Source organism: Shimia sp. SK013, from assembly GCF_001292625.1.
Classification (GTDB): domain Bacteria; phylum Pseudomonadota; class Alphaproteobacteria; order Rhodobacterales; family Rhodobacteraceae; genus Shimia.
The window spans coordinates 56,973-113,995 of the sequence record NZ_LAJH01000012.1 but is presented as its reverse complement, the minus strand read 5'-3'; the positions used below and the strand labels follow the sequence as shown (position 1 = coordinate 113,995).

56 protein-coding genes and 2 tRNA genes (2 of these 58 cut by a window edge) are annotated in these 57,023 nt (G+C 57.1%); 28 read left to right on the top strand and 30 right to left on the bottom strand.

The window, feature by feature from the left end; translation table 11 throughout:
• The 10 genes from SHIM_RS10335 to SHIM_RS10290 form a co-directional block, all read right to left on the bottom strand.
• Positions 1–3,608, bottom strand: partial view of a molybdopterin cofactor-binding domain-containing protein gene (locus SHIM_RS10335; RefSeq protein WP_054002573.1) — the 5' portion only. The gene continues 997 nt to the left of window position 1, outside the view; 3,608 of the gene's 4,605 nt are visible here — the first part of the coding sequence; the start codon lies at positions 3,606–3,608; its stop codon lies off the left edge, out of view.
• Positions 3,609–3,644: 36 nt separating this feature from the next.
• Positions 3,645–5,690 carry an alkaline phosphatase family protein gene (locus SHIM_RS10330; protein WP_193749904.1) on the bottom strand — a complete coding sequence of 682 codons (2,046 nt, stop codon included), beginning with the start codon at positions 5,688–5,690 and terminating at the stop codon, positions 3,645–3,647.
• A gap of 284 nt (positions 5,691–5,974) precedes the next feature.
• Entirely contained in the window at positions 5,975–7,084 is a 1,110-nt protein-coding gene (locus tag SHIM_RS10325) for an AraC family transcriptional regulator (RefSeq protein WP_193749903.1), read from the bottom strand.
• 474 nt (positions 7,085–7,558) lie between these two features.
• Positions 7,559–10,297: a cation-translocating P-type ATPase gene (locus SHIM_RS10320; RefSeq protein ID WP_054002570.1), complete on the bottom strand. Its 2,739-nt coding sequence runs from the start codon at positions 10,295–10,297 to the stop codon at positions 7,559–7,561.
• 79 nt (positions 10,298–10,376) lie between these two features.
• Positions 10,377–11,312, bottom strand: a complete 936-nt coding sequence (gene arcC, locus SHIM_RS10315; protein ID WP_054002569.1) for a carbamate kinase — start codon at positions 11,310–11,312, stop codon at positions 10,377–10,379.
• A 4-nt stretch (positions 11,313–11,316) separates the two neighbouring features.
• Positions 11,317–12,315 carry an ornithine carbamoyltransferase gene (argF, locus tag SHIM_RS10310; RefSeq protein WP_054002568.1) on the bottom strand — a complete coding sequence of 333 codons (999 nt, stop codon included), beginning with the start codon at positions 12,313–12,315 and terminating at the stop codon, positions 11,317–11,319.
• A 36-nt stretch (positions 12,316–12,351) separates the two neighbouring features.
• A complete protein-coding gene (locus tag SHIM_RS10305; RefSeq protein WP_054002567.1) occupies positions 12,352–13,563 on the bottom strand; it encodes an arginine deiminase in 1,212 nt (403 codons plus the stop codon).
• A gap of 132 nt (positions 13,564–13,695) precedes the next feature.
• Positions 13,696–15,102: a YfcC family protein gene (locus tag SHIM_RS10300; RefSeq protein WP_054002566.1), complete on the bottom strand. Its 1,407-nt coding sequence runs from the start codon at positions 15,100–15,102 to the stop codon at positions 13,696–13,698.
• 433 nt (positions 15,103–15,535) lie between these two features.
• A complete protein-coding gene (locus SHIM_RS10295; protein ID WP_054002565.1) occupies positions 15,536–15,796 on the bottom strand; it encodes a hypothetical protein in 261 nt (86 codons plus the stop codon).
• A gap of 160 nt (positions 15,797–15,956) precedes the next feature.
• Positions 15,957–16,505 carry a hypothetical protein gene (locus SHIM_RS10290; protein ID WP_054002564.1) on the bottom strand — a complete coding sequence of 183 codons (549 nt, stop codon included), beginning with the start codon at positions 16,503–16,505 and terminating at the stop codon, positions 15,957–15,959.
• A 267-nt stretch (positions 16,506–16,772) separates the two neighbouring features.
• On the opposite strand from SHIM_RS10290, the gene SHIM_RS10285 reads away from it, so the two are divergent.
• The 7 genes from SHIM_RS10285 to SHIM_RS10255 all read left to right on the top strand — a co-directional run bounded on the left by SHIM_RS10285 (position 16,773) and on the right by SHIM_RS10255 (position 22,904).
• On the top strand, positions 16,773–18,074 hold the full coding sequence (locus tag SHIM_RS10285; RefSeq protein ID WP_054002563.1) for an adenylate/guanylate cyclase domain-containing protein: 1,302 nt from the start codon (positions 16,773–16,775) through the stop codon (positions 18,072–18,074).
• 190 nt (positions 18,075–18,264) lie between these two features.
• Complete coding sequence (locus tag SHIM_RS10280; RefSeq protein ID WP_054002562.1) at positions 18,265–19,215, top strand: alpha/beta fold hydrolase; 951 nt, start codon at positions 18,265–18,267, stop codon at positions 19,213–19,215.
• Between the two features lies 1 nt (position 19,216).
• Positions 19,217–20,704 carry an FAD-binding oxidoreductase gene (locus SHIM_RS10275; RefSeq protein ID WP_054002561.1) on the top strand — a complete coding sequence of 496 codons (1,488 nt, stop codon included), beginning with the start codon at positions 19,217–19,219 and terminating at the stop codon, positions 20,702–20,704.
• Positions 20,701–21,105: a hypothetical protein gene (locus tag SHIM_RS10270; RefSeq protein WP_054002560.1), complete on the top strand. Its 405-nt coding sequence runs from the start codon at positions 20,701–20,703 to the stop codon at positions 21,103–21,105. Before SHIM_RS10275 ends, SHIM_RS10270 begins: the two co-directional genes overlap by 4 nt.
• A complete protein-coding gene (locus SHIM_RS10265) occupies positions 21,102–22,151 on the top strand; it encodes a hypothetical protein (RefSeq protein ID WP_054002559.1) in 1,050 nt (349 codons plus the stop codon). The genes SHIM_RS10270 and SHIM_RS10265 overlap by 4 nt, the downstream gene beginning before the upstream one ends.
• On the top strand, positions 22,141–22,434 hold the full coding sequence (locus SHIM_RS10260) for a hypothetical protein (RefSeq protein WP_054002558.1): 294 nt from the start codon (positions 22,141–22,143) through the stop codon (positions 22,432–22,434). Before SHIM_RS10265 ends, SHIM_RS10260 begins: the two co-directional genes overlap by 11 nt.
• 71 nt (positions 22,435–22,505) lie before the next feature.
• Positions 22,506–22,904, top strand: coding sequence for a VOC family protein (locus SHIM_RS10255; protein ID WP_054002557.1), 399 nt, complete (start codon positions 22,506–22,508; stop codon positions 22,902–22,904).
• A 122-nt stretch (positions 22,905–23,026) separates the two neighbouring features.
• Here the strand turns inward: SHIM_RS10255 and SHIM_RS10250 are convergent, their stop codons facing one another.
• The 4 genes from SHIM_RS10250 to SHIM_RS10235 all read right to left on the bottom strand — a co-directional run bounded on the left by SHIM_RS10250 (position 23,027) and on the right by SHIM_RS10235 (position 25,658).
• A complete protein-coding gene (locus tag SHIM_RS10250; protein WP_054002556.1) occupies positions 23,027–23,863 on the bottom strand; it encodes a hypothetical protein in 837 nt (278 codons plus the stop codon).
• Between the two features lie 9 nt (positions 23,864–23,872).
• The gene (locus SHIM_RS10245; protein ID WP_152926516.1) at positions 23,873–24,613 is read right to left on the bottom strand and encodes a glycosyltransferase family 2 protein; all 741 of its coding nucleotides are present in this window, start codon (positions 24,611–24,613) and stop codon (positions 23,873–23,875) included.
• Positions 24,614–25,037: 424 nt separating this feature from the next.
• A complete protein-coding gene (locus tag SHIM_RS10240; RefSeq protein WP_152926515.1) occupies positions 25,038–25,286 on the bottom strand; it encodes a hypothetical protein in 249 nt (82 codons plus the stop codon).
• 18 nt (positions 25,287–25,304) lie between these two features.
• Complete coding sequence (locus SHIM_RS10235) at positions 25,305–25,658, bottom strand: hypothetical protein (protein WP_054002553.1); 354 nt, start codon at positions 25,656–25,658, stop codon at positions 25,305–25,307.
• Positions 25,659–25,790: 132 nt separating this feature from the next.
• On the opposite strand from SHIM_RS10235, the gene SHIM_RS10230 reads away from it, so the two are divergent.
• Both SHIM_RS10230 and SHIM_RS10225 read left to right on the top strand, forming a co-directional pair.
• Positions 25,791–25,865, top strand: a tRNA-Gly gene (locus SHIM_RS10230).
• Positions 25,866–26,003: 138 nt separating this feature from the next.
• A tRNA-Gly gene (locus SHIM_RS10225) sits at positions 26,004–26,078 on the top strand.
• A gap of 45 nt (positions 26,079–26,123) precedes the next feature.
• Here SHIM_RS10225 and SHIM_RS10220 read toward each other — a convergent pair.
• From SHIM_RS10220 to SHIM_RS10210, 3 genes are all read right to left on the bottom strand, one after another.
• Complete coding sequence (locus SHIM_RS10220) at positions 26,124–27,467, bottom strand: 8-oxoguanine deaminase (RefSeq protein ID WP_054002552.1); 1,344 nt, start codon at positions 27,465–27,467, stop codon at positions 26,124–26,126.
• Positions 27,468–27,573: 106 nt separating this feature from the next.
• The gene (gene hisN / locus SHIM_RS10215) at positions 27,574–28,368 is read right to left on the bottom strand and encodes a histidinol-phosphatase (RefSeq protein WP_054002551.1); all 795 of its coding nucleotides are present in this window, start codon (positions 28,366–28,368) and stop codon (positions 27,574–27,576) included.
• 117 nt (positions 28,369–28,485) lie between these two features.
• Complete coding sequence (locus SHIM_RS10210) at positions 28,486–28,851, bottom strand: helix-turn-helix domain-containing protein (RefSeq protein ID WP_054002550.1); 366 nt, start codon at positions 28,849–28,851, stop codon at positions 28,486–28,488.
• Between the two features lie 313 nt (positions 28,852–29,164).
• Here SHIM_RS10210 and SHIM_RS10205 point away from each other — a divergent pair, with 313 nt between their 5' ends.
• On the top strand, positions 29,165–30,127 hold the full coding sequence (locus tag SHIM_RS10205; protein WP_054002549.1) for an NADPH:quinone oxidoreductase family protein: 963 nt from the start codon (positions 29,165–29,167) through the stop codon (positions 30,125–30,127).
• A 27-nt stretch (positions 30,128–30,154) separates the two neighbouring features.
• On the opposite strand, the gene SHIM_RS10200 is transcribed toward SHIM_RS10205, so the two are convergent.
• Positions 30,155–31,048, bottom strand: a complete 894-nt coding sequence (locus SHIM_RS10200) for a LysR family transcriptional regulator (RefSeq protein ID WP_054002548.1) — start codon at positions 31,046–31,048, stop codon at positions 30,155–30,157.
• Positions 31,049–31,280: 232 nt separating this feature from the next.
• Between SHIM_RS10200 and SHIM_RS20715 the strand changes: the two genes are divergently transcribed.
• Both SHIM_RS20715 and SHIM_RS10190 read left to right on the top strand, forming a co-directional pair.
• A complete protein-coding gene (locus SHIM_RS20715) occupies positions 31,281–31,382 on the top strand; it encodes a DUF1127 domain-containing protein (protein WP_241488854.1) in 102 nt (33 codons plus the stop codon).
• A gap of 157 nt (positions 31,383–31,539) precedes the next feature.
• Positions 31,540–32,316, top strand: coding sequence for a Bax inhibitor-1/YccA family protein (locus SHIM_RS10190; protein WP_054002546.1), 777 nt, complete (start codon positions 31,540–31,542; stop codon positions 32,314–32,316).
• A gap of 67 nt (positions 32,317–32,383) precedes the next feature.
• On the opposite strand, the gene SHIM_RS10185 is transcribed toward SHIM_RS10190, so the two are convergent.
• Together SHIM_RS10185 and rpmG are read right to left on the bottom strand one after the other, a co-directional pair.
• The gene (locus SHIM_RS10185) at positions 32,384–32,899 is read right to left on the bottom strand and encodes a GNAT family N-acetyltransferase (RefSeq protein WP_054002545.1); all 516 of its coding nucleotides are present in this window, start codon (positions 32,897–32,899) and stop codon (positions 32,384–32,386) included.
• 104 nt (positions 32,900–33,003) lie between these two features.
• A complete protein-coding gene (gene rpmG / locus SHIM_RS10180) occupies positions 33,004–33,171 on the bottom strand; it encodes a 50S ribosomal protein L33 (RefSeq protein ID WP_007814563.1) in 168 nt (55 codons plus the stop codon).
• Between the two features lie 197 nt (positions 33,172–33,368).
• On the opposite strand from rpmG, the gene SHIM_RS10175 reads away from it, so the two are divergent.
• Positions 33,369–34,403 (top strand): alkane 1-monooxygenase, encoded by a 1,035-nt coding sequence (locus SHIM_RS10175; RefSeq protein ID WP_054002935.1) that lies wholly within the window; start codon positions 33,369–33,371, stop codon positions 34,401–34,403.
• Between the two features lie 38 nt (positions 34,404–34,441).
• Positions 34,442–34,834, top strand: coding sequence for a hypothetical protein (locus tag SHIM_RS10170; RefSeq protein WP_054002544.1), 393 nt, complete (start codon positions 34,442–34,444; stop codon positions 34,832–34,834).
• Here SHIM_RS10170 and xseA read toward each other — a convergent pair.
• A complete protein-coding gene (xseA, locus tag SHIM_RS10165) occupies positions 34,831–36,351 on the bottom strand; it encodes an exodeoxyribonuclease VII large subunit (RefSeq protein WP_054002543.1) in 1,521 nt (506 codons plus the stop codon). The genes SHIM_RS10170 and xseA overlap by 4 nt on opposite strands.
• 74 nt (positions 36,352–36,425) lie before the next feature.
• Between xseA and purD the strand changes: the two genes are divergently transcribed.
• Positions 36,426–37,688, top strand: a complete 1,263-nt coding sequence (purD, locus tag SHIM_RS10160; RefSeq protein ID WP_054002542.1) for a phosphoribosylamine--glycine ligase — start codon at positions 36,426–36,428, stop codon at positions 37,686–37,688.
• A gap of 75 nt (positions 37,689–37,763) precedes the next feature.
• Positions 37,764–38,375: a LuxR C-terminal-related transcriptional regulator gene (locus SHIM_RS10155; protein WP_054002541.1), complete on the top strand. Its 612-nt coding sequence runs from the start codon at positions 37,764–37,766 to the stop codon at positions 38,373–38,375.
• A gap of 75 nt (positions 38,376–38,450) precedes the next feature.
• Here SHIM_RS10155 and SHIM_RS10150 read toward each other — a convergent pair whose 3' ends face one another.
• Positions 38,451–39,206, bottom strand: a complete 756-nt coding sequence (locus SHIM_RS10150) for an FG-GAP repeat domain-containing protein (RefSeq protein ID WP_152926514.1) — start codon at positions 39,204–39,206, stop codon at positions 38,451–38,453.
• Positions 39,206–39,529, bottom strand: coding sequence for a 2Fe-2S iron-sulfur cluster-binding protein (locus SHIM_RS10145; protein WP_054002540.1), 324 nt, complete (start codon positions 39,527–39,529; stop codon positions 39,206–39,208). Before SHIM_RS10145 ends, SHIM_RS10150 begins: the two co-directional genes overlap by 1 nt.
• Positions 39,530–39,656: 127 nt before the next feature.
• Here SHIM_RS10145 and SHIM_RS10140 point away from each other — a divergent pair, with 127 nt between their 5' ends.
• Both SHIM_RS10140 and SHIM_RS10135 read left to right on the top strand, forming a co-directional pair.
• On the top strand, positions 39,657–40,013 hold the full coding sequence (locus tag SHIM_RS10140; RefSeq protein ID WP_241488833.1) for an OB-fold nucleic acid binding domain-containing protein: 357 nt from the start codon (positions 39,657–39,659) through the stop codon (positions 40,011–40,013).
• A gap of 71 nt (positions 40,014–40,084) precedes the next feature.
• Entirely contained in the window at positions 40,085–40,627 is a 543-nt protein-coding gene (locus SHIM_RS10135) for a peptidoglycan-binding domain-containing protein (RefSeq protein ID WP_082358358.1), read from the top strand.
• 68 nt (positions 40,628–40,695) lie between these two features.
• Here the strand turns inward: SHIM_RS10135 and SHIM_RS10130 are convergent, their stop codons facing one another.
• From SHIM_RS10130 to rpiA, 6 genes are all read right to left on the bottom strand, one after another.
• Complete coding sequence (locus tag SHIM_RS10130) at positions 40,696–42,138, bottom strand: Do family serine endopeptidase (protein ID WP_054002932.1); 1,443 nt, start codon at positions 42,136–42,138, stop codon at positions 40,696–40,698.
• A 193-nt stretch (positions 42,139–42,331) separates the two neighbouring features.
• Positions 42,332–42,526 carry a DUF2065 domain-containing protein gene (locus SHIM_RS10125; protein ID WP_054002538.1) on the bottom strand — a complete coding sequence of 65 codons (195 nt, stop codon included), beginning with the start codon at positions 42,524–42,526 and terminating at the stop codon, positions 42,332–42,334.
• Positions 42,526–43,398, bottom strand: a complete 873-nt coding sequence (gene hflC / locus SHIM_RS10120) for a protease modulator HflC (protein ID WP_054002537.1) — start codon at positions 43,396–43,398, stop codon at positions 42,526–42,528. Before hflC ends, SHIM_RS10125 begins: the two co-directional genes overlap by 1 nt.
• A 1-nt stretch (position 43,399) precedes the next feature.
• On the bottom strand, positions 43,400–44,530 hold the full coding sequence (hflK, locus tag SHIM_RS10115) for an FtsH protease activity modulator HflK (RefSeq protein ID WP_054002536.1): 1,131 nt from the start codon (positions 44,528–44,530) through the stop codon (positions 43,400–43,402).
• An 82-nt stretch (positions 44,531–44,612) separates the two neighbouring features.
• Positions 44,613–45,968, bottom strand: a complete 1,356-nt coding sequence (gene gor, locus SHIM_RS10110) for a glutathione-disulfide reductase (protein WP_054002535.1) — start codon at positions 45,966–45,968, stop codon at positions 44,613–44,615.
• 15 nt (positions 45,969–45,983) lie between these two features.
• The gene (rpiA, locus tag SHIM_RS10105) at positions 45,984–46,772 is read right to left on the bottom strand and encodes a ribose-5-phosphate isomerase RpiA (RefSeq protein WP_054002534.1); all 789 of its coding nucleotides are present in this window, start codon (positions 46,770–46,772) and stop codon (positions 45,984–45,986) included.
• A 209-nt stretch (positions 46,773–46,981) separates the two neighbouring features.
• Between rpiA and SHIM_RS10100 the strand changes: the two genes are divergently transcribed.
• Together SHIM_RS10100 and SHIM_RS10095 are read left to right on the top strand one after the other, a co-directional pair.
• Complete coding sequence (locus SHIM_RS10100) at positions 46,982–47,680, top strand: glutathione S-transferase family protein (protein ID WP_054002533.1); 699 nt, start codon at positions 46,982–46,984, stop codon at positions 47,678–47,680.
• A complete protein-coding gene (locus tag SHIM_RS10095; protein ID WP_054002532.1) occupies positions 47,681–49,054 on the top strand; it encodes an L-serine ammonia-lyase in 1,374 nt (457 codons plus the stop codon).
• Positions 49,055–49,108: 54 nt separating this feature from the next.
• Here the strand turns inward: SHIM_RS10095 and SHIM_RS10090 are convergent, their stop codons facing one another.
• Entirely contained in the window at positions 49,109–49,942 is an 834-nt protein-coding gene (locus SHIM_RS10090; protein WP_152926513.1) for a lytic transglycosylase domain-containing protein, read from the bottom strand.
• Positions 49,943–50,285: 343 nt separating this feature from the next.
• Here SHIM_RS10090 and SHIM_RS10085 point away from each other — a divergent pair, with 343 nt between their 5' ends.
• The 8 genes from SHIM_RS10085 to SHIM_RS10045 all read left to right on the top strand — a co-directional run.
• Positions 50,286–50,474, top strand: a complete 189-nt coding sequence (locus SHIM_RS10085) for a hypothetical protein (RefSeq protein WP_054002530.1) — start codon at positions 50,286–50,288, stop codon at positions 50,472–50,474.
• Between the two features lie 277 nt (positions 50,475–50,751).
• Entirely contained in the window at positions 50,752–50,937 is a 186-nt protein-coding gene (locus SHIM_RS10080; RefSeq protein ID WP_054002531.1) for a Flp family type IVb pilin, read from the top strand.
• Positions 50,938–51,226: 289 nt separating this feature from the next.
• Positions 51,227–51,415, top strand: coding sequence for a hypothetical protein (locus tag SHIM_RS10075; protein WP_054002530.1), 189 nt, complete (start codon positions 51,227–51,229; stop codon positions 51,413–51,415).
• A gap of 527 nt (positions 51,416–51,942) precedes the next feature.
• A complete protein-coding gene (gene cpaB, locus SHIM_RS10065) occupies positions 51,943–52,797 on the top strand; it encodes a Flp pilus assembly protein CpaB (protein WP_054002528.1) in 855 nt (284 codons plus the stop codon).
• A 225-nt stretch (positions 52,798–53,022) separates the two neighbouring features.
• Positions 53,023–54,420, top strand: a complete 1,398-nt coding sequence (locus SHIM_RS10060; RefSeq protein ID WP_054002930.1) for a type II and III secretion system protein family protein — start codon at positions 53,023–53,025, stop codon at positions 54,418–54,420.
• Between the two features lie 12 nt (positions 54,421–54,432).
• The gene (locus tag SHIM_RS10055; RefSeq protein WP_082358357.1) at positions 54,433–55,086 is read left to right on the top strand and encodes an OmpA family protein; all 654 of its coding nucleotides are present in this window, start codon (positions 54,433–54,435) and stop codon (positions 55,084–55,086) included.
• Between the two features lie 286 nt (positions 55,087–55,372).
• Positions 55,373–56,620 (top strand): AAA family ATPase, encoded by a 1,248-nt coding sequence (locus SHIM_RS10050; protein ID WP_054002527.1) that lies wholly within the window; start codon positions 55,373–55,375, stop codon positions 56,618–56,620.
• 15 nt (positions 56,621–56,635) lie between these two features.
• A protein-coding gene (locus SHIM_RS10045; RefSeq protein ID WP_054002526.1) for a CpaF family protein crosses the window boundary here: on the top strand, positions 56,636–57,023 show its 5' portion. Its footprint extends 1,091 nt past the window's final position; only the first 388 of its 1,479 coding nucleotides appear in the window; the start codon lies at positions 56,636–56,638; the stop codon falls past the right edge of the window.

Sequence of the window (57,023 nt, the reverse complement as noted above, 5' to 3'; positions counted from 1 at the left end):
ATCGCGGCCACCTGCCGCGACACGGTCAACAACCCCTGCCCCATTTCCACACCGGATTGATGGATCACCACCGTGCCGTCGGACTGATAAATGGCCAAACTGGCTGTGGCCTGCTCCAGCAGCGGCAAATTGTAACCCGAGCCATATTTAACCGGCAGCATCGCGACCCCGCGCTTGCGCCAACGGTTCTTGGCGTTGAAATCAGCGACCTCTTGCTGCCGCGCCGTCAATTCTGCCTTGTCTTTCAGCCAGTCCCAAACTTCCTGCATGTAACAATACGTCAGCGCCTGCCCAAACGGGGTCGCCTCACCGCGCACATAAAGGCTCTTTTCGCGCACCTCCTCGCCGGTGATCACATCGCCCTTCAGGCTCAACGCGTAAGCCGCGTCATCAATCGCCGCCTCTACGATGGCCTTGGACTGAATGTCGCCAAAAGACCGCATCGCTGTTGATGGTGCGGTGTTGGTGCGGCACACATCGATCTTCGCCTGATAATTCGGCACAGAATAGGCATTGTCCGCCCGTGTGATGATGCAGTTTGAGACAATGAACGAGCAGTCGTAAAACGCGCCGCCGTCGCCCCACATTTCAATGTTCTGACCGCGAATGCGTCCCCGATCCGCCGGATCAATGTCACCATTGTCCAAGGCAATCTGCACTTTACCGAAATAGCCGTGCCGCTTGCCGATCATCGACGTATCTTCATCGCGGCTCAGCGCAAGGCGCACGGGCTTATCAGTCGCGTTAGCCGCGACAACAGCAGGCCCAACCACAAAGCGGGTCTGCTCGGTCTTACCGCCAAAGCCACCGCCCACTGGCGGCACACTGACTTGCAGGTGGTTGTATTGCGCGCCAATCGCCATTGCACTGGTCTGGTGCATTTCCTGCGGGCTTTGCGTCGATGGACGGATGGTCATTGTATGCGCATCACCGGGCTCGGCCAGAACCGCTTGCGGCTCCATGTAAAAATGCACCTGCCCGCCTATTTTGTGGGTGCTGCCAGACACTGTGCAGCTGACGCCATCAAGGCTGATCTGGTCATCCCGCGTCGGGCGCGTGACCGGGTCCGCGTCCCAATCGCTCCAGCCCATGACGCTGCCGGGCCGGGTGATCTTCCAGATGTGAGAGACAAAACTCGCCTGTGACGGCCAATCCGGATAGATCGAGCCAACGCTGATCGCATCCTCCAGTGTCAGAACCGGCTGGTCCCACCACGCCGGTTTTTCCCCGCCATCGGGCGCCTTATAGACCTTGGCCGTGTAGCCAACGCACTTCGCCTGAACAAATTGCGCGATCTTCTCGGAGGCCATTGGCGATGTCGCCGCTACAAGTGCCAGACACTGGCCGACATAAACCACCGTTCCGTCACTCAAAAGCGGTTGATCCGCGCCCATCCCTTGAGGGTTGATGCCCGTCTTCGGCACGTTTTTACAGGTGATCAGCTCTTCAAATGCCGCAAATCTCTCAGCCAGAAACTCCGACATCTCCTTAGCGGTCATTTTGGCACCGCTGTCTGGATGTTTAAAATGGAACACGCCCAGCGCCACAGAGCTGTGCACAAGGCTGGCAAACAGGGCGCCATGCGGGCTTGGCAACTCATGGGTATAGCGCAGCTTGCCCGCAGTTTGCTCCATGCCCAGATATTTGATGTACGGCACGCCCACCGGTTGGCGTTCCATCGGCGCATCGGATTCCCAGCTCTGATGCCCGTGGCTCACTTCCCAGTTGCCCCAGCTTTCCACGCCGGCCGATTGATCCGGCTCTGGCACAAGCCCGCCAGTCTGCTCCAAGCCGTTGACGTAGGCTTTGTAAAGGAAACTGGTCGCCAACTGCGCCTTATACGCGTTGGACACGCCCTCATTAGGCAAGCCCGCCATCCGCTCTTTCTGCGCGTCAAATTCCGCCAGAACCTCTTTCAAAAGGCTCTCGGCGATCTCACCAATCGCATCAAGACTAAATGGTTTTCCAAGCATCAACTGCTCGGTCTGCCGCGCCCGCCATGGGTAAGGCGCCACGCCGCCAAACGTCAGATTGGCATGTGTGATCAGCCCTGCATCGTCCAGCGTGATCTGTGACGTGGTGTTGACCAACGAATGCGAATTCACCTCCCGCAACGCCACCTTTTGCGCCAGGGTCAGCACGTTTTGCTCCGGTGCCACCGGCACCTGAAAACGGGTCAGAACCATATACTTCGCAAAACTCGCGTCCCTGCTCAGCTCATCAAAAAGGTCGTCAACCTTGGTCCACTTCGGCTCCGCCCCATTCCGGACATCGACCCATTCCACCCAGGATTCTGTCCCGGCAAGTGCGGTCGCTGCATCAGACGGAAACGGCTCGCCCTCGGCGACATGATGCGCGACCAACATAAAGTTGCCGCCAATTGTCGCCACGTTGCGCACCAAACGTCCCGCCGTGCGCATTGCCATGTGATGCAGCGCGCCCAATGGCGTCGTGCTGGGATAGATGATCCGCCCGTCAGGATCGGTGGTGGTCTGGCCCACCGCTTGCATCTCTTTTTCCAGCTTCGCCAACAGGGTGCTGTAATCGGTGCCAGCCGGAATGTTGTAATATCCGTACTCCTGACACAACTCGCCTTGCAACTCTGGCACTGCGCGCACGTCAATCAACACCTCTGCCGCCTGATATTCATCGGCATAGATGCCATACGAGGTGTTGGCATGCACCAACCGCGCCTCCGGCAGCGCGTTCATCAAATCCACAAGCTCCGCCATCGACGTCGGCGCAAGCCATTTGCGCGCGCCATCTGTTTGCTCCGCAGGCGTCGGGGCCGCCTCCGCCGCTTCAGGAAACGGTATCAGGATCTCAGAGGCCGGAATTTGCGTCCGCGCTTCGTGATCCAGACGGCATTTCATCCGCTCTTTCTCGTCTTCCTCGCTCCAATCATCGGCAAAGGTCTTCATCCCTGTCAGGATCGCTCGATAGCCAGTGCAGCGGCACAAATTGCCATCCAACGCCTGTTCAATCTCGCGCTTGGTTGCCTTGCAATTGTTGAACAGGAATTCGGTCATGTTCATCACAAATCCGACCGAGCAATAGCCGCATTGCGTGCCATTGTTGGCCGCCAACCTATGCGCAACAGGGTTCATACCGCCATGCGGCGGCAGCTTTGACAGATCGGCCTTTGCCCCGTCTTTCACCACTTGCGCGGCGGTGTCAGCTTTGGCAACGACCTCCTGATGCAGCGCTTTTGCCGCGGTCACGGACGTGACCGGATCAGGCGCGACGCGGTCCTGACTGCCCATTCTCGGCGCTCCCGCCCGACCCATCACAAGGTTATGCTCGATCCGTGCCGGCAGCGGCTTGTTCGGCGTACCGGTGCCCTCCACCGTCGTCACCACCAAGCCGTTCAAGGCTGTAACTGGCCGCAAGCAGGAATTGATCGCACGATGCCGCGGCTTTTGGATTTTTTCGTCCCAATCCGACAGGATCACAGTGCAGCCGCCACAGCCGCCCTGACCACAGGGTTTCTTGGGGCCGGTCAAATTCACATCCGGCGATTTCAGATAATCGATCAACAGCATGTCGGGCGATGGTTCGTCCAACGTCACCTTCTTACCGTTCAGAAAAAACGAAACTTGGTTGTCCATCGGTTTGCCCTCTAACTCTCTGTTTAAAAATGTCTTTCAATCTTCCTCGGGCCGCGCCTGATATCCGGCTCGGCTCCACTTCACGACGTTGCTGCTGGCATCGCGCCAGACCATAACCATCCCGCCCGCGCCATCTTCGCACAGCGCGTGCTGACCGCCTTCTGGCAGTATAACGCCCGGAACTTCGGCTTCGCGGGTCCATCCGGCCTGATCCAAAGTGCCAAATCCGTTTGATTTTGCAGATGCTGTGGACAGAATGCCGGTCAGCCCGAACACCGCATCATAGGCTTGCGGCGTGTCTGCAAACGCGCCGCGATGCACCAGATGCAGTTCGCCTTCCATCGCAGCCAGCGTCAGCTTGCCATCCGCCTGATATTCATGCGCAACAGCCGCCAATTTCTTAGCAAAATTCCCAACTGCAAAATCCGCAATCGTCCAGGCGTATTGCGTGGTGTCGTTGTCAGGTGCGGGATTTCCTTGGAAATCCTTCGCCTGCAAAACGTTGAAATCAGCAAGGTTATAGGACGTCACGCGCATCGCCTGCGTGTTGCGCTCCTTGTAAACAAGGAACAAAGACGCCCCCAGCTGGCCCAGCGCCATTGGCCCGTCAGACAATTGCCCAACCCCAATCGCCGCGCCCCAACTCTCACCGTCAAACACCGCGCTTTGAATGAACCCATGGGCATCTTGCCAACACAGCATCACCTTGCGCCGATCACCGTCTCCGACATCCGTAAAGCCAACCAACGCCGGATTGCTGCCCCGCATCTCGTCGGGCAACGTGCGCCAGTTGGGCCAATCACAGCCGTCTTTGGACCGGCTAAAAACAAATCTGTCGTCCTTTGTTTGCGCGACCAACATCAAGCCGTGGGTGTCTGACCCAAGGCAGATCTCACGCCCAAACGTGGGCAAGTCAATCGGCTCTGCCGCGCTCCAAGCGCCGCCGTCGAGCCGCGACAGCATCAAAGGCCCGTCATCACTGGTATCGGTCACCAAACATGGCACCCCTTGGCACAGCGCCGCCTCGGCCACATTGCCCAGCTCAAGCCCCGCATCTTGCGGTGCCGACCAGTCAAACGCCTGCCCCCACAACGACCGCAGCCATCCTGCGCCGCGATCGTTGGTTTTCAGCGTGCCAAGATCAAAGTTTTGCTCGACAGTACGCAACAGGCTGTAATGGTTGAACGGCCGATCCCATGTGCTGCCCGGTGTGATCATGTCCCCCAACAGGACCGAGTAAATCTGGTTGGGCCCGTCGTAATTGGTGTCATAACCGACCGCGTCGTAATCCGCTTCGTCAAAGGTCACCATGATCAACGTGCCGGGCGGAACCCGTGATGTCTTCCATGCCGCTGCCGGATCGCTCAGCAACAGATCCACGTCCAGATCAAGCCCGATATTGCTCAGCCCTGACGCCGCCGCCCCCTGAACGTTCTCGACACCAGGATTGCCGAAAAACACGAACTCCAGCCAAGCCGACAATTGCGGCACAAGCCGCGTGCGCGGATTGGTGTCAAAATGGGTGTTGTAAAGGTAATGACCGTCGTTCCAGATGTCCGGCGTAAACCACGCATAATTCGGCAAATTCCCGCCTTCGACATCGTCCCAAAAGGCCGCCTCATCCACGATCTTTGCCCAACGGTCTGGTTGCGACTGCACCGACTGAAACGACGCAAATGCATTGTGCTTGCGAAAATACCGCGCCAATGCGTCATTCGTGTTGGGAAATTGCTCAAGCGGCGCCTCAGACGCCGGATAGGTCGGGTCCGCCCAAACTGGGTTCCACGCCTGCTGCGGCAGCGCCTCCATATAAGCTTTCCAACTTACACCTTTGTTTTCCAGTAGGTCGACAAGGTTCGCTTGCGGCAACGGCGCGGTTGGTGCGTCGTCATTGGTCACATCACACAACTGCCCGGCCAACGCCGCCACATAGTTGGTCTGCGACGGGTGAAAGCACCCAAACGAATTGCTCAGAGTCATCCCCGCGCGTGCGAGCTTTTCCATGAACGGATCGGCCAACACATAATTGCGGTATTGGTTCTCCATCATAACAACGAGTATCCGCTCAAACGCGCGCCGCATGCGGGCCTCCTCTGCGTGGCCGTGGACACGCATAAAATACATTCTCGCTAAATCTTTGCGTCAAAGGTGCGGCAAACCTTCACCCTAAATCAACCCCTGATTAAAATTTTCTGTAGAATTCAACCTTTGAGGAAGCTGGCCCTGCGCCTACCCGAGGCCTTCACCAACAGGCCCAAGCACAAGGCTGCACTGACCCCGCAGCGACCGTGGTCCTCACACCAAAAAGGGCGGCCATTTGCAAATCGCCCCCCCTTGGTGTCACCTCGGTTGCCTAAATATCGCCGTCAGCCAACCCGCTGCACTGGCAAGTGCAGGACTGTGCTGTCGCGCGGCACGACCCGACCAGATGTCGCGTCACATTGTTTGGTCGTGCGCGGCGCCTCTTGGTTGGCGCGGAATTGGCGAGGAGACACCCCGTTCCAGCGACGGAACGCCGTTGTAAAGGACGACTGGTCAGAATACCCGAGCGCATAAGCAATCTCGCTGATGCGCATCTCATCCTTGATCATGGTTTGCGCCAGATCGTTGCGCATCTCGCCAACGATATCACGAAAACTGATACCCTCCCGCAGCAGCTTGCGGTGCAAAGTGCGCGTGCTCATACCTAGTTTCCCGGCGACGTCGTCGACAGCAGGCATATGATCGGGCAGCGCATCAGTTAGCACGCTTTCGACACGTGTGCGCACCGTATTGGGCGCTGGCCCCTCTTCCGCCAACAAGCGCTGCCCATAGCCCGTCAAATGGGCATGCAGATCGGGATCGTGTGTGGGGATCGGCATCTCGATTGCTGACGGCGAAAACACCAACGCGATCTCGTGGCTGCCGAAAATCACCGGACAGCCCGCCACTTGACGATACCGGCCGGCGTCGATTGGCACTTGGTGGGTAAACCGAATTTCAATCGGGGCCACAACCGAGCGCGTCGCAGCCCTGATACGTGCGAGCGCTGTGAACACCGCGAATTCGACAAGCCGGTGATCCGCAAAGTGTTTTACGCCGCTCCAGGAAAAAACCATGCGCGCTTCGTTTTCTGTCTCCAAAAGCGTCCAGCCCAATGCGGGGCTGTCCACCTTGTGCAATCCTCCAGTGTCTTGGATCAAAGATCTCAAGTCCCGGGCGTGGCGCGCAATGTACTCGATCAGATTTCCCTCATGGCGCAGCGCAAAACCAAGTCTCGCAGCAAAGGTTGAGTTGTCGGTTCCGACACAGGCCGCACGAACCCACATCGCCCGCCGATCTTCCCAGTCAAGGCCTTGGCCACCCTTTGTGCGCGCAAGCCGATCCTCAAAGCTCTTCCGGATATTCACCATCTCACGCGGGCTCGCACCGGCCCGTGTCATAGCTGCCAACAGCAGATCTTCAGAGCGCTGTGCGCCACCATTTTGCACGTTCATCATCGTCTCCGATCTATCGGGCGGCAGGCGAACCGGCTCGCCCGAAACGCCTAGACGGTCACATCTTTGCCAAACTCAAGCGAGCCAATCGACAGGCTTACTCACCCCCAAGTGCCGCTCCGCGCATCAATCTGTAGATTGCACATCGGTTGCATTTCGGTTGCAAACTAGCGTCTATCGAGGATTCATTCAAGCCGATCGATTGCATAAGGAAAGCAAAGTACTTGCGCCCCCATACCAGCCAAACCAAAAATCAACCGGTTGATTTAAATGATCTTTTAACACGATCCGCCCTCAGGACAGACTCAACCGCATCCTTACGCCCCGCAAAGGTTCGGCGCAAATCCAGGACCGGCGACTTTCCGCCACCTTTAATGACATCGGCACCCACTCTGTTGAAGCGAAGACCGACACTTCGAAAAAAGGGCAGTCGCGACGAACGACCGCCCTTCCCAAAGTTTACTCCAGAAGGACTTAGAGCCACTTCCAGCCAAAGACTTCCTTGGCACCCGACAAAAGGAACGTCGGCAACGCAGCCACAAAGGCACAGCCCAGCAGGAGATACACAGACAGGCTTGTGGTGCCCAAAACGAAGTGACCCAACGGGGTGAAGACCGCAATTGCAGACAGCGCCAGCGACAGAGCCACAGCCATCAGCAGTTTCGGGTTGCCAAACGGCGACTTGCGAAACAGCGTTGTGTTGGTCCGGGCATCAAACACGTGCCACAGCTGGGCAAACATGATGGTCACAAACGCCATGGTCTGCGCAGTTTCAAGGCTGAGACCAAGGCTCAGGCCTTCCTTGAAAGCGAGATAGCTGACAAAGCCAACCGCGAGACCACGCACCAGGATGCGTTCTTTCAAACCACCGGCAAAAATGTCTTCATCTTTCGCCCGAGGCTTACGCCCCATGATGTCGTCATCAGCTTTCTCAAAACCAAGAGCCAGCGCCGGGATACCATCCGAAATCAGGTTAACCCAAAGGATCATCAACGGGGTCAACGGCATCAGTGGATCAGCCCCCATCAGCATAAAGGCAAACAGGATCGTCGACACCTCGGCCACGTTTGCGGTCAATGCCTGACGCACAAACTTCAGCAGGTTGTCATAGATCCGACGCCCCTCTTTCACCGCTTTCACGATGGTCGAGAAGTTGTCGTCCAACAGCACCAGCGCGGCACTGTCTTTCGCCACCGAGGTGCCGGCAATGCCCATGGCAACGCCGATATCGGCCGTCCGTAGCGCAGGCGCGTCGTTCACGCCGTCACCTGTCATTGCGGCCACTTCGCCGGTGTTTTGCATCGCCTTCACGATCCGCAACTTGTGTTCCGGTGTCACACGGGCAAACACAGCCGCATTTGGAACGATGCCTTCGAGGTCCTCGTCGCTCATCGCGTCGAGTTCAACGCCTGTGTGCACGGTCTGGTCGTCGCGGGTTTTGATGCCGATCTGCTCGGCAATCGCCTGCGCGGTGACCGCGTGGTCGCCAGTGATCATAACCGTACGGATACCAGCCGATGTTGCATCTTCCACGGCGCCTCGCACTTCAGGGCGCGGTGGATCCATGATGCCATGGATACCGATCAGAATGATGTTCTGCTCCGGATCTTCCGGATCAAACGCCCCATCATCGGTCTGACGAAAGGCAATCGCCAACGTGCGCAGCGCGCGGCCGCCAAAGTCCTCGATCACGCCCTCTACCTGAGCGCGGATCTCGTCGGTCAGCTCGTGCAACTCGCCGTTCAACCAAACACCTTTAGCGCGCTTCAGGATCACATCAGGCGCACCCTTAGCGATGAGGAAGTTCTCACCATTTGGCAGTTTGGTGTGCACGCTCATCATCTTGCGAGTGCTGTCAAACGGGAAGGCTTCCATCGTTTGCACTTTGCGCTCCTGCAAACGCGCACGCGACAGGCCAACCTTGGCCGCAGCCACGACAAGCGCGCCTTCGGTCGGGTTGCCCTGCACCGCTGGACGACCGTCTTTGGTGATCAACTCGGCGTCGTTGCAATAGGCAGAGATGTTGAGCATTTGGCGCAGGTCGAATTCCTTGCGGATGTCGGCCACGTTGCCGTCTGCGTCTACAAATTCGCCATTGGGGTCAAAGCCTTCGCCGCTCACGTCCCAGGTCTTGCCACCGGCCCAAGTGCGCATCACCTGCATCTGGTTCTGCGTCAGGGTGCCGGTTTTGTCCGAGCAAATGACCGAAGTCGTGCCCAGCGTTTCAACCGAAGACAGTTTGCGGGCCAGCGCATTGTTGGCCACCATCCGCTGCGACCCGAGGGTCAGAACGATGGTCACAACAGTTGGCAGACCTTCAGGAATGGCAGCCACCGAAAGCGAAATCGCGGTGTTCAGCATTTCGGTCACATCCATGCCCTGGAAGATGCCGATACCAATCACAATCGCCACAACGCCCAGCGCAGCCGCGATCAGCACTTTGGAGAGCTTCTCGATGCGGATTTGCAGCGGCGTTTTGGGGTCTTCAGCGGTCGCCATCAGGTGCGCGATATGGCCCACTTCGGTCGCCATGCCGGTGCCCGTCGCGATGCCTTCGCCGGTGCCGTTGGTGATTTTGGTGCTCATAAAGCCCATGTTCAACCGGTCGGCCAGTACGATTTTTTCGTCGTCAATCGGCAGCGTATGCTTGTCGACGGGCTCGGACTCACCGGTCAGCGCGGCTTCATCAACGGCCAGTCGCGCCGCTTCGGTAAAGCGCACGTCAGCGGCGATGATGTCGCCTGCCTTAAAGCGCAGCAAATCGCCGGGCACGATGTCGGCAGCAGGGATTTCCACCCAGTTGCCGTCCCGCCGTACAAACGCCAACGGTGCGGACATTTCCTTGAGTGCGGCCAGCGATTGTGCGGCGCGGAATTCCTGCATGAAGCTGATCAAAGCATTCAGGAAGACGATAACGGCAATGGCCACCGCATCCACATAATGCTGGGTATAAAATGAAATCGCTGCACCGATCATCAGAATGATCAGCAGCGGGCTTTTGAACTGTTCGATGAACAGCAAAATTGGGGAAACGCCTTTGGTATCTGCCAGACGGTTTGGCCCGACTTCCGCAAGCTTCTGAGTGGCTGCCTGCGTGGACAGACCGGTCTTTGGATCACTGGCGAGTGTTTCGGCCACCTCCTGCGAAGCTTTTGTCCAGGGCACCAATGCGCCGCTGTTCTCTTGTTTTTCTATTTTGGCTGAATCGGTCATCGAAATTCTCCAGGACGGACATTGGGGAGTTTGGTTCGGTCCCCCGGCGCTCCGGGGAACCGTTCAGTTTTTGACGTAATCAGCTAGCAACAAGTTTCAACTCTGTTACGGATTCCGACACAGTTGTGCCTGTTTCTCCGCGCAAAGCCGCCTGTACGTCTTTCAATGCGCAAATAATCGCACGCTTACCGGAAGCCCGGGCAAAATCCTGAGCCGCTTTGACTTTCGGACCCATGGAGCCGCCGGGGAACCCGAACTCGTCCATCATGTCAGGCGTCGCTTCGCGAACCGCTTTCTGATCCGGCGTACCCCAATCGAGGAACACAGCTTCGACATCGGTGGCGACCACAAATACGTCGGCATCAATCTCGGTCGACAACATCGCAGAGCAGTTGTCTTTGTCGATCACGCATTCCACGCCAGTCAGGTGACCTTCGCGGTCATACATGGTGGGGATACCACCACCGCCTGCCGCAATCACAACCGCGCCTTGATCCAGCATCCATTTGATAGGACGCACCTGGAAAATCCGCTTGGGTGCTGGCGATGGAACCACACGGCGCCATTTGTCGCCATCTGGCTTGATCGCCCAGCCTTTTTCATCGGCGTTCTTCTTGGCTTCTTCTTCCGAATAGACCGGTCCGATGAATTTGGTTGGATCTTCAAATGCAGGATCTGCCGGATCAACTTCGACCATGGTCAGAACAGTTGCGAGCGGCTTTTCGAACGGCAGAAGGTTGCCCATCTCCTGTTCGATCATATAGCCGATCATGCCCATCGTTTCGCCAACCAACACGTCCAGTGGATATTCGTCCACTTCGGTATAAGCAGCTTCCTGAAGGGCCAGCAGACCAACTTGCGGGCCATTGCCGTGGGTTATGACCAGTTCATGTTCCTGTGCGAGGGGGGCGAGGCTCTCTGCCGCAATCTGCACATTTTCGCGCTGGTTCTCCGCCGTGAGGGCTTGCCCACGGCGAAGAAGCGCGTTGCCACCAAGGGCGACGACAACACGCATGTTCTTATGCTCCCAAAGTAGCGACGAGGATCGCTTTGATGGTGTGCATACGGTTTTCAGCTTGCTCAAATGCGATGTTGTAGTCGCTTTCGAACACTTCCTCTGTCACTTCCAGCTCGGACACGCCGAACTTTTCGAAAATGTCAGCACCGACTTTGGTTTCGGTGTTATGGAAGGCTGGCAGACAGTGCATGAACTTGACGTTCGGGTTGTTTGCTTTTGCGATCAGAGCGGAGTTCACCTGATAAGGCGACAGCTGCTTGATGCGGCTTTCCCAAACTTCGGCAGGCTCGCCCATCGATACCCAAACGTCGGTGTGGATGAAGTCCACGCCATCAACGGCATTGATGTCGTCTGTGATGGTGATGCGTGCACCGGTTTGCGCAGCGCGTGCCTGGGCCATCTCAACGATGTGGCTTTCGTTCTGCAGCTCTTTTGGCGCGATGATGCGAACATCACAGCCCATGATAGCACCAAGCATCAGAAGCGAGTTGCCCATGTTGTTGCGCGCGTCGCCCACATAAGCATAGGAAATCTGGCCACGTGGTTTCTGAGCATGCTCAAGCATTGTTTGCATGTCGGCCAGCATCTGAGTTGGGTGCCAGTCGTCGGTCAAACCATTGTAAACCGGAACGCCTGCGTAATCGGACAGTTCCTGAACCAAGTCCTGTGCAGATCCACGGTATTCGATGGCGTCAAACATCCGGCCCAACACGCGGGCAGTGTCTTTCATCGACTCTTTGTGACCGATTTGGCTGCCGGCAGGATCAAGGTATGTTACGTGAGCACCTTGGTCGTGGGCGGCTACTTCGAATGCACACCGTGTACGTGTCGAGGTTTTTTCAAAAATCAGGCAGATGTTTTTGCCGACAAGTGCTTGCTGCTCGGCACGCGCATATTTTGCGCGCTTCAAGTCGCGTGCAAGATCCAAGAGGAAAACCAGCTCACGCTGAGAGAAGTCTGCGATTTTGAGGTAGCTGCGACCTTTGAGGTTAAGACCCATGATATTAGTTCCTTTTTCAGATTTTTTCGAATTGAATTAAACGGCGTCACGTTCCAGCGGGCAGGTCATGCAGTGTCCGCCCCCGCGACCGCGGCCAAGCTCTTGGCCATTGATTTCGACAACTTCGACGCCGGCGTCGCGCATCAGCTTGTTGGTAAAGGTGTTGCGCGAGTAGCCAACAACCACACCGGGCGAGAGTGCGACAACGTTGTTGCCGTCGTCCCACTGTTCACGCTCGGCTTGGAATTCGTTGCCACCGGTGCCGACAATGGTCAGATCGGTCACGCCCATTGCGTCTTTGTAGACGTCAAAGATTGTACCCTTTTCCTCAACGGTTTCGCCACTTTTGTAGATCGAGTAGCATTTGATTTCGCTGGTCACTTCGTGGAAGGCCGTGACTTTGTCGACATCCAGACAAGAGAAGACAGTGTCCAAGTGCATCGCAGCACGGGATTTTGGCATCACACAGGCCACAACGCGGGTTGCGCCGTCTTTGTCCAGAAGGGCGCGTGCAACCTGAGCCACGGCTTGACGTGTTGTACGCTCGCCCATGCCGATAAACACAGTGCCGTTGCCGATTGGCATGACATCACCACCTTCAACGCTGGAGCGCTGGTAGTTCTGGTCATCGTTGCCCCACCAGAACTCAAAGTCTGCTGCTGTGAACATCGGGTGGAAGTTATAAACCGCACGCTGGAACAGTGTTTCCGGCTGACGGGCTGGCCAGTACATTGGGTTGACAGTGACCCCACCATAGATCCAGCAGGATGGATCGCGCTGGAACTGGGCGTTTGGCACGGCTGGCAACAGAAACTCGCTGCGCGGCAGGGAGTCCTTAACGAGGCGTGTCATGTTTCCTTCGGGCAGGTCGTCAACAACGATGCCACCAAGAAGCTGACGCGCGAGCTGTTTGCCGGACATTTCTTCCAGCCAGGGGCGCATTGCCATAGCAAGACCGGGGCCAACCATGTTCGCGGTTACGATGCGGTCCAAAACGAATGCTTTGGCGTCTGCGGTGGCATCGAATGCTTCAGCCAGCAAATCCTGTACGTCGTACACTTCAGTGCCACGCTCGCGCATTTTGGAAACGAAATCAGCGTGATCGCGACGGGCCTGCTCGACCCACAGCACGTCATCAAACAGCAGTTCATGACAGTTGCCGGGGGTCAGACGATCATGCGCCAGAGAGGGACGTGACACCATGACTTTGCGAAGTTTACCAACTTCGGAATGTACACCAAATGTCATTACTTCATCCTTTCGAAAAATGTTTTTTTGTGATGTCACCTCGAGAAAATCTTCGGTGACTGGGGAGATTTAGAGAAGTCTTGGGGGGGGAGGAGTGGGACCGGAGTCCCACCCCAGAAGTTTGCGTTTGCCTTAGCCGAGCATTGCACCGGCACTCAGGAATACGGCGATGATCACAGCCAGGATCAGAACCAGCGGACCGACAAACCGGAGCCAGCGATCGTAAGGCACGCGGCCGATTGCCAGACCACCCATCACAACTGCGAAGGTCGGGTTGAACAAGTTCACCAGGCCGTTTGCAGATTGGTATGCGGTGACCACCAGTTCACGACCCACACCAGCGAAGTCTGCCAGCGGCGCCATCACAGGCATGCTCAGAGCAGCAAGACCAGAGGAAGACGGCACGAGGAACGACATCAGGAACTGGATACCGAACATCACGTTGATGAACATGAATTCGGAAAGACCGGAAATCATACCTTCTGCAGAGAACAGGATGGTGTCGGTGATTTTACCGGCATCCATGATGACAACCACACCACGCGCAACACCGATGATCAGAGCAACACCCAAAAGGTCACGGGCACCGTCAACAAAGGTTTCCACAAAGGTGCCTTCGTCCATGCGGGTTTCTTCAGCGAATTTGCCAACAAACCAAACAACGATCGACATCACCAGGAACAGGCCGGACATTTCGTCCATCCACCAACCCAGGGACACAACGCCGTAGATCATAATCGCAAAACTCAGACCGAACAGGACGAGGATGAGTTTGCGAACACCGGTCAGCTCGGGCATCGCGCCATCTTCGGAGTCCGACAGGAAGTGCGCACGGTTCTCTTCGGTACGGCTCGCAATCAGCGAAGCGGACGGATCGGCTTTCACTTTGGCAGCGTAGCGCATGACAAAGATGATACCGGCCAGCAAGCTTGTGCCGAGAATCGCAGCGCGCAGCATCAGGCCGTCGGTGAACGGAATGCCGGCACCGTCAGATGCGATTACGGTTGCGAACGGGTTGAAGGTAGAGCCCAAAGTCCCGATACCAGCACCCAGCATGATCACAGCCACAGCGGTCAACGAGTCATAGCCGGCGCGAATGAACACAGGGATCAACAGCGCATAAAAGGCCAACGATTCTTCGGCCATACCATAAGAGGTACCACCAGCAGCGAACGCGATCATCATGATCGGGATCATCCACTGCTCCCGGCCCTTCAGTTTGGCCAGCAGCCCGCCGATACCCGCATCAATTGCACCGGTTTTCGTAACCACCATCAGGAAGCCCCCGATGATCAACACGAAAAGCGATACATCGATCGCAGCGTAGAAGCCTTGGAACGGTGCGAGAATAACATCAACGATGCCTTGCGGATTGGCTTCGACACCAGAATAGGATCCAGGCACTGGTGCCATGCGTCCCATTTCTTCGCTCATTTCACGAGCGTACTCACCCGCCGGCACGATCCATGTCAGTGCGGCGACCACAGCGATAAGCACAAATAGAATTGTGAATGCTGTGGGGAATTTGAACTTGGTCATTGTCCCCTCCTTGGGAAAACTTTTGAGTTCGATTGTGTTTCGATAACGAAGTTAATGTGCTCGCAACACAAATGCAATCATATTGATTGCGATATCACTTCAATTTGCTAGCATTTTGATTGCACACCACGCAAGCCCTACCATCGACAAGACGCCGAACACTAGGATCCGGCCTACTTCTTTGATTTAACTATGTTTATCCGCTTCGTCAGAATGTCGAAGCCTCAACAGGCAAAGCTAGCGCGTATTTCTGTGACCAATCTGCCAAGAGTGTGCGAAAGTTAAGTGTCTGTTAACACCCATATAGGCACATCGCCCACTCATCCAATGCGTCAACACCAAAAAAACGAAAAATAATAGAGCAAGCTTAAGCGCCCTAAGATGCTCATTTCAATAGAAATTTGATCCAGATCAAGTGAGTTTGAAAAGATCCTTACAAATCAAGACCGTCACTGCGCACCAGACACTTTTGCTCCACGGCAAGAATCCGCCGCTCCAGATCCAGCAACCGACTTTGCAGCTCTTCACTTGGCGTCGGGTTCTCCGCTTTCAACGAATCCAGCAGGTCTAGCAACGATTTCCTGAATTCCGGACCGCCCTTTCGGATCCCGCCAACGGATTGGCGCAAAAGCCCCTCAAACTGCTCTTCAATCCGCAGATTTACGGCCTTGGTCTTTCCCTGCGTGGCGCTCATGCTGCTTCACTCCATCTAGAATGGCGGTCCTCTGCGTCAAATCAAACACAAAAGTATGCATACTGATTGCACTTCACAAGCACGACAGATGGAAACTTTCCCAGGCATCAAAAAAGGCGCCACAAGGGCGCCTTCGCAAATGCGACTCTGTCGCGCGGCTTTACGCCCCTTCCAAAGCGCTCAGCCGCTGCTCCATTTCAGCAAACATTGCCCGGATCTCTGTCGCCGGCAGGAACTGCTCCAGAGAATCGCCTTCGCGCGCGCCTATCGAGGCTTCGATTGTCGCAAACCGGTCATCAAGCTCCTTGGCCGGGATATAGGCCTCACCGCCCTCTCCCGCCATGCCAAGCCGCTTCTCGATCCGCGCAAACCGCGACAGGACTTCGGGGGCCGCCACAAACCGGTCATTGGTATCCTCAAGCGCGGCCTGCATTTGCGCCTCAAGCGCGTGCAGCTTCTCCTCGATGTGCTCCGGCATGACACCGTTGCCACCATCAACTGTTGCCTTATGCACCAAACGTTCCAACTCACCAAAACGCGAATGCACCTCATGCGCAGGCACATAAGCAGCCGCATTTTCATCGTCGATCAAAGACCGCAGCGCCTTGCGAAACCCGGGGCCACCAGTGCGAATGCGCGCGAACACATCCCGCACCAACTGTTCATAATCGTGCTCAATTCTCAGATTGATGGCTTTTGTCGAGGGCATGCCGGCGCTCCCTTTTTGGGGTGAGTTACAAACCGTAAGTCTATCATTTCAGTGGCAACTTGCAACGCCAAAAGGAAGCCGAAGGACATGGCCTCCTGTTTCAAACACCCTGTCGAACCAACCCGCCACGTACACCATTTCGATGATGTCCCCGTCGACCCGACCCCGGACCAAAATTGCGCGACGCGATGCTGTCTTGCGCAGAAACTGCGCATTGCCGTCGGCACTAAGCGTGATACCTTCTGATCGCAAAAGCAGGGGGCAGACATGCCATTAGACTCCTTTGCCACCAGATCCCTTCGGCGCGCCGATGCGCAGGCAGAACAACTCATTGGCGTGACCCGCGTCGCCGTGGCCGCTGTTTTGCTGGTGTTTATGGGCTTCGTGGTGCGACGCACGCAAATCCCAGCGGCGGTGGGCCAATCCGGACTGGTCCTGTCTGTCACCATTATGACAACATATTTCCTGATCGGCGTGGTCTCGATCGCCGTGGTGCGCGCGGGCGTGCACAAACCTTGGATGTCTTGGGCCTTTGGCATCTCAGACGTTTTGCTGGTTCTCGGCAACATGTACTTTACGTCAGACATCCGAGGCACCAATCCATCGATTGCGCTGGCTTCCCCGGCTGCATTTTTTGCGATTCTGGTATTTGTGTCACAACTGTTCCGCGTCCGCCTGCGCCTCCAAATCGTTCTGACGCTTTGCCTGCTCATCGGTCTTCTTGCTCTGACCCTCGCCGCGCCCGACACGCTACTGTCTCCGCTGGACAAGGCTTTCCTGATTGAAAACTACGAACGCCAACCCAACATCGCCCGGCTGGTGATTGTGGCCATGATCGGCGCGGTGTGCATTGTGGCCGTTTGGCGCACCCGCCGGATGGTGCATGACATCGCCCACAAATCCGAGCAGACCCGAAATGCCTCGCGATTTTTGCCGTCCGAACTTCGGGGGGATCTCACCGATGAGCGCCTGCATCAGCTGCAACAGGGCCGGTCTGTCGACGTTGTTGTCATGTTCGTCGACATCCGCGGCTTCACCTTACAATCAGAAAAAATCGGCCCACGCGACACCACGAAGCTGCTTTCTGGGTTTCGCGAATTTGTCCTCTCCAGCATGCAGAACCACGGCGGTGTGGTCGACAAATTCATCGGTGATGGCGCGCTCTTGGTGTTTGGCCTGAACGATCCCGTTGGCGTGGCCGCACAAAACGCGCTTCAGGCCGCCACCGAGCTCAGCACAGCCATCACCGCATGGTCTCTCCAAAGAACCGCCGCCGGAGACCACCCCGTGGATGTCGTTATCTGCCTGCACGCAGGTACTGTAATCGCAGGCGCCATTGGCGGCGCGCGCCATTTGGAATTTGGTGTGTTTGGCAGCGTCGTGAACGAAGCCTCTCGCATTGAAGGGCTGGCCAAACAACAAGACATGCACATCGTTGCATCCGAGCCGGTATTTGCGGCTGCCAACCTGTCCCCAACCGGTTGGCACGACTTTGGCAAAACCGTTCTGCGCGGCAGCGCCGACCCAGTTCGGCTGTTTGGCAAAGACCCAGCCCCTGCAACCCACTGACCGCTACGCCCCTGTTTGTGGCGCTGTGTATTGGTGGCGATTGTTTGGGTCTAAGCAGCCCCTCGGCGGGTGCTGCTACGTTTCAAGTACCGATATACCTTACTTGCACCCATCGGCGCGGCCTCCTAGATGTTGACAACTTCAGGAGGCGAACCCTTTGAAACCACGGACCATTTTCCTGGCTACCATTGTGGCTCCGCTGCTTTTGGCCATAGTGGCACTTGGCATTTTTCGCATCGCAGCTCAGGTTCGGGAAACCAACGCTCTGACGGTTTTACCAGATGTATCTGGACGCGCTGTGCCCACGTCCGAAGGATCAATCTTTGTCATCGAGCGTGGCTCCAGTGCAGGCACGCCTCTCCTGTTTGCCCATGGCACTGCCGCTTGGTCCGGCCTTTGGCTTCCAACGTTGGATCACATGGCAGCGCAGGGGTTTCACGCCATCGCTTATGATTTGCCTCCATTCGGCTTTTCGCACCCTGCCGCCGATGGCGATTACAGCCGCCCGCGTCAGGCCGACCGCATCATCGCGCTGGTTCAGGCGCTCGACACAAGACCCATCGCCATTGGCCACTCGGTTGGCGCCGGTCCGCTCGCGGAGGCGGTGATGAAGCGCCCCGATTTGTTTGACGGCTTTGTGGTTGTCGATGGCGCCATCTCGCTCAACAGCCATCTCGCGCCCAAAACAACCCCAATCTGGTTGCGCCCCACCGGCCTGCGCCGCTTTCTCACCTCGGCCACCCTGTCCAACCCGCTTCTGACCCGGCTCTTTCTGCGCAATTTCATCTCGGTGAAAGACGCGGCCACCCCTTATGTGGTGCAAACCCTCAAAGTGCCGCTCAGCCGAAAAGGCTACACCGCCGCCGCCGCGGACTGGCTGCCGCAGCTGTTTGCCACGCCGCTCGACGCCCACAGCACGCGCCCCGGAAATTGGCAAGCCTTGCCGCTGCCGTTGGCGCTGATTTGGGGCGAGACCGACACCATCACCCCGCTGTCCCAAGGCCAAGACCTGCAAGCCGCCAACCAAAGCGCATCGCTCACGGTCTTGCCGGACGTCGGGCATATCCCGCAAATCGAAGCGCCCGAAGTCTTTTGGCAGGCGCTTCTGGATGTACTAAGACAGATGACGCAGGAGACATAACGTGAAAACCCTTGCCCGTAGAACCTTTCTCGCCGGTCTTGGCGGCGCCGCCGGCTGGATTGCCGCCCAAAAACTGCGGCCCAATCTGCCTGTCAATGACGGCACCGCCCGTATCGCTCCCGCCAACGGCCCGCAAATCCTGAACGACGCCAGCGAGCTTTCGCAAACGCCGGTCCACAAACACATCATCCTGTCCCAAGACCCCGACGCGGCCTTGATCGATGCCATCCGCAAGGAACTCTCCGAGGCCAAATCCGCAGGCCACCCGCTAAACGTCGGCGCCGCGCGCCACTCGATGGGGGCCCAAGCCATTCCGCGCGACGGCACCGCGATCACCTTTGACAACGGTCTGGTCGAGATCGACAGCCAAGCCCAAACCTATCGCGCCCACGCCGGCGCCCGATGGTCGCAGGTCATTGCCGCGCTGGATCCCGCGGGCCTGTCGCCCATGGTGATGCAGTCCAACAACGATTTCGGCGTCGCCGCCACCTTTTCGGTCAACGCCCACGGCTGGCCCGTGCCCAAAGGCCCGATGGGCTCCACCGTCAAATCCCTGCGTATGATCCTGCCCTCAGGTGATCTTGTGACCTGTTCGCCGAGCGAGAATACCGACCTCTTCAATCTTGCAATGGGCGGATACGGCCTGATCGGCGTGATCATCGACATGCAGGTCGAGGCCGCCCGCAACACCCGCCTTGTGCCCAGCTTTGAGGAAATGGCCGCCAGCGACTATGCCGCCGCCTTTCAGCGCGCCATCAATGATCCCGACGTGACGATGGCCTACGGGCGGCTCAACGTCGAACGCGCCGACTTCTTCACCAAGGCCTTGCTGATCACTTACCGCGAAACCGAGGAGCAAGACGCCCTGCCCGCCGCGACCGGCTCCGGCTGGATGTCGCACGTCGCCAGCCGCATCTACCGCGCCCAACTTGGCAACGAGCCGGCCAAATCCTTCCGCTGGTGGAACGAGACCACGCTTGGCCCAATGCTTGGCAGCGGTGAAACCACACGCAACGCGCTAATCAACGAACCAGTGGTCACGCTGGACGACGGCGCCTCTGAACGTGTCGATATCCTGCATGAATACTTCATCGGCTTTGACCAGTTCGACGCTTTCCTCGCCGCCTGCCGCGATGTCATTCCCGCCTCCTATCAGGAATTTCTGAACGTCACTCTGCGATATGTCGCCCAAGACGATCAGAGCGTGCTCAGCTACGCCAGCGTGCCGCGCATCGCGGCGGTGATGTCCTTCAGTCAGGAACTCACGCAGCGCGGCGAGGCCGACATGGCCCGCATGACGAAAGCCCTAATCGACCGCATCGTGGCCGCAGGCGGCACTTATTATCTGCCCTATCGCCCCCATGCGCGTCTGGACCAATTAAGCGCCGCCTACCCCAGAGCCGCGCAGTTCGCCCGCCTGAAACGAGAGCTGGACCCAGATGGTCTGCTCCGCAACAACCTTTGGGACAGCTATCTGGAGCACCTATGACACGCCTTCAATATCTCGCGCTTGGCTATTTCGTCGCTTTGATGATTGCGGCCTCGATCAACTACATTCCTGGTCTCACCGACGCCGACGGGCTGGCCTTTGGCATCTTTGCGCTCGATCCCTATGACGACGCCTTGCATGTCGCCTCAGCACTTTGGGCGCTGGCGGCTGGGCTCATTTCACACAAGGCCTCCCGCACATTCATGATCCTCTTTGGCGCGGCCTATCTGGCGGACGGCGTGTTTGGCATCTTCACCGGCTATGGTTTCCTCGACATGGGCATCTTCACCCACGCCTCGCTTGGTCTCGATTTCTCGCTGGGCCGCTTCCTTGCCAACCTGCCCCATCTTGGTCTTGGCGGACTGGCTCTTGTCGCCGGCTTGCGGGCCCGCACAGCATGAAACGTCTGTTGCGATGGGCCTTGCGCGGCAGCCTGTGCCTCGTGCTGTTGCTGGCGCTGCTGTTGTCGCCGGTGGCCTATGTGGAAACCATGTGCCGCGGCGATGCCGCAGCGACAGCCTACACGCCGATCCTGCCACCCGAGGATCACCGCCCCGAATCCCGTACACTGATGACCTATCCGGAATGGCACATCGTGCATGCCTATGATGACTACGCCACGGTGATTGCCACCAATGACCCGCACGACTTCGGCTTCTTCTCCGCCATCGGGGGGTTTTGGTCGTCCCTCTGTGATCTAAGCCGCCAATCGGCCCATCTTGGTCCCGTCGATAGCGGCACCAAACAAATGGTCTATGTGATCGGGGTAAGCTTCACCGCCGAATTGGCACTCAAGGCGCTTTATGAGGAAACTTTTGGCCGCGTGACAACATGGATTCGCGGGTCAGACCATGCCGCGCTGGACACACTGACCGCGCACCAAGCCGCCGAGTATGCGCAATTCTTGCAACAGGTACCGTGGTACAAATGGCACTTTGGCGAAGACGCCACCGCCCTCGCCACCACGCCATCCGAAGGCTTTCGCGACACCGAACGCCGACTGGCAGTTGGCCTCGAATATCGCGCCAAGGCAGCTTACGCCGGTGTCATCGCCCAAGCCGTGGAAAACGTCGGCGCTGACGCTTTGACTCTGCGAATGGTGGTTGACGCCAAAGGGCGCGACCTCTCGGCTTACGACGCGGTCGAAGTCGTTGGCAGCTCTGATGCCCTAACAATTCTGCAAACGCCGCGGTACCGCACCCTGACCCACTTGCTTGCCGAGATGGCCAAGGACGGCGTGCAATTTATCGAAATCGCCGGCAATGATGATATCATGTTCACCACCATCGCCCCATCTTCACAAACACAGGACGCCATTTCCGTCATGCCGCGCCAAGGTCACACTGACTATCGCCATATTCAAATGGTCAAAGTCCACGATCTGGCGCAAGAGCTGCGGAATTTGAACGCGCGCGGTCATCGGCTGGAACATATCCATGACTATTAGGCAGCTCTCTATAGGTCTGCCCATATTGGTCTGCGGCTGGCTCGCAGTACTGGTCGGCATGGGCTTTGTCTCTGACAGCGCCCCCGCCCAGATGATCCTGTTCCCGCCCTCGGGTCTGATACCAAGCCTCGCCCCCGATGTGGCGATCATCGACAGCAGCCCCGTCAGCGTCACTGTGACTTCCACCGGATCAGATTTCGTGAAATCCCTCTACGCCGCTGGCGCGCTGTTGGTGCTGCCCGCAGGCCTTCCGGGGTGCAGCGGAACAGTCAAACGCAGCTAACAGAAAACCGCGCCCGTTAGCGCAACCATCAATCGCTTGACCCTCCTCATCTCGCTGCCTAGGGTCACCCCATGCCTGTACACACGCTTGACCACGCCAACATCCGCACCACCAATCTTGAGGCCATGATCGCCTTTTATGAGCAGGTGCTAGACATGACCAACGGCCCCCGCGCGGATTTCGATTTTCCGGGCGCCTGGCTCTATCTGGGGGACAATGCCGTGGTGCATCTCGTAGGTGTTGATGGCAATCCGCAAACAGACGGCGATCTCGCGCTAGAACACGCCGCCTTCCGTGCTACGGATCTGGCCGCGTTTGTCACCCGTCTGAAAACCCACGACGTCGACTATTTTCTGGGTTTCCCACCGGGCGTTCCCATCGTTCAGGTCAACATTCACGATCCGGACGGCAATCACCTGCACGTCGACTTTCACATCGACGAACTTGAGGCCGCTGGCCTGTCCCGCTGAGTCTTTCTGGTGAACGCGTCGCGCGGTGCGACAATCATAGAGTCTGTCGAAAACCGCACTGTCGCGATACCGACGTCATACCGACGCGTTGCAGACAGCTGTTTTTCCCTGATTCCTCAAGGTTAACGCCAGACGCCAAAGGTGTCCCGCAGATACCCTATTGCGCGCCGATTTTGAGCGTTGCGACCCAACCCGTCCACGTCCGTTTGATGAAGCGCATCACTCTGATGTCCCGAAATCAGCACATCCGGCTCGCGCATCAGACCCGGCACCCAGATCGGCGTGCCCGCCTTGGCCAACATACCCGACAGCCAGATATCATCAACGTTCCTCGCCTCCACCGGCACGTTAAAAACCTCGGGAGCGAAAAATTCGGGCCGCACCATAACCCCTGCATAACCTTGCAAAACATCGGCATATCCTCCGCGCAGATATATCCGTCGCCCAACTCGATGGAACCGTGCACCCGCCCTATCCGCGTGGAACCGTTCGATGCGATTGCGCAGGTGAAATTCAACGTCCGTGATCACCCATTGCCGCACTGCTCGCGGCATGTGAACACTCGGGACCGCATTTTCGTGAAACTTGCCAACCTGCTGACCGGCAAGCGCAATACAGCATCCCGGATGCCTTTTGGCTGCGTTCAGAAAACCCCGCGCCCAGGTATCTCGATAATGGATATCATCGTCACAAAACAGGATATTCATATCCTGTCCAGCGAACTCCCTTAGCGCGGGCAGCACTTTGGTTGCCGGTCCCAGATCGGCCTCAACTTGCCGAATTTCCACACCTTTTGGAACCTCAGGCAAAGTGCCGTCCCACTCGGGGAACCGGTCATAAGCCCTAGGAATATAGAGGATCACGGCCTCCGGCTTAGTACGCTGTGCCAACAACAATTCCAGCGTCACCTGCATCGAAGAGAACCGGGGTGGAATGGCTGAAAGGGTGATCACATACATCGCTTGGCCTCAGGTCCAAATATCATAGGTGGCTTGAAAAAAGCGGATCGTTTCAAGGTTCGCATCGTTTCGTCCAACACCGCCGATGGCATTTTGGTTCAACGCCGTATGATCCAAATGCGACGGTTTGCGGATCGGCGTCAGCATCGGCTCAAACAAGCCGCCGATGACCCAGATTCCATGTCCCTTTCGAGTCACGTGACCAGACAACCAGACATCATCCACCGGCCACGCAAAGTCAGGAATATCAAAGACTTCTTCCGGAAAAAAGCTGGGTGAAACCATCACACCCATGAACCCCTCAAACCCATCGGCATAACCTGTGCGCAACGTGACCCGGCAAGGGGGCTGCACATAGGGCGCGCAGCCAAGCCGATCGAGCGCGCGCGCCCAAAGCCGCCGCGCCTGCCAGCGCGGATTTGTGGTCCGCCACAGGAAGCGGCGCCGCGGAAGGCGCAGCGAAACACGCGCACCAGACTTTGCAGGATAGGTCTGCATGCCGCTAATCGCCACGACATCATTTGGCCGGCGCGCTCGCGCCGCCAAAAGACGCTCGGCAAGGATCGGTCGATAGACCTGATCATCGTCGCAAAACAGAATGTCGACACCTGCGCCTTGAAAGTCCCTCACGGCAGGCAACACCTTGGTTGCAGGGCCAAAATCCTCCTCAACCCAGCGAACTTCCACGCCATCCGGGACATCTGGCGGCGTGCCGTCCCATTCAGGAAACCGCCGATATTGTCTGCTCAAGTATAGTATCACGCGTTCTGCCGGAACAGTCTGCGCCAGCAAACTATTCAGAGTGGAATTCAACTCCGCAAATCGAGGCGGGATTGACGACAGGGAAATAATATAGGGCTGAGGCACTGCGCGCTCTTGAAAGAGTTGTCCGTCAGCGGCTTAGCACAAAGCGCGCGTCGGGCCTAGCGTTGCATTTAACTCTTCTGAACGACGCGGATTGAAACAGGCATCCGACGCTCCTTTCTAAAAGCGTGGGACAACCGAATAAACTGGCGTCAGAAGATGCAAACGTGCCGAATGGTTAGCGTTCGTTACACACCGCTGCACCGTTGCATTGATCCAGATCGCCCGCGCGTTTCACAAAAATGTGGCCCTGCACAAAGATCTCGCTATGCGCCGTTTGGCGCCGACTCAAATGGGCGATTGCCAGACTTCAAGAGTTACAAACTCCGCATTTCTTTGTCGGTCCGCCATTTGCGGCCGTTGTTGCATTTGTATGAAGCCCGCCTGCCGCATTCCAAATCAATGGCAACGCCTCGGATTTGGTCAAGGAAAGCGACTTCGCCTCTGTCACTGTGTGCTGCTGCATTGTGAGCGCTCCTTGCGCCTCAGCCTGCGCCACCACCCCAAGCGCCATCGCAATCGCCAATACGACGAGCTTCACATTTTGGTGCAGTCTCACTGTTGTGCTCCTCTCAATTCACATCACCACGGCGACAGGGCCGTTACCTTGATCACCAAAGTCCAACGTAATGAAGAATGATTTCGGCACATCACCTTGAAAACCAAGGTGTATTTCCGCCTCATTCACGCTTCCCGGAGCAACCAGGACCGGCGCAAACGCGGTGACCTCGGCGCCTTGAACGGCGACACCGGACAACGTGACAGGCGCATGAGTGCTGTTGAACGTGGTCAATGTCACAACAACACCGCCGCCCCGCACGATGCGCCCCTCGGCCGCCACAGTCACCGGCAAATGGCTGTGCCCGTCATGCGCCGCCGCCGCCAACGGTGTTGCCAATCCCGCCAGTATGAAGGCCCGTCTCGTGATCATCGCCCAGTCTCTCCTTGGATACTAAAACGTCTGCCCCACGTATTTCCGTCGCACAAAGTTTTTTTGTTTTTTGCCGATTTTGGACTTGCGGCCCTGACCGACTCTTTATATTTCACGCCTCACCCAAAGGACGCGGGCGTAGCTCAGGGGTAGAGCATAACCTTGCCAAGGTTAGGGTCGAGAGTTCGAATCTCTTCGCCCGCTCCATTTTCCCTTCTCAGGGAAAGCCGAACAAGGCGCGGTTTATTCCGCGCCTTTTCGCTTTTTTACCATACCGGGAGAATTGCACCATTTAGCCCTTGCGCCCCGCGCACTCTGCGGCTACATCCGCCTCACCCAAAGGACGCGGGCGTAGCTCAGGGGTAGAGCATAACCTTGCCAAGGTTAGGGTCGAGAGTTCGAATCTCTTCGCCCGCTCCATTTGGATTTCAAAGAGGCGCAGGTTTTCCTGCGCCCTTTTTGTTTTCACCCCATCAACGCAAGTGCCAAGGCGTTTTGCCGTTCAATCACGCGCGGCATATCAATCGTTGTGACACGGCCATCACGCACCACCTGCCGACCTTCGACAAACAAGTGCTTCACCCGCGTCGGCCCTGCGAGCAAAAGCGCCGCAGGATCCCAGCTGCCCGCCGCCTCTATGCCTGACACATCCCAAATCGCGATGTCTGCCCGTTTGCCAACGGCAATCTGCCCGCAATCCGTTCGCCCTAACACCTGCGCCCCGCCACGCGTTGCAATCTCCAATGCCTCACGCGCGCTCATCGCGTCAGCACCGCGTGACACGCGTTGCAACAACATTGCCTGTCGCGCTTCTGCAACCAAGTTGCCCGCGTCATTGCTGGCCGACCCATCCACACCCAGCCCAACGGGCACACCGGCGTCCCGCATCTGGCGTACCGGTGCAATACCGCTACCAAGCCGACAGTTGGAACAAGGGCAATGTGCCACCCCGGTCCGACTACGGGCAAAAAGCTCAATCTCTTGCCCGTCCAGTTTCACACAATGCGCATGCCACACATCTTCGCCAGTCCAACCCAAGTCCTCGGCATATTGTCCTGGGCGACAGCCAAATTTCTCAAGCGAATAAGCGATATCTTCCTCATTCTCCGCGAGGTGCGTGTGCAACATCACTCCTTTGTCCCGCGCCAATATAGCTGCGTCACGCATCAATTCGCGCGAAACAGAAAAGGGCGAACAAGGCGCCACACCGACCCGCACCATTGCGCCTTCGCTGGCATCGTGGTGCGCGTCTATTAGGCGGATTGTGTCGTTTAGAATGGCGGCTTCGTTCTCGACAAGTGAGTCTGGCGGAAGGCCCCCGTCGCTTTCTCCGATGCTCATTGAGCCGCGGGTGGGATGAAACCGCAATCCGATTTCTGTGGCAGCCTCAATCGTATCATCCAAACGCGCGCCGTTGGGATACAAATACAGGTGGTCCGAGGTCAACGTGCAGCCCGACAAGGCCAACTCGGCAAGCCCGATCTGCGCCGAAATGTTCATCTCTTCCGGGCCAAACCGTGACCAGATCGGATACAGCGTCTGGAGCCAACCGAACAGCAAGGCATCTTGTCCGCCCGGAACCGCACGGGTCAGCGTTTGATAAAGGTGATGGTGGGTATTCACCAAACCGGGCGTCACCACGCACCCCTGTGCCAACACAATTTCACCATCGCCTTGAAGGCCGGTGCCAATTTCGACAATTTTCCCGTCTCTTAGACGTACGTCCGCCTCAGACAATTCGCGCCGTGCATCATCCATGGTCAAAACGACCTTGGCTGATTTTATTAGAATTTCAGATACTTGCGTCATGCCACACTCCTTCTGTCCCGTTTCGGTGAAGTGTGATCAGGCATCGACAGAAAACGGGAAAAGGACTCGACGCGTCGCTATTTGTAACGTCCCCGCACGGTTGATTTCAAGCGCTTCGCAGAATATTCAATGCCGCAGCGTGGAGTTCAGCATTGGCTGCCGCAAGGACGCGTCCCCCTTCATGGGCGGGTCCGCCAGTCCAATCCGTGACGACGCCGCCAGCGGCCTGGATCACCGCGATGGGCGCCTGAATGTCGTAGGCATTCAGCCCAGCCTCAACCACCAAATCAATCTGCCCCGCAGCCAAAAGCGCATAAGCGTAGCAATCCATGCCATACCGGGTCAGCTTGCACTGTTCAGCGACAGCAATGAATCCTGCGCGCTCCTCGACGCTGCCCACTTCAGGAAAAGTTGTGAATACAATTGCGTCCTGCAAAACGCTGGTAGATTTGCAACTCAAAGCTTGCACGCCGGCGGGCCCAGCGACTTCGGCCATACCAAATCCGCCGACAAACCGCTCACCAATATAAGGTTGATCGACGATGCCAAAGATGGGGCCATTGGCATCTGACAAGGCTATGAGAACCCCCCACGTTGGCGCGCCGCTGATAAACGCTCGCGTGCCATCGATCGGATCCAGAACCCAGGTGAGACCACTTGTTCCCTCGGTCCTGCCAAACTCTTCACCAAAAATGCCATCTTGCGGCCGCCGCTTTGCCAGCACATCGCGCATCGCCAATTCGGCGGCGCGATCTGCAACGGTCACGGGATCAAAATCATGATCCAGCTTGTTTTCTGCGGTAAGGCCCTTTGCGCGAAAATGCGGAAGTATGGCCGCACGGGCCGTGTCGGCCATATCGTTGGCCACAGCAACGATATCGCTTCGATCTTGCTCTTTCATGAAACTTCCTCCGCAGTGGGCGCCTGTCTTTGGGCTACTTCACTGCGGAAAAAGAAACAAGCAACGTCAACGAGAGGTGAGTGCTCTCAATCAACGTCTGATTGCCTTGAAGCGCTGTCAGGCGACGTCACTCAAGACACGCGCCAACTCAAACAGGCGGCGTCGCTGGTTTTCCGGAATTGCGTAATAGCTACGGATAAGATCAAGCGCTTCTTTATCGCCCATCAGATCAGCTGGCACTTTACTGGCCAACTCGCCCTCTTCCGCTTCCAGCCCTTCAAAAAAGAAGCTGACCGGCACGTCCAGTGCATCGGCTATATCCCATAGGCGCGAAGCGCTTACGCGATTGGCTCCGGTCTCGTATTTCTGAATCTGCTGAAACTTAATCCCAACCTGCTCAGCAAGTTGCTGCTGGGTCATCCCCGTCAGCCAACGCCGTTGTCGCACTTTTTTGCCAACATGCACGTCCACTGGATGCGTCATTCCGCCACTCCTTTGCAATCAACTTTTGACATCGCTCAATCAGTATAACTCACTCAAAAAGCGTTACACAGTTACCATTATGAATTCACCGCGCATCCCTTCGCGGTACGTTAGCTTAACAGTTTTTGCCTTGCAATCAAGGTCCATCCTACAAGCTGACGGTTAAGCGCGCGTCAATAGGTACAATTCTAAATTGATACTCTCTTTGGATTTTTCGGTGACGTTGTGTCGCGTTCCGCTTGTGGAGGCTGTTCTCGCTTTGACAGCGCTCCTATCGGCTGTCTAATCGTGACAACCAACTGGAGCAAATCTCATGCGCGCATTTCAAGTTACATCCCACGATACCACTCCCACAATTCAGGATATTCCCATGCCTGAACCGGCCAAAGGTGAAATTCGCGTGCGCATTCGCGCCTGCGCGCTGAACTTCGGCGATCTATTGATGATCAAAGGCACGTATCAGGAAACCCCCCCGCTGCCTTTCATTCTCGGTATGGAAGTTGCCGGCGAAGTCGACGCTCTCGGGCCCGATACCAAAGGCCCTGCTGTTGGTTCCAAGGTTCTGGTGTTTGGCGGCAAAGGCGGGCTTGCGGAATTTGGATGCTACCGTGCGGACAGCGCCATCCCCCTACCGGAGAGCATGAACTTTGTGGAGGCCGCAGCCTTTCCAGTGGCCTACGGCACCAGCCATGTTGCGCTAGACTACCGTGCCCGCCTGAAGGAAGGCGAAAACCTTCTGGTTTTGGGCGCCGCCGGCGGCGTTGGTCTCACGGCAGTGGAAATTGGCAAGCTCATGGGCGCCAATGTGATCGCCTGTGCTCGCGGTGCCGACAAGCTCGCCGTCGCCAAAAAGATGGGCGCTGATCACCTGATCGATGCAGGAACCGAAGACATCCGCGACGCGGTCAAGGCGCTTGGTGGGGCCGATGTTGTTTATGATCCAGTTGGCGGCGAACAGTTCAAAGCAGCGTTCCGCGCCTGCCGTCCCGAAGCAAGGCTCTTGCCAATTGGATTTGCGTCCGGTGACATTCCCTCAATCCCAGCCAACCATCTGCTGGTCAAAAATCTCACGGTGATGGGTCTCTACTGGGGTGGCTACATGGCTTTCAAACCACAAGTGATCCTCAACAGCATGCGCACCCTGTTTGGCTGGCACGCCGAAGGCAAGATCAAGCCCCACATCAGCCACGTACTGCCGCTGGATCAGGCCGCTGACGCATACGAACTACTGCGGTCGCGCAAATCAACCGGCAAAGTTGTGGTCAGCGTACCTTAAACCCATCAGCCAAGGCAGTCGCGGGCTTTAACCCACGACTCCAAGCCGTACAGGATGGTCCGGGCGCCCACGCATGGGCTGAAAACCCGCCCGGATCAAATCGGCTAGATCCGCAATGACATCACCCTTGCTGGTGTCCGCCCCGTACATGTTGATGTGCTGCTCCCCCAACTCCGGCAACACGCCACCGTGGTCAATCACTTCAAGGTGACGAGGCTCCGTGCCCTCAATCATGGCCCCCAATGCCAGATCGGCAGAAATCGTCGCCTCAACTGTCCGGTCGGAATCTGTCTGAAGGGCGGATTCCCATTCTATTCCGGCCCGGTCCAGCGCCGCAATCGCGCGCGGGCGGAACAGACATTGCCGCCCCGACGCAAATGGAATTGGGCGGCGTCGCCAGCTGGCACCACCTGGTGCACCAACCCACGCCAACGGCAGCTTGCACAGCAACTCCGCCGACTCGGGGCTTTCGGCCTCGGTGGTCAGGATGAGGTCCATCTCACCTTTTTGAAACTGCGCCTTGAGCTCCATGGTGAACGAGGAATGCAGCACCACTTTCACACGCGGATAAGCCGCGTTGAACTGTTGCAGCACCCGTGGAATGGCCGGGTAGACAATATCATGCGGCACACCCAGCGAGATCGTGCCCTCAAACTCGTCATGGGTCAGACGGCGAATCACTTCGTCGTTAAGCGTGACCATGCGCCGCGCGTATCCCAGCATTTGCTCGCCCTCAGGTGTAAGGGCAATGCCGCGACCGGAGCGATCCAGCAGATCCACGTCAATTAATTCTTCCAAGCGCTTGAGCTGCATGCTGACCGCGGATTGAGTCAAATGCAAAAAGCCCGCCGCTTTGGTAACCCCGCCAAGATCTGCAACTGCCACAAAGCTTCGCAAGGTCGTCACATCCAAATTCCGCATTCCATCAATCCTTGTGATGTATCTCTTCATTAATATTCGTTTCACAAATAGATCATAGAGCGTCATACACATCAAGCAACTTGATGATAAATCGACATTCAATCAATTTTTGAAAGGAGCGAACATGTCCACTTATAGCATCGCAGGCCGCAACCCCAGCCTTCGCACAAAAGGCTTCAAACAGCTTTTCAACTGGCTTCTCGTCTCCCGTCAGCGCAACAAACTCGCGCGCCTGGATGACCGGGCGCTTGACGACATGGGCCTGACTCGCGCTGATGTCGAACATGAATTGAAACGCCCAATTTGGGACGTGCCATGCCATTGGCGCGGCTAAACCATAGCGGCAGTTAACGAATTTGGCCGAAAATCGCTGCTTTTTCAACGATTGCCACGCGGGTAATCCTTGAAATCCGGCCCGACCTGCACGATATTTCTTGAAACGGCCGTCGGGGGAACTCGGCGGCCTAACAGAATTATTATCGGAGGCTTACATGGCTGAATTTGACACAATCCGGAGCGCTGCTGGCACGCAGACCGCCCAGATTGACGAGGGCCTGCGCGCCCATATGAGCAAAGTTTACGGCACAATGTCCGTAGGCATGTTGATCACCTTTGCAGCAGCTTGGGCGATTTCCAATTTGGCTGTGACAGCTGACCCTTCAGGTGCGTTTGCCCAGCTGAGCGCTGACAAATACCTGACCTCGCTCGGCTACGCGATCTACGGCTCGCCGCTGAAATGGGTAATTATGTTTGCACCATTGCTGTTTGTTTTCGGCCTAAGCGCTGCAATCAACCGCATGTCGGCCGCGACTGCACAGCTTGTGTTCTACATCTTCGCTGCTGTTATGGGCCTCTCAATCAGCTCTATCTTCCTGGTTTTCACCGGTGAATCCATCATTCAGGTTTTCCTGGTTACCGCGATCGCTTTCGCGGGTCTGTCGCTTTACGGCTACACCACCAAGCGCGACCTTGGACCAATGGGCACGTTCCTGATCATGGGCGTGATCGGCCTGATCGTTGCGTCCGTCGTAAACATCTTCTTGGCATCTTCCGCGATGAGCTTTGCGATATCTGCTCTGGGCGTTCTGATCTTCGCTGGATTGACCGCCTACGACACACAGAAAATCAAGAACACCTATCTGGAGCACGCCCACAGCGGCGACAGCGAATGGTTGGGCAAAGCGGCTATCATGGGCGCTCTGAGCTTGTATCTGGACTTCATCAACATGTTCATGTTCCTGCTGCAGTTCCTCGGAAACCGCGAATAACAGCAGCACCATTTGAAATGCCAAGGGCCGGTCACATTGACCGGCCCTTTTTTGTGAACTGTCTAGGTTACTCCGGAAAGGCCATCTGCATTTGCACCGCTGGAAAATGCACTCCCGGTGCGAGGCTCAGTTCAACCTCGCCCCGCTCCGCAAACCCCATTTCACGATAGAAACTCCGCGCTGTGTACGTGCTCATGCAACTTAGCCGTTTGATGCCATAAGCCTCAGCAGAGGCGAGGATCACGTCCACCAGCGCCTTGGCCACCCCACGACGCACCCAATCAGCCCGCGTCGCAACATGGCGCACGTGCGCTTGCCGCGCATCGCCTGCGCCGCGAACCGGACTAAAGTCCGTCCACCCGCCAGCACCAACCACTTCATCCGTCGCCACACATTCCGCCAGGAAATAGGTCCCACTGGTCAACAACGCGGGCTGTGCGCGCGTGATCAACGGCAGCGCGGCATCAAGCGTCTCGCTGTCGTAATCCTTCGGCAACAATTCAGGATAGGAACGTTCAAACAACCCATCAACGGCCTCACGGTCGTCAATACGAGCGGGTCTGATAAAAAATGGAAAAGTCATGATCTGCGTCCTGTTGGTCTTTTTTGTCAGGGCGCGGCATCTTCAAAAGCAAAAAGCCGCGCCTTGGTCTGGCGCGGCTTTTGCAATGTCTCGGAGGGAGGATCTTACTTGATCTTGCCTTCCTTGTACTCGACATGCTTGCGCACCACCGGATCGTACTTACGTACGACCATCTTTTCGGTCATCGTGCGCGCATTCTTCTTGGTCACGTAGAAATGGCCCGTGCCCGCGGTAGAGTTCAGACGGATCTTGATTGTCGTCGGCTTCGCCATTTGTCTTCTCCTGCGCCAGGGCGCATACGCCCCGTGAAAATCTATGAAGGTGCCTTTTACTGATGCACCAGCCCGAGTCAATGGGATTCCCCCAAGAAACTTTTGGGGAGCCCAGATTTGTGCGGATCGGCGCCATTGCAGCCACCTTCAAAGCCGTTAGTCTCTGGCAAACTCCACCAAAGGGACACCGACTCCGCATGATTTGGTTCTGGATCGCCACCTCACTGCCTGTTGCTTTGCTCAGCCTTGCCGCCTTCTTGGGTGGTGGATGGTCGCTGGCGGCCTTTCTCTACATGGCCGTCTTTGTGCACGTCATGGATCGCCTCGTGCATGGTGCCGCGGCCAAGTCCGGAGCTGATGGCGAGTTTCCCAGCGGAGCGCGTTTATCGATTCTTCTGGGCCTCGCGCATCTGGCGCTAATCGGCCTCGCCGTGGCTGCTGTTTCAGGGGCAACGGGCCTTGGCTGGGGCGCGCGGCTATTATGTTTTCTGGCGTTTGGACTTTTCTTTGGACAGGTCAGCAACGCCAACGCCCATGAGTTGATCCACAAGGGCGCACGTTTTCCACGCCGCCTCGGCAAACTGGCCTACATCACCCTCCTTTTTGGGCACCACGCCTCAGCCCACCCCAAAGTGCACCATGTATGGGTCGCCACTCCCAACGATCCAAACACTCCCCTGCCCGGCGAGAGCTTTTACCGTTTCTGGCCTCGGGCGTGGATTGGGTCTTTTCGCAAGGGCCTGAGCGCCGAAAATACCATGCGCAACCGCAAAACCCCGCATCCGCCGAAATGGACACACCCCTATGTCGCGTATGTTGGGGGGGCAGTCATCTGCCTGCTTCTAAGTGGCCTTGCATTTGGCTGGGCCGGGCTATTGGCCTATGTGCTTGTCTCAGGCTACGCGCAAATGCAGCATTTGGTTTCGGATTATGTGCAGCACTACGGTCTGTCCCGCAAACTGCTGAGAAGTGGAAAGTATGAACCCGTTGGTCCCGAACATAGCTGGAACGCGCCGCAATTCTATTCTTCGGCGCTGATGCTTAACGCGCCGCGCCATTCCGACCACCACCTAAACCCGACCCGCGACTATCCATCTTTGCGGATAAACGAGGCGGCGATGCCGATCCTGCCAAGGTCGCTGCCGTTGATGGGCACACTCGCACTTTGGCCACGCTTTTGGCGACGCGTGATGGATCCCCGTGTCCAAAGACTGCAAACGTCAGGAGATTGAGACTGGATCGAAACGCGTTCCGGTGGCAGCATCACTTTATGAAACGAATTCTTGTTGCCGCCTTCCTGCTCGCCTCACCAGCCTATTCGCAATCTGCAATGACAGCTGCTGATTTCGAAGCCTACGTTACTGGCAAGATCCTTTTCTTTGCCACTGAGGGAACACGCTATGGGGTCGAAGAGTATTTGCCGGACCGTCGCGTGCGTTGGTCCTTTCTAGATGGCCAATGCAAAGAAGGTCTTTGGTATGAAGAGGCTGGTCAGATCTGCTTTATCTACGAGGACAATCCGTCGCCGCAATGCTGGACTTTCTTTGAAGGACACGCAGGTCTTTCGGCACGATTTGAGAACGAACCAGACGGCACCGTGCTTTATGAAATCGAAGACGCGGGAGAAGACATGCTCTGCCTTGGGCCCGAAGTGGGCGTCTAAAACAGGCTACCCTGACCAGGCGCGTCCGGTTTTTTTGGCTTTGGTTTGGGCTTCGGCTTGGGTGTCACTTCCGCAGCAGGTGTCGCAACCGCACCCTTCCCAACCTTAAGCCGCCCATCGGCAAACTCGATTTCGATCTCACTGGCCCCGCCTGCTTGCACTGCCGTCTTCACCAGATCACCATCGCCGCGCACCACCGCATAGCCGCGCTCAAGCGTGGCCTGATAGCCCAAGGTCTGGCGCATGCGGTCTGTTGCCTCAAGCCGGTCTCTCAGAGCCTTCACTTGACGACCGCCCACATCCGCAAGCCGACGCCCAAGATCGCTGGATTTTTCTTTGTGGCGCAACAGATCGCGCTCTAGCGTAGCCACCGAAAGACGATCCGCGTGGCGGCCCATCTTTTGACGCTGAATTTCAATCAACCGCTTAAGCCCCTCACCGCTCAACCCGCCGCTCTTTGTGGCCAAAACCACTCGGCGGCTTTGCACACCGCCCTGCAGCGCACGTGGCAGCGCGTCTCCGGCACCGTCCAACCGCTGTCGGGGTATCTGCAGCAACACGTCCGCCCTCGGCATGGCGCGCGACAGGTCCCGCAATCGCTGGCCTCGCAGACTTAACGCCTGCCCCAGACTACGGGTCATGCGTGCACCCTGTTCTTCGACCCAGCCCGCAATCTCCAGCCGCACAGGCACCGCAAGTTCCGCCGCCGCTGTGGGTGTCGGCGCGCGTTTATCCGAAACGAAATCAATCAGCGTCGTATCAGTCTCGTGGCCCACCGCCGAAATCAACGGGATGTCGGAGGCCGCCGCAGCGCGCGCCACGATCTCTTCATTGAACCCCCACAGATCCTCAATCGAGCCACCTCCTCGTGCGACAATAATCAAATTCGGCCGTGGCATCGCCCCACCAGCGGACATCCGGTTAAACCCCTCAATGGCGTTTGCCACTTGCGGTGCGCATTGCTCACCCTGTACAGCCACCGGCCAAATCATCACTTTGCGCGGAAACCGATCCCGCAGCCGATGTAGAATGTCGCGGATCACGGCCCCGCTGGGTGAAGTTACAACACCGATGATTTCTGGCAGATACGGCAATGGCCGCTTGCGCCCCTGCTCAAACAGCCCCTCGGCCTGCAACATCGCTTTGCGCTTTTCCAGCATCGCCATCAGGGCGCCAACACCGGCAGGCTTCAGGTCTTCGATCACCAACTGATATTTGGATTGCCCAGGAAACGTCGTCAGTCGCCCAGTGGCGACCACTTCCATACCTTCCTCAGGCCGTGTTGCTACACGTGCCGCGACACCTTTCCACATCACTGCCGCGATGACCGAGCGGTCATCCTTCAGATCAAGGTAAACATGCCCCGAGCGTGGAAAAGACACGCGCCCGATCTCTCCCTTGATGCGCACATGCGAAAACTCGCCCTCGATCATGCGTTTGATCGCGCCTGACAGCTCGGAAACACTGAATTCCGGGGCGTTTTCGCCCTCAATCGGGTCGTCGATAAGGTCAGACATCTCGGCTCGCTTGTAAGACTGCTCGCCACAGCTTAGAACGCCCGCAACCGAAGGCCAAGCGGAAGGCGACACTCATGAACATCCTCATCCTCGGCAGCGGCGGGCGCGAACACAGCCTCGCATGGGCAGTGATGCAAAACCCCAAATGCGACAAGCTGATCGTGGCGCCAGGCAACGCGGGTATCGCGCAGGTCGCGGATTGTGCGTCGTTGGACATCGACGACGGTGGTGAGGTTGTCAGTTTTGTCGCGGCCAACGCCATCGACTTTGTGATCATCGGCCCCGAAGCGCCTTTGGCCAGCGGCGTTGCGGATCGCTTGCGCGAGGCCGGCGTTTTGGTGTTTGGCCCCTCCAAAGCCGCCGCACGGCTTGAGGCGTCCAAAAGCTTCACCAAGGAAATTTGTGACGCGGCCAATGCGCCCACCGCGGGCTACGGCCACTTTATGGATGCAGAATCCGCCAAAGCCCATATCCGCAAAGAAGGTGCGCCAATTGTGGTGAAGGCCGACGGACTGGCCGCAGGCAAAGGCGTGATCGTCGCGATGGACGAGCAGACCGCGCTGGATGCCGTTGATGACATGTTCGGCGGCGCCTTTGGCGGCGCGGGCGCCGAAGTGGTGATCGAAGAGTTCATGGAAGGCGAAGAAGCATCCTTCTTTATCCTTTGCGATGGGAAAACCGCGCTTCCGATTGGCACGGCACAAGACCACAAACGCGTCGGCGAAGGCGACACCGGTCCCAACACCGGCGGTATGGGTGCCTACTCTCCGGCACCTGTTCTGACCGATGAAATCGCGCAAAAAGCGCTGGATGAGATTGTGCAGCCGACAATCGATGAAATGGCCAAACGCGGAACGCCATATCAGGGTGTTCTTTATGTTGGCTTGATGATCAAAGACGGGCAGCCTCGTCTTGTGGAATACAACGTGCGTTTTGGTGATCCTGAGTGTCAGGTACTGATGATGCGTCTTGGCGCACAAGCGTTTGATTTGATGCATGCCGCCGCCAAAGAACGTCTGCATGAAACGCAGGTTAACTGGGCCGATGATCACGCGATTACCGTTGTTATGGCGGCGAATGGCTATCCCGGATCCTACGAAAAAGGTTCTGTGATTGGGGGCTTGGACGCACTTTCGGAAGACAGCAAAAACATGGTCTTCCACGCCGGCACAACGACCAAGGACGGCGCGATCACGGCCACGGGTGGCCGGGTTCTGAATGTCACCGCACGCGGCGACAGCCTGCAAGACGCCCGCGACCGTGCCTATGCGATGATCGATCAGGTCAACTGGCCGGAAGGGTTTTACCGCGCCGACATCGGCTGGCGCGCGCTCTGACATAAGGGTATTTCTGCGGGCGTTGCACGGACGCCGCCCGCACCCTATTCTCCGCCGCAAGACGGGGGAGACGTCATGACCAAATCAGTAGATCAAGCTTACGCGGACGGCGATTTTGTCGAGCTGGCGTTCTCTTTTGCGCCGGTGGGCATCGTTGTGACGGAGAACCGTGTGATCCGCGACTGCAATGACACTTTCGCTGACATGTTCCGTTACGAGCGCGCCACGCTCAAAGACAGCACATTTGCCGCGCTTTATCCCACACAGGAAGAATTCGCCAACATCCGAAATCGCGGCGTTCAAGAGTTGCGAGAAAGCAATTTTTATTGGGACGAGCGCGTCATGATGCGCCGTGGCGGTGAGATGTTCTGGTGCCGCGTCCGCGGGCATACGTTTACGCCCGACGAGCCGTTGCAACGCGCAGTCTGGAGCTTTGCCGACATCTCCGACACCCGCCCCTACCAGCCGCTCACCCGTCGCGAACGTGAAGTGTTTTCACTTTTGGCTGAAGGGCTGACATCTAAGGAAATTGCGCTCAAGCTGGAGATGAGCAACCGCACAGTTGAGGTGCATCGTGGCAAACTTCTTAAGAAGTTTGGCGTCAGCAACACAGCAAGCCTTTTTCAGTCGCTGGGTGCCATCGGCACGCGCCACATCTATTCTGCCAGCGACGGCACAGTCCGATAGGGGCGCCGAGGGGCCAGCCCCTCAGCCACTGCCGTGCAGTGACCTCACCCCGGGATACTTTCTGGCAAAAGGAAGTCAGAAGGACTCGCAATTCAGCGCGGCCTGCAATGCGTTTTGGCCCGTGAAGGCGCCAAGCGTTCTGGACGTCAGGCGTTTGCCGTCAAACCGCGTTGCCACGACCTTTTGCCAGCTGGCATCTACCGTGATCATTTCGGGATCCGTGCCACAGTCGCGTATTCCGCCGGAAATGAAATCCTCGCCGATGCGGTGATTGGTCAGCCCTTTGCGGTTTGCGACCTCTGTGAGCTTGCCGTTCTCAAAGCGCCAAACACGCAGTGTTTTGGCCAGATGTGGCCGATCAATATAGGCGATCTCGACGTGACCATCGCCGTCCAGATCAATCGCTCCAATAGGGGCTAGCCAGCGGTTGCTTTGACCTATGTGAGGCGTAGCGGCGATCAAACCGGTTTCATTGTAAACCGCCAGCCTTGCGCCACCTCTTTGACTGCTTTCCACAACGATTGCTTCAAGTGCGCCGTCACCGGTCACATCAAAAAGGCGGGGTGCAATGTCTTCGAACACGCGGCTTTCTGGCAGAGTGAGGGTGACGGTCTTGCCGCTGCGAAGCTTCATTTGGAGTGCACCGTATTCGATGGCATCCCCAAGAACGCCATGCGCATACCGTGTGGTCGGCTCCACGTAATCGGCAGATTTGATTTCGGCCAGCACAGGAACAGCCGGGACGACCAGCAACAAGCGCAACATAAGCCGAGCGCGGCGTGCAAGAGCGCGCAACAGGCGCAACGTTTGACGCCGCGCCTTGCCAATCATCAGATCTGCTTCTCGGGCATTTTCACGACCAAACCGTCCAGCGCGTCGGTCACTTTGATCTGACAGGTCAGGCGCGACGTGGCTGGATTGGGCTCAAATGCAAAGTCCAGCATGTCTTCTTCCATGTCGTCCTTGGCCGGGATTTTTTCGGCCCAAGCCGCATCGACATAGACGTGGCAAGTTGAGCAAGCGCAAGCGCCGCCGCAATCGGCCTCGATGCCGGGGATGTTGTTGTCGCGCGCGCCTTCCATCACGGTCAGGCCGTTTGCGACCTCAACCACGTGTTCGGTTCCGTTGTGCTCGACATAGGTGATCTTGGCCATGCCTGGAGGCTCCTTCTCGTGCAGTCCGTCGCTCCTAGTTAGTCAAGCGATCCACTGCCCGCCACCCCCTTTTGCGACGCAGGTCCTGTCCTCTTGCGACAAAACGCAAATGTTCTATATTTGTTCCATGACTAAAGCGATCACAACTGCGTGGCCAAGGCCCCCTGCGGCTCTGACGGCCTCCCGATTGGGCGAGCCGCCCAACGGCGCCCGCGTCACTGTCGCAGGGTTGGTGATTCTGCGTCAACGCCCCGGCACTGCCAAAGGCGTGATTTTTATCACACTAGAGGATGAGTCCGGCGTGGTGAATGTGATCGTCTGGCGCAAACTCTACGAAGCGTTCCGCCGTGCTGTCATAGCTGGCCGCCTGCTGCGAGTCACCGGCCGCATCCAGCGCGAAAACAACGTTACTCACCTGATTGCCGAACGGGTTGACGATATTTCCCCCATGCTGGACAGCCTACTTGTACCGCAAGACAGCTGAGGCTTTTGACCGCGCCCAAAACGCGCTACAAAGAAGCTAACAAAAACACGCCTTGAGCGCGAGGCACGAGCATGACACGCCTAATCGCCCCATTTGCGGCACTCGCCCTGCTGGCCACAGCAGGTTGCGAGGAGACAATTTCGGACCCGCCGTATCTGGCGGTCTGGTCCGAGCCTGAGATCGTACGCGCAGAGGATCCAAGAGCGCCGCCCAATGCCCGCCCCGGAAGCTGCTGGGGCCGCGACGTGACGCCGGCAGTCCTGGAAACTGTAACGGAACAAATCATGGTGCAGCCGCCTGAAGTCTTGGCCGACGGAACCGTCACCAGCCCCGGCATTTTCCGGACAGAACAGCAACAACGCATCGTCAAAGAGCGCCGCGAAACCTGGTTCGAAACGCCCTGCCCACATATCTGGACAGAGGAATTCACCGCCTCAGTTCAGCGCGCACTTAAAGTACGAGGCCTGTTTTTCGGGCCGGTTACAGGCATCCACGACGCCCGCACCCGCGCCGCAATCCGGCGGTATCAAAAAGCAGGCGGACTCGACAGCGTGATATTGTCACTGGAAAGCGCCCGACGCCTTGGCCTGGTCGCGGTGGAACGCGAAGAATGACGCCTCCGCCAGCATCGAAAAAGGGCGCACGCGGCGCCCTTGATCTTCGATGACGATCGCCCAGGCGATCACTCCTCGATGGACAGCGCGACAAATCGCGGCTCACCGGCCCGGCGCACCAAAAGCAAAACCGATTTCCGTCCCGCCTCGCGCACCTCATCGATGCGGGCTTCGAAATCACCCACAGAACGCAGTTTTTGGTGGCTGGCTTCTGTCAACACATCGCCCGCGCGCAGGCCTTTTTCGTACGCCTTGGAAGTTTCATCGACGCTTTTGACCACAAGTCCGTCCAGATCGCCGTCCACGCCCAATTCTTCGCGCAGCGCGTCATTCAAAGGCGCAAGGGTCAAACCAAGCAGTTCCTTTTCGACGGGTTCATCCTCAACTTCCGGAGCCGGCTGGCTGGCGGGTACCGCGCCTTCTGCTTCTTCGCGGCGGCCCAGTGTGACTTGCAGCGTCACCTCTTCACCACCACGCAACACAACAACATCAACCGCTTTACCAACGGTGGTGTTGCCCACGCGGCGCACCAGCGCACGCACATCCGCGACATTGGCGCCGTCAAAGGTCATGATGACGTCTCCGGCCTTCATGCCTGCTTCCATTGCCGGACCTTCGGGCACGTCCGTGACCATGGCGCCAGAGGCCGCCTCAAGCCCGTCAACCGCTTCGACCATGTCCTCGGTTACGTTCTGAATGCGCACTCCCAGCCACCCACGGCGGGTTTCACCGTACTCTTGCAGCTGCTCAACCACCCGTGTGACCACGTTGGACGCCATCGAAAAGCCGATGCCGATCGAGCCGCCATTGGGTGACAGGATCGCAGTGTTTACGCCGATCACGTCACCGTTCATGTTGAACAATGGTCCCCCCGAATTGCCCCGGTTGATCGCGGCGTCGGTCTGGATGTAATCGTCATAGCTGCCCGAAAGCGCCCTGTTACGAGCCGACACAATACCAGAGGAAACAGAAAAACCCTGCCCGAGCGGGTTGCCCATGGCGAGAACCCAATCACCAACACGTGCCGTGTCGCTGTCACCAAACTCAACAAACTTCAGCGGCTCGTCGCTCTCGACCTTCAGCAACGCAATATCTGTGTTGGGATCGGTTCCAATCACCTTAGCCGGCAGTTCCTCACCTTCGAAAAATTCAATCAGGATCTCGTCCGCGCCGTCGATCACGTGGTTGTTTGTCACCACATATCCATCTGCTGAAATCACAAAGCCTGACCCCAGAGCCGAAGTTCGACGCGGGCGATCGTTGTTGCCTTGGCGGTCCTGAAATTCGCGAAAGAAATCTTCGAACGGCGACCCTTCGGGAACGATGCCTTGCGGGCCGGTGCGCCCCTCGACCACGGTCGAAGTGGTGATGTTGACCACTGACGGGCTGATCTGCTCGGCTAGGTCGGCAAAGCTGTCGGGACGCGCCTGCGCAGCCAAAGCCTGAACCAGCATTATTGCGGTTGCCAAAAAGGCCACCATCATTGCGCGCGGAACCGCGCTTTGAGTCATTTTCATGGGAAATGCCTTCGGAATCACGCTGGATCTCCTTGTTATTAGAAACCTGAGGACAGGGCTGCCCTGTCGTTGGAAGAAAGAATGGGGGTTTGGCAGGGTAAGTGCAACAGGCGCCACATCGCATGTTCACAATTGCGCGTGACCAGTCTGTGAATTTGGTAAACTCAACGTGCCTGTAATGGGCCGCTCAGACGCCCAGCGTTTTGGCCGCCCAGACAAAAATAGCCCCGGAAACTACCGCAAGCAAACCAAGTGTGCGTCGCTGTCCCACCGGCAGGGACCGTATCATTGCCAGAAGGTCTTCAACGATAGAAGGGGCCAGTACATAGACCAGCCCCTCCACAATCATTACAAGCCCAATCGCATAAAGCGCGACGGCCATCAGTTGCGACCTTGATCGCTCTTCAGATAGTCGAAAAATTCGCTTTCAGGCGACATAACGATGGTCGAGTTCCCCGACTTCAAAGCGCCACGATAGGCGTTAAGTGACCGGTAGAACGCGAAGAACTCGGGATCTGCACCATACGCATCCGCAAAGATCGCGTTGCGTGCCGCATCGGCTTCGCCTCGGATGATCTCGGATTGACGGTTGGCGTCAGATTCAAGTTCAACAACAGTACGATCCGCCTGCGCACGCACGCGCTGCGCGGCTTCGTCACCACGCGCGATTTCGTCCGCTGCTTCCCGCTCACGCTCAGCGCGCATCCGGTTAAACGTCGCTTCAAGGTTGGCCTGTGGCAAATCGGTGCGCTTCAAACGCACATCGACCACTTCCAGACCCAGCGCACGCGCTTCGGTGATCGCATTGTCACGAATGCGGTTCATCAGCGACACACGCTCGGTCGATAGAACCGAATCTGAGCGCACGGAACCAAGAACCTCACGCGTTTGCGAGCGCAGGATGCTGTCCAAACGGCCTTCGCCAGATTGAATGCCACCGGCACCAACCGCTTGACGGAACTGGGTCACGTCAGCAATCCGGTAGCGCGCAAATGCGTCCACGATCAAACGGCGATCATCCAGAGGTGTGACCTCAAGTGGTCCTACTTCGCGGCTCAGGATACGGTCATCATAGCGAACCACTTCCTGAATAAGCGGGATTTTAAACGCCAGACCAGGCTCTTCTTTGACCGTGACAACACGACCAAATTGCAGAACCAGTGCCTTTTCGCGCTCGTCCACGATGAACACGCTCGACAACGCAACGGCGACCAAAATCACCAGAACGGGTAGTAGATAAGTCGCTCTCCGCATCTTATTTCTCCCCTTTGCGTAGTTCATTCAGCGGAAGATAAGGCACAACGCCCTGACCGCCAGCTTGTTCGTCGATGATCACCTTGTCGATGTCACCAAGAACCTGTTCCATGGTTTCCAGATACAGACGCTTGCGTGTCACTTCCGGGGCCTTCTGGTATTCTTCCAGAACCGCGCTAAAGCGACTGGCTTCACCTTCCGCCTCGTTCACGACACGCGCACGATACGCTTCGGCTTCTTCGAGGATTTGCGCAGCTTCACCACGCGCACCAGCCAGCTTGCGGTTGGCATAGGCATCCGCTTGCTTCTCAAGACGGTCACGCTCCTGCGATGCAGACTGCACTTCGCGGAAAGCGTCTTTTACCTGCTCGGGGGGATCGGCACCGTCAAAGTTCACTCGGACGATGTTCACGCCGGAATTATAGCTATCCATTGTCGACTGGATCAGTTCCAACATCCGATCGGTGATCACACCACGGTCACGGTTGAGCACTGGCGCGAGTTCAGATTGCGCCATGATTTCGCGCATGGCCGATTCTGACACCGCGCGGATCGTTTCACGCGGATCACGCAAGTTGAACAGGAACTGCGCCGGATCGTTGATATTCCAGACCACCTGAAAATCGATGTCGACGATGTTCTCGTCGCCGGTCAGCATCAAGCCGTCGGTTGATCCCGAGCGCGATGGAATATCTTCGATCTGTTCGGTTGTGACTGGCACGACTTCTGCACTGACCACTGGCCAGGGCGCAAAGTTCAGACCGGGACCGCCAGTCGAGGAATATTTCCCCAAGAACAGCTCAACCGATTTTTCTTCCGGTTTGACGGTGTAAAAACTTGCCATGCCCCAAAGCACAGCCGCCACACCCAGGCCCAGTACAACAGTGCCGCGGTTCAGAGCGGGACCGCCTTGACCACCACCTTGACCGCTTCCGGTGCCGCCACCATCACCGCCGCGTCCGCCCATAAGCACACGCAACTGGTCTTGACCCTTTTTCATCAGGTCATCGATATCGGGGATTTGCGGACCATCACCTTCGGGCGGGCGTTGCCCGTTCCCGTTGTTGCCGCGATTACCGCCGCCTTGGTTGCCGCCGCCCCCACCCCAGGGGCCGCCGTTGTTTCCTGCCATTCGGGATCTTCCCTTTCATCAAACTTTTTGGCGTCCCCTTAAATCTGAGGGTTACGCCAGAAAAATCAAGCCATCAGCCGAGTCACGCTGTGCGCACCGGCTCCTTCATCGTCACGAGTTCCTCGGACATTGTCGGATGCACCGCCACTGTCCGGTCAAAGTCTTCCTTGGTCGCGCCCATCTTTACGGCGATGCCCGCCAGCTGAATCATTTCGCCCGCGCCAGGCGCCACAATATGACAACCCAACACTTTGCGCGATGCCTGACTTACGATCAGTTTCATCAGCACGCGCTCCGCACGTCCGGCAAAGCTCTGCTGCATCGGCTTAAAGCTGGTTGCATAGACTTCAATCGGCTCAAGCTCCCGCGCCTCTTCCTCCCCCAGTCCAACAGTGCCCATTTCGGGCTGCGTAAAGATTGCGGTCGGGATCAAGTCGTGATCCACCGGCGTTGGATTTCCTTTAAAAACGGTCTCGACGAAAGCCATGCCTTCTCGGATGGCCACAGGTGTCAGGTTGACCCGATCGGTCACATCACCAATCGCATAGATCGAGGGCACGCCCGTCTGGCTGTACTCATCCACAACGATCTCGCCTTTGCGGCCAAGCTCGACGCCCAGCGCCTCAAGCCCCATGTCGTCGGTGTTGGGCGCGCGCCCCGTGGCAAACATTACCTGATCAAACAGGCGTTCGTCGCCATTGGTGGCTTTTACCCAAATCTTGTCGCCTTCTTTGCGCATCTCAAGAATGTTGGTGCCGCAATGCAAATCAACACCGCGTTGGCACATTTCCTCGGCGACCAGACCACGCGCTTCGTCATCAAAGCCACGCAGAACTTGCGCACCGCGATAGTACTGCGTGGTCTTCACACCAAGACCATTCATGATGCCTGCAAATTCACAGGCGATATAGCCACCGCCGATGATCAACATATCCTTCGGCAGTGTCTCCAGGTGGAAAATCTCATTAGACGAAATTCCGAGTTCAGCACCCGGCATGTCTGGCCACACCGGTCGTCCGCCCATCGCCAACAGGATATGCTTGGCAGTCTTCTTGCTGCCATCAGCAAGTTCAACCGTATGCGCATCCGCCATCTTGGCGCGTTGATCAAACGTCTCAACACCGTTGTTCTTCAGCAGATTGCGGTAGATGCCTTCCAAACGATCCAACTCGGCATGCAACTTGACTTTGAAGCTTCCCCAATTGAAATCACCGGCCTGAATGTCCCAGCCATAGGCCTGCGCATCCTCGACCATGCCCGCGTATTCACTGGCAAACACCATCAGTTTTTTGGGCACACAGCCACGGATCACACAGGTTCCGCCATAGCGGTCTTCCTCAGCCAAGGCCACTTTTGCGCCGCCAGCCGCCGCAACGCGGGCAGCCCGTACACCACCGGACCCACCGCCGATGACAAAAAGATCGTAATCAAACGACATGTTGTTCGTATTCCCCTAGTCCACCAGATCGGTGAACAAATTATCTGTTTCGGCGAAATCAAGCATCGCCTCCTCGATTGTGCCGGCGTTGATGTCGCGTACTTCGACGCGTCCATCGCCATAGCCGACAACCACAGCGTCACAGATATCGATAAACAGACCGTTTTCAACCACACCCGGCATTTGATTGAGTACCATGGCAAGCTGGCGAGCATCGCCAATGCGGTTCAAATGCAGGTCCAGAATGTGGTTGCCCTCGTCGGTCACAAACGGCGAAACACCGTTCATCCGCAACGTCGTCGTACGCCCCAGAACGTCCATACTGACAAGGGTTTCCTCAATCAGCGCCTGTGTCGTCTGCCACCCAAAGGGCACGACCTCTACGGGCAAAGGAAAACTGCCGAGCGTTTCGACTTCTTTGCCGATGTCCGCGATCACCACCATTTGATCAGACGCGGTCGCCACGATCTTTTCTTGCAACAATGCGCCACCGCCGCCTTTGATCAGGTTCAGGTCCGCGTCGAACTCGTCCGCACCGTCAATGGTCACATCCAACCACTTGGCTTCATCAAGGCTCACCACCTCAATGCCCACTTCCCGCGCCAACTGCGCGGTTCGGGTCGAGGTCGGCACACCTTTGATGCGCAGGCCTTGGTCGCGCACCATCTCACCCAGACAGCGCACCAGCCATGCAGCGGTAGACCCGGTTCCAAGACCGACACGCATCCCGTCCTCGACATAATCCGTGGCCTGTTTCGCGGCCACGAATTTTGCCTTGTCGATGGGCGACAGTTCTCCGGTCATTGCGGCGACTCCTCGTTGCTTTTGAACGGTTATAAGAAAGAAGCTGCCTTGGGGCGAGAGCAGATTGCCAAAACTTGCGCATTTCACGCCGCAACGGCGTTTAAGCGCCGCTTTACACACGGCCTTGCAACCTCTGCCAGTGCGTGTTTCCAATCGGAAACGTCGCAATCTGACGTCTGTCCACCACCCTGATCCATCATAGTGACCTCATGACGAAACCGCTGCGCCTTCACTACGCCCCGGACAATGCGTCCCTGATCGTGCGCCTCGCGCTCGAGGAACTCGGCGTGCCTTATGAAACCGTGCTGGTTGACCGCCGTACGGCTGCACATTACTCGCCACCATTCCGTGCCATCAATCTGGCTGGGAAAATTCCCGCTCTGGAAACACCTGACGGACCTATTTTTGAGACCGCCGCAATCTTGTTGTGGCTGGCGGACGCCTACAAAGGACTGGCACCTGTGCCCGATACTCGCGAACGTGCCGCTTTTGTCAGCTGGCTGTTTTACCTGTCCAATACAATGCATGCCAATCTGCGAATGACGTTCTATCCCGACCAATACATCGCCGAAATCCACCGCGCCGCGCTTGTTGTCGGCGTTCGCAAAAACCTCAACACGGCCCTAGCCCTGCTTGATGATCTCGCAGGTGCCGGACACACGTGGATCAACGCCACCACGCCCAGCGCGCTCGACCTCTATTTAGGAGCGATGCTGCGCTGGATGGCCCTTTATCCCAAAGGTGACACGGCATGGTTCACTCTTTCGGACTGGCCCAGCCTAACGATACTTGCATCCAAGCTCGACGTCCGCCCATCGACGGCAGCCCTGCGCACAGCCGAAGGTATGGCAGCCAACCCGTTCACCGCTCCTAAGCCCCCAACCCCACCCGAAGGATCCGCTCTCTAAATGTTTCTCTCAGTCTTTGATATGTTCAAGGTGGGCGTTGGCCCTTCTTCGTCTCACACGATGGGCCCTATGGTGGCGGCAGCCAGATTCCTTGATTTGCTGCGCGCGGCCCCGTTTGAGTTCCACGGTCTGCGGGCCTCACTGCATGGCTCTCTGGCGTTCACAGGAATTGGCCACGCCACGGACCGCGCCACGATACTGGGGCTCGCCGGCTTCCTGCCGGATACATATGACCACGCCAAAGCCGAAATCGCGCTGGCAAACATCCGCGACAGCGGCCACCTTCAACCCGACGGCCTGCCCCGCCTACAATTTGACCCCCGCGAGGACCTCAAGTTTGACTTCGGCCCCAATCTTGCGGGTCACGCCAATGGTATGATCCTGATGGCCACCGATGCACAAGGGGACGTGCTTCTGCAGGAAACCTTCTATTCTATCGGCGGCGGCTTCGTGATGACCGAAGAAGAGTTGACCTCTGGCAAAGACACAGACGAAGGCGCCCCGGTACCCTACCCCTTCAAATCTTCAGCCGAAATGCTCCAGATGGCGCAGACATCCGGCAAAACCATCGCCCAGATGAAACATGCCAACGAGAGCGCTCGCGGAGGCGTGGACAACCTAACCAAGGGCTGTGCCCGCATTTGGCAGGTGATGAACGATTGCATTGATCGCGGCCTTACCACCGACGGTACTTTGCCTGGCGGTTTGAACGTCAAACGCCGCGCCAAATCAATCCACAATGCCCTTCAGGCCGAACGCGGTATGAACCTCAACGCCCCCCACACAATAAACGACTGGATGAGTGCCTACGCCATGGCGGTCAACGAAGAGAACGCCGCCGGCGGCCAAGTTGTCACCGCGCCCACCAATGGCGCGGCAGGGGTGCTGCCCGCTGTGATCCGCTATTGGCTGGACCATGTGCCCGGTGCCACCGCCTCCAGAATCGACGAATTTCTCCTGACGTCTGCCGCGATCGGAGGCTTGGTCAAATTCAACGCGTCGATTTCGGGAGCGGAGGCCGGATGCCAAGCCGAAGTGGGTTCCGCCGCGGCCATGGCTGCCGCAGGGCTTTGCGCGGTTATGGGGGGCACAGTTCAACAAGTCGAAAACGCCGCCGAGATTGCGCTGGAACACCACCTTGGTATGACCTGCGATCCGGTCAAAGGCTTGGTGCAAGTGCCCTGTATCGAACGCAACGGCCTCGGCGCGATCAAGGCCGTCTCGGCCGCCTCGCTGGCCTTGCGTGGCGACGGCACACATTTGGTGCCACTGGATTCGGTGATCGAAACCATGCGCCAAACCGGCGCCGACATGCATGAGAAATACAAAGAGACGTCACTCGGTGGGCTGGCCGTGAACGTGCCAAACTGCTGATCGCCGGCTCTTCGCCATGGAGTAAAGCACCCCCAGCGCCTCAAATAACAAGTTTCAGGGCCGCGCGAACACGCAGCCATCCGTGATCAACTGCGGAGGCGTCACACACAACGCCTTTGCCACCTGAAAGGCCGCCAGCACCTTAGGCACATAATCCCGCGTCTCCGCATAGGGCGGAACGCCATCGTGGGCGGGAATCGCATTCTCGCCAGCATTGTAAGCGGCAAGAACCAGCACCGGATCGCGTTCGAATTCATCCATTAAAAAGTCCAGAAACCGCACGCCACCGGTGATGTTGTCTTTGGCCTCCATGACATCCGTCACCCCAAACCTGTCGGCTGTCGCAGGCATCAACTGCATTAAACCCTGTGCACCAGCGCCGCTAACGGCGTCGGTCTGTCCGCTGGATTCCACCGAAATAACCGCCAACGCCAATGCTGGTGACACGTCCGTGCCAATCGTGGCCAACAATATGTCTGTTCCGTAAGTGTCGATCACCTGCCGCAACGCATCCAAACGCGGTGTCCGAACCCCCTGACCACTGGGGGCGTTACCCAAAGCAATCAGCGCCGTTTCAAGTCGCCCCGGCCCAGTCGCGCTCAAAGCAGGCGACACTTTGGCCCAAAACCACGGAAATGACCCAACAGCCGAGCTGGCCTCGGCAACAGCCGCGTCGCCGTCTTCGGGTACATCATCATATACCGGAGCAACAGCCTGCGGTTCAATTTGCACAGTAATACGCTTGGCTTGACCGGCCTTCGGCGGCTTGACCCTCTTGGCGTTGAAATCAGGAAACGGCTTGGGGGCCTCGGCAAGCGCGGCCATATCGCTACTCAGCAAGGCGCACAGAAAAACAAAACACACCAAACCCGTGCGCAAAATCGCCATACCCTCACCTCTTCCCGCCTGTTTGGGCCAACTATCGCAAAATATGCGCGCCCGAACCAGTTTTTGGACCGCCATCTGTTCAAAAAGACCCCAGATTGTATGCCCTTTGCAACGTTGCACGTAAGAAACTGCAAAAATTTGGAAGTTTTTATCATTTAGTTACAGACAATTAGCTTCAAAAAGTGGGAAAAATTGTCATGTTCCAAAATCGAACCAGTTGCGCCCAAATCCCGCCCTAATCCGCCGACATATTGCTCCCATACCAAGTCGAACTGGCGAGAGAGAGACGCCACTAAGGTTTGATAAGGTCGATTAACAAACTGATCCTTTGGAGGGACACACGATGACTAAATTTTTCAAAAACTTCCGCAAAGACGAAGCTGGCGCCGTAACTGTTGACTGGGTTGTTCTGACCGCAGCCGTAGTTGGCCTGGCTGTTGCAGCTTACTCCGCAATCGAAACCAACACCAACGCTCTGGCCGGTGCCGCTGCTGGTGCGATTGCTGCAGAAGACGACCTGACTACTCCGTAAGATCGGACGTCAAAGCTATCAGATTTAGGGCTGCTCTTTTTAGAGCGGCCTTTTTTCGTTATGACTGTGTCTGACTTGTTGTGGACCTACCCGCTGCTCAGTCCAGCTGCATAAATTTTCCGAAAAATTCGATTCGAAGTGTCGCCTCATTCCGGCCACAAAGCCCAATTGTCGCCCCATTCTTGAGTGAAAAAAACCCTGGACCGAGGGTCGTTGTGACTCCTTGGATTTAACCCTGGGTGGGGCCAGTGCCCCGCGAAATCTAAAAGGACACAGAATGAAACTTTTTAATCTCTTCCGCAAAGACGAAGCTGGCGCAGTCACCGTCGACTGGGTTGTTCTGACCGCAGCTGTTGTAGGCTTGGCGATCGCCGCATACTCGGCAATCGAAACCAACACACAAAGCCTTGCAAACGCCGCAGCAGGCGCAATCTCTGCCGAAGATGACCTGACTACTCCATAAGTCAAAAACCCAAGGGGACGCATTGCCAAAACTGTCATGCGTCCCCTACGCGGCGACCGATCCAATAGCCATGAGCCCGTATCGCTTTAACGCGATGATCCGCAGCTAAGCTCGGATACCGCCGCCATAGCAGGGCGAGAAAAAAGATCTGAAAAAGCTCTGAACGCGCCAAAATCCTGCCCTATTCAACGGACATATTGCCTTCATACCAAGTCGAACTGGCGAGAGAGAGACGCCACTAAGGTTTGACAGGGTGAAGTAATAAACTGATCCTTTGGAGGGACATTCGATGACCAAATTTTTCAAAAACTTTCGCAAAGACGAAGCTGGCGCCGTAACTGTTGACTGGGTTGTTCTGACCGCAGCCGTAGTTGGCCTGGCTGTTGCAGCTTATTCCGCAATCGAAACCAACACCAACGCTCTGGCCGGTGCCGCTGCTGGTGCGATTGCTGCAGAAGACGACCTGACCACTCCGTAAGATCGGATGCATGGCAAAATCAAAAAGGGCCGGCCGCCAAAGTGTCGGCCCTTTTTGGGTTATTCAACCGACATTCAAGCAATGCAGTCGCACGATTTATGCGTCGATTTCATGACTGGGTGTCAAGCTAGTAGGTGTCTCTTGTGAAATCCTTTTTGTCTAGATTTAAGCGCAACGAATCCGGTGCCGTCACCGTTGATTGGGTTGTTTTAACGGCGGCCTTGGTTGGCTTGGCAATCGGCGTCACGACTCTGATCACAAACAGCACAACCGATCTTTCCGACTCCGCAGCCACCGCAATTGGCGACCGCGCAACACCCTGACGGACCCGACAAATCCGTGCAGGCTCTGGCGGTCCTTGTTCACCAGCAACATATGCGCTGATCGTTTCCGAAAATGCAGGAAACAATCACCAATGCCGTGCATTTGCTCCCTATTGTTGCCACATTGGCGGTCCACAGTGCGTTTGAATCACCCCTTGTGCCGGCCATATTGGTCACCGCACATTTGAAATGAGGTCACATATCATGCGCGCAATCTTCGCAGTTATTCTCTTGGTCGGCCTTGGCATTGCCGGGGCGGCCGTTTACATGGCCCAAAGTTACATCAAAGGCATTGAAGCCGCGCAGTCCAAGGGGCAAGCCGAGTCCATTGAACTTGTCGAAGGCTATGTAACAAAGCACGCCATGGGTTACGGCGCGCCGCTGACCAAACAAGATCTTCGTCGGGTCAAATGGCCGAAAAACGCAATGCCGGACGGCATGTTCACATCCGTCGACGCGATTTTCCCGCCCAACACTGATCGCGAACGCGTCATGTTGCGCAGCATGGAAAAAGGGGAACTTCTGATCGCCGCCAAGGTGACAGAACCCGGACAGCATGCCGGCATCACGTCCCGCCTGAAAACCGGACAGCGTGCGTTCACCATCAAGGTCGACGCCACCTCCGGTGTTTCCGGCTTCCTGCGTCCAGGGGATCGTGTTGACGTTCTTTGGACCGGCTCCCCCGGCGCAAAACGCGGCCGCGGTGAAATCACCAAGCTGATTGACGCAAATGTTCAGATCGTAGCGATTGACCAATCAACCAACCAAGAAGAAGAGGCTGGACGTGTGGCCCGCACAGTGACCGTTGCCGGCACCTTGCGGCAGGTCGCAGGCTTGGAACTGGCACAGCAAACCGGGCGATTGTCGCTGACCCTTGTTGGCGCGACCGACGACACGGTGTCCGCCTCGGTTGAAATCGACCAGAAAGAGCTGCTCGGCATCATTCAGGAAGAAGAGGTCGTTCAGGAAGTTGCTGAGATGGAGCAGGAACGTGTCTGCACCATCACCAACAACAAAGGCACCGAGAAAATCAAAATTGTGATCCCCTGCACAAATTGACCCTTTTCGGACCTGCGCGCGCTCTAGATTGTGCGAACGGGTCAACCAAACAATCGACCAAAGGCGCCTTCGGGCGCCTTTTCCATGTATTTATGTGACATCCTTCCCACATTCAAAGATCACTGGAAGCCATTGATTCTTGCAAAATTTCCGGAACTGGCGCACAGTGAGTTCAAGAGTGGACAAAAGATCCACATACCGAGGCGTGATCGAGAGGCAGGTCACATGACATATCTAAGTTTTCTAAAGGCGGCCCTGCTGGGCTTTGCCGTAGGGGTTGTGCCATTGGCATCAGCTCCCGTTCAAGCGGACACATTGCGCGTCGTGCGCAGCGGCACATCGTCAACACTTGGTGTTCCGATGAACCGCGCTGTTGTGGTCGAAAGCGACGTACCATTCGCGGAACTTTCCATCGCGAACCCGGCCATCGCTGACATTTCATCGTTGTCGGAACGCACGATCTATGTGCTTGGCAAATCCCCCGGACGCACCACGCTTACGTTGCTTGATGGCAGCGGCAAGCTTATCACCAATGTCGAGGTCAGCGTCGCGCCGGATATCTCCGAATTCAAAGAGCGCCTGCAGCAGATCCTGCCAGGTGAAAAGATCGAAGTGCGCACAGCCAACGACGGCGTTGTCCTGTCTGGCATCGTGTCTTCGATCCACAAACAGCAACGCGCGTTGGATCTGGCCGAACGCTATGCGCCAGAACGCGTATCTAACTTGTTGGTGGTGGGCGGCATCCAGCAGGTCATGCTCAAGGTGCGGTTCGCAGAAATGCAACGCAGCGTGGCCAAATCATTGGGCGCCGGCCTCAGTCTGTCAGATGGTAACAGCGGCATCGCGACAGGCGGCTTTTTGCGTGAACTCAATGCCGATGGCAGCGTGCCTTTGGCGGCCGAGTCAACCGGCGGTGCCATTTTCCGCTTCACTTCTGGCTCCTTCTCGGTTGGAATTTTGCTCGAAGCTCTTGAATCCAAAGGCGTTGTTCGCACTCTGGCGGAACCAAACCTGACGGCACTTTCCGGTCAAGAGGCCAAATTCCTCGCAGGCGGCGAATACCCAATCCCCGTGGCGCAGGACGGTGGCGAAATCTCCATTGAATTCAAACCCTTTGGTGTTGAAATGAGTTTCGTCCCGCGGGTTGTGGATGGCGATTTGATCAATCTTGAGCTTCAAGCCGCCGTGTCCTCTCCGGACTCCTCAAACAGCTTTATCAGCAGTGACCTAGAAGTTGTTGGCTTCAAGCGTCGGGAAACCTCTACAACCGTGGAACTCCGTGATGGTGAAAGCTTTGCCATCGCTGGCCTGTTGCAGGACGACTTTTCTGACGGCAACTCCCAAGTGCCTTGGCTCGGCGATGTGCCTGTACTGGGTGCCTTGTTCCGCAGCGCCAATTTCCAGCGGTCGCAATCGGAACTGGTGATCATCGTCACGGCCCACCTCGTGACGCCAACATCCGGCGAGGCGCTGGCTTTGCCCACGGACCGTGTGAAACCACCAACCGAGCAGGAACTCTTCCTGTTTGGTCACGTCACCGGTGGTGAGAAAAGGCAAAAAGGCGCCGTGGGCGAAGTCGCGAAACAAGACTTCTCCGGTTCCTATGGCTACGTGATGGACTAAGGGAGCAAAACAATGATCAAGAAACTTGCCGCCCTCGCCCTTTTGTTTGTCACCGCCTGTTCGGACGGCGATGGGTCTTATGCCCCTTCGTTCTTCCGAGAAGCAGGCGCCGTGATCGACACCGACAGCTTTGGCGCCGCGGTCAACAACAACATCGGCATTCACAACGGCGAACGCAGCTATGTGCTCTCATTGGCCACCCGTTTCTCCGAAGAGGTCAACAGCACGATCAACTTCGAGTTCGACAGTGCCAAAATTGATGTTCAATCCCGTGCGGTTCTGAACGAACAAGCCAACTGGATTCGCCAATTCCCCGAAGTACGCTTCCGGGTTTACGGCCATACAGATGCGGTTGGCAGTGCCGGATACAACAAATCACTCGGCCTGCGTCGCGCACGTGCTGCGGTAAACTATCTGGTCTCGCAGGGTGTGGAACGCAGCCGACTTGAGGCCGTGGTCTCGCTTGGCAAAACCCAGCCGCTGATTGTGACTCAGGGCCGCGAACGCAAAAATCGCCGCACTGTGACAGAGGTCACCGGCTTTGTGTCGCGCCACCCCACCGTGCTGGACGGTAAGTACGCGCAAATCATCTATCGTGACTACGTCGGAAGCGCCGTGCCCGTCACGGGTCTCTCAGGCCTCACTTCCGATGGCGACGACGGGTAAACCGAACAAATTCAGTACCTTAAAGGCCAATCGCCCCGCGATTGGCCTTTTTTGATTCGGAAACGGTCTGCGAAATTCTCTCTTATCGTCGCAAAATTCCGCACAATTTCGGCTTTTTGGCCCCAATGTTGCCCAACTTGCAGGTGATTTTCTCAATAACGGGAAAAGTACGCGCATCAGAGTCGCCTGTACCAATTCCAAAAGCACGGTGGGGGACCAAATAGCCTTTTGCGCTAGGTGTCCTACAAAAAATACGCGGAAACCGCGAATAAGGAACTAGAGGCTGATGTCGAGTAACGAGCCGATTCAGACAGAACCAAGTCCAATCCTGGCATGCACCATTTGCCGGGACGTTCAGAACTTCGAACTTCTGATTGTGGACATGGAAGAAGCTCTTGGTGAGCAATGGGGCGACCTCGGGTTTGAGGACGCTATTCCCTTTATGGCGCAGCCAGACGCGCATCACCTTGAATTCATTGCCCTCGCCATCGACGACATGGACGAAGACGGTCTCGACGTTCTGACTGAAATCATCACCGAAGCCCGCAACCGCAACATCCGCATCCTGCTTATTGCCGAAGACGTGACGCCGGCCTCGCTGCACCACTTGCTGCGCCACGGCGCCGATGAATTCATTCCCTATCCGATCCCCCCCGGCGAACTTCAGGCCGCAATCGACAAGATCCGCTCGGCCCCGGTCGAGGCCGAAGTTGAGCAACCTCAGCCAACGGTTAAACTTGCGGCCACAGGCGAATCCCGCGAAGGCGTTGTGATAGCTGTGCACGGCTTGGCCGGCGGTACTGGCGCGACCACGCTTGCCGTGAACTTGGCTTGGGAACTCGCCAACATCGACAAAAAGAAAGCCCCTTCCGTCTGCGTGCTCGACCTTGACCTGCAGTTTGGCACGGTGTCCACGTATCTGGATCTGCCGCGCATTGAGGCCGTCTTTGAACTGATCACCGACACCGACAGCATGGACAGCGACAGCTTTGGCCAGGCCTTGCAGACCTATGAGGAAAAGCTGCACGTGTTGACCGCGCCTTCTGATGTCATTCCGCTCGATTTGATCGGACCCGAAGATGTGGAGCGCATCATAGACATGGCACGTCGCCACTATGACTACGTGATTGTGGACATGCCCAGCACGCTGGTTCAGTGGTCCGAGGTGGTCTTGCAAGCCGCACATGTCTATTTCGCCACGATGGAAATCGACATGCGTTCGGCGCAGAACGCCATGCGTATCAAACGCGCCTTTCAGGCCGAAGACTTACCATTTGAAAAGCTGCGGTATGTTATGAACCGCGCGCCAAAGTTCACCGATCTCGCCGGCAAAAGCCGCGTGAAGCGGTTGGCCGAAAGCCTCGGAATTTCAATCGACATTCATCTTCCGGATGGATCGCGTCAGATCATGCAAGCGGCCGACCATGGTCAGCCGCTGGCTGTCGGCGCCGCCAAAAATCCACTCCGCAAAGAAATCGCCAAACTCGCCAAAAGCCTGCACGAGTTGGACCAATCCGACGATCAGGCAGCGTGAACGGGAGCTAATTAAATGTTTTCACGGTACAAAAAACCCGATGCTGGCAAGCCAGCGGCCTCAAGTAAGGTTTCAAAGGCCGCTACCCCGGCCCCCAAACAGGCGCCCAAAACGCCAACGGCTGCGCCGCGGCCCGATGCCGTGTCTGAGGAAAGCAAGGTTATGCGCCGTCCCGTGGCGGTCAAAGCCGCCGCAGCCGCGTCCGGCGACAAGGAACGCCGTCGCAAGGAGCGCCTTGGTGAGATCAAGCTTGAGCTGCACCGCGAACTTTTGGACAACCTGAACCTTGCCGCCCTTGATAAGGCGACCGAAAAAGACCTCCGCGCTGAAATCGGTTCGATCGCGACCGAAGTGCTGCAGGAAAAAGCCATCGTTCTAAACCGCGAAGAACGCTCAAACCTGT

Coding starts and splice junctions, on each gene's coding strand:
- SHIM_RS10190 (WP_054002546.1), top strand. CDS start 31,540: ATGGCTGAATTTGACACAATCCGGAGCGCTGCTGGCACGCAGACCGCC.
- SHIM_RS10200 (WP_054002548.1), bottom strand. CDS start 31,048: ATGCGGAATTTGGATGTGACGACCTTGCGAAGCTTTGTGGCAGTTGCA.
- SHIM_RS10330 (WP_193749904.1), bottom strand. CDS start 5,690: ATGCGGCGCGCGTTTGAGCGGATACTCGTTGTTATGATGGAGAACCAA.
- hflC (WP_054002537.1), bottom strand. CDS start 43,398: ATGCGGAGAGCGACTTATCTACTACCCGTTCTGGTGATTTTGGTCGCC.
- SHIM_RS10075 (WP_054002530.1), top strand. CDS start 51,227: ATGACCAAATTTTTCAAAAACTTTCGCAAAGACGAAGCTGGCGCCGTA.
- SHIM_RS10100 (WP_054002533.1), top strand. CDS start 46,982: ATGACGAAACCGCTGCGCCTTCACTACGCCCCGGACAATGCGTCCCTG.
- SHIM_RS10050 (WP_054002527.1), top strand. CDS start 55,373: ATGTCGAGTAACGAGCCGATTCAGACAGAACCAAGTCCAATCCTGGCA.
- SHIM_RS10145 (WP_054002540.1), bottom strand. CDS start 39,529: ATGGCCAAGATCACCTATGTCGAGCACAACGGAACCGAACACGTGGTT.
- SHIM_RS10270 (WP_054002560.1), top strand. CDS start 20,701: ATGACACGCCTTCAATATCTCGCGCTTGGCTATTTCGTCGCTTTGATG.
- hisN (WP_054002551.1), bottom strand. CDS start 28,368: ATGAAAGAGCAAGATCGAAGCGATATCGTTGCTGTGGCCAACGATATG.
- SHIM_RS10290 (WP_054002564.1), bottom strand. CDS start 16,505: ATGCCCTCGACAAAAGCCATCAATCTGAGAATTGAGCACGATTATGAA.
- SHIM_RS10265 (WP_054002559.1), top strand. CDS start 21,102: ATGAAACGTCTGTTGCGATGGGCCTTGCGCGGCAGCCTGTGCCTCGTG.
- SHIM_RS10300 (WP_054002566.1), bottom strand. CDS start 15,102: ATGACCAAGTTCAAATTCCCCACAGCATTCACAATTCTATTTGTGCTT.
- SHIM_RS10260 (WP_054002558.1), top strand. CDS start 22,141: ATGACTATTAGGCAGCTCTCTATAGGTCTGCCCATATTGGTCTGCGGC.
- SHIM_RS10175 (WP_054002935.1), top strand. CDS start 33,369: ATGATTTGGTTCTGGATCGCCACCTCACTGCCTGTTGCTTTGCTCAGC.
- rpmG (WP_007814563.1), bottom strand. CDS start 33,171: ATGGCGAAGCCGACGACAATCAAGATCCGTCTGAACTCTACCGCGGGC.
- SHIM_RS10235 (WP_054002553.1), bottom strand. CDS start 25,658: ATGATCACGAGACGGGCCTTCATACTGGCGGGATTGGCAACACCGTTG.
- hflK (WP_054002536.1), bottom strand. CDS start 44,530: ATGGCAGGAAACAACGGCGGCCCCTGGGGTGGGGGCGGCGGCAACCAA.
- SHIM_RS10085 (WP_054002530.1), top strand. CDS start 50,286: ATGACTAAATTTTTCAAAAACTTCCGCAAAGACGAAGCTGGCGCCGTA.
- SHIM_RS10320 (WP_054002570.1), bottom strand. CDS start 10,297: ATGACCGATTCAGCCAAAATAGAAAAACAAGAGAACAGCGGCGCATTG.
- SHIM_RS10295 (WP_054002565.1), bottom strand. CDS start 15,796: ATGAGCGCCACGCAGGGAAAGACCAAGGCCGTAAATCTGCGGATTGAA.
- SHIM_RS10255 (WP_054002557.1), top strand. CDS start 22,506: ATGCCTGTACACACGCTTGACCACGCCAACATCCGCACCACCAATCTT.
- SHIM_RS10220 (WP_054002552.1), bottom strand. CDS start 27,467: ATGACGCAAGTATCTGAAATTCTAATAAAATCAGCCAAGGTCGTTTTG.
- SHIM_RS10060 (WP_054002930.1), top strand. CDS start 53,023: ATGACATATCTAAGTTTTCTAAAGGCGGCCCTGCTGGGCTTTGCCGTA.
- SHIM_RS10185 (WP_054002545.1), bottom strand. CDS start 32,899: ATGACTTTTCCATTTTTTATCAGACCCGCTCGTATTGACGACCGTGAG.
- arcC (WP_054002569.1), bottom strand. CDS start 11,312: ATGCGTGTTGTCGTCGCCCTTGGTGGCAACGCGCTTCTTCGCCGTGGG.
- SHIM_RS10305 (WP_054002567.1), bottom strand. CDS start 13,563: ATGACATTTGGTGTACATTCCGAAGTTGGTAAACTTCGCAAAGTCATG.
- SHIM_RS10250 (WP_054002556.1), bottom strand. CDS start 23,863: ATGTATGTGATCACCCTTTCAGCCATTCCACCCCGGTTCTCTTCGATG.
- SHIM_RS10125 (WP_054002538.1), bottom strand. CDS start 42,526: ATGGCCGTCGCGCTTTATGCGATTGGGCTTGTAATGATTGTGGAGGGG.
- argF (WP_054002568.1), bottom strand. CDS start 12,315: ATGGGTCTTAACCTCAAAGGTCGCAGCTACCTCAAAATCGCAGACTTC.
- SHIM_RS10140 (WP_241488833.1), top strand. CDS start 39,657: ATGACTAAAGCGATCACAACTGCGTGGCCAAGGCCCCCTGCGGCTCTG.
- gor (WP_054002535.1), bottom strand. CDS start 45,968: ATGTCGTTTGATTACGATCTTTTTGTCATCGGCGGTGGGTCCGGTGGT.
- SHIM_RS10205 (WP_054002549.1), top strand. CDS start 29,165: ATGCGCGCATTTCAAGTTACATCCCACGATACCACTCCCACAATTCAG.
- SHIM_RS10150 (WP_152926514.1), bottom strand. CDS start 39,206: ATGATTGGCAAGGCGCGGCGTCAAACGTTGCGCCTGTTGCGCGCTCTT.
- purD (WP_054002542.1), top strand. CDS start 36,426: ATGAACATCCTCATCCTCGGCAGCGGCGGGCGCGAACACAGCCTCGCA.
- SHIM_RS10135 (WP_082358358.1), top strand. CDS start 40,085: ATGACACGCCTAATCGCCCCATTTGCGGCACTCGCCCTGCTGGCCACA.
- SHIM_RS10080 (WP_054002531.1), top strand. CDS start 50,752: ATGAAACTTTTTAATCTCTTCCGCAAAGACGAAGCTGGCGCAGTCACC.
- SHIM_RS10055 (WP_082358357.1), top strand. CDS start 54,433: ATGATCAAGAAACTTGCCGCCCTCGCCCTTTTGTTTGTCACCGCCTGT.
- SHIM_RS10170 (WP_054002544.1), top strand. CDS start 34,442: ATGAAACGAATTCTTGTTGCCGCCTTCCTGCTCGCCTCACCAGCCTAT.
- cpaB (WP_054002528.1), top strand. CDS start 51,943: ATGCGCGCAATCTTCGCAGTTATTCTCTTGGTCGGCCTTGGCATTGCC.
- SHIM_RS10325 (WP_193749903.1), bottom strand. CDS start 7,084: ATGAACGTGCAAAATGGTGGCGCACAGCGCTCTGAAGATCTGCTGTTG.
- SHIM_RS10130 (WP_054002932.1), bottom strand. CDS start 42,138: ATGACTCAAAGCGCGGTTCCGCGCGCAATGATGGTGGCCTTTTTGGCA.
- SHIM_RS10210 (WP_054002550.1), bottom strand. CDS start 28,851: ATGACGCATCCAGTGGACGTGCATGTTGGCAAAAAAGTGCGACAACGG.
- rpiA (WP_054002534.1), bottom strand. CDS start 46,772: ATGACCGGAGAACTGTCGCCCATCGACAAGGCAAAATTCGTGGCCGCG.
- SHIM_RS10095 (WP_054002532.1), top strand. CDS start 47,681: ATGTTTCTCTCAGTCTTTGATATGTTCAAGGTGGGCGTTGGCCCTTCT.
- SHIM_RS10285 (WP_054002563.1), top strand. CDS start 16,773: ATGCCATTAGACTCCTTTGCCACCAGATCCCTTCGGCGCGCCGATGCG.
- SHIM_RS10155 (WP_054002541.1), top strand. CDS start 37,764: ATGACCAAATCAGTAGATCAAGCTTACGCGGACGGCGATTTTGTCGAG.
- SHIM_RS10090 (WP_152926513.1), bottom strand. CDS start 49,942: ATGGCGATTTTGCGCACGGGTTTGGTGTGTTTTGTTTTTCTGTGCGCC.
- xseA (WP_054002543.1), bottom strand. CDS start 36,351: ATGTCTGACCTTATCGACGACCCGATTGAGGGCGAAAACGCCCCGGAA.